This window comes from Sphingobium sp. LB126, from assembly GCF_002795205.1.
In the GTDB taxonomy this organism is placed as follows: Bacteria; Pseudomonadota; Alphaproteobacteria; order Sphingomonadales; family Sphingomonadaceae; genus Sphingobium; species Sphingobium chungbukense.
Genome location: NZ_NETV01000001.1, coordinates 2,162,345 through 2,219,128 on the forward strand (window position 1 = coordinate 2,162,345; position 56,784 = coordinate 2,219,128).

The 56,784-nt window shown below is 64.5% G+C and carries 52 protein-coding genes, 1 tRNA gene and 1 pseudogene (2 of these 54 only partly in view); 30 read left to right on the plus strand and 24 right to left on the minus strand.

The features are described from left to right. The 3 genes from lepA to CAF53_RS10585 all read left to right on the plus strand — a co-directional run. Positions 1-1,629, plus strand: the 3' portion of a protein-coding gene (gene lepA, locus CAF53_RS10575) for a translation elongation factor 4 (protein WP_046761661.1). 177 nt of this gene lie to the left of the window's left edge; the window shows 1,629 of its 1,806 coding nt (coding positions 178-1,806); its start codon lies beyond the left edge, outside the window; the stop codon is at positions 1,627-1,629. Positions 1,630-1,884: 255 nt separating this feature from the next. Then, positions 1,885-2,271, plus strand: coding sequence for a PH domain-containing protein (locus CAF53_RS10580; protein ID WP_100238024.1), 387 nt, complete (start codon positions 1,885-1,887; stop codon positions 2,269-2,271). A gap of 173 nt (positions 2,272-2,444) precedes the next feature. Beyond that, positions 2,445-3,128: a hypothetical protein gene (locus CAF53_RS10585; RefSeq protein ID WP_046762537.1), complete on the plus strand. Its 684-nt coding sequence runs from the start codon at positions 2,445-2,447 to the stop codon at positions 3,126-3,128. 171 nt (positions 3,129-3,299) lie between these two features. Here CAF53_RS10585 and CAF53_RS10590 read toward each other — a convergent pair whose 3' ends face one another. The 3 genes from CAF53_RS10590 to rnd form a co-directional block, all read right to left on the minus strand. Continuing rightward, positions 3,300-3,689 (minus strand): DUF1801 domain-containing protein, encoded by a 390-nt coding sequence (locus CAF53_RS10590; RefSeq protein WP_100238763.1) that lies wholly within the window; start codon positions 3,687-3,689, stop codon positions 3,300-3,302. 230 nt (positions 3,690-3,919) lie between these two features. Next, on the minus strand, positions 3,920-4,216 hold the full coding sequence (locus CAF53_RS10595; protein ID WP_046761659.1) for an I78 family peptidase inhibitor: 297 nt from the start codon (positions 4,214-4,216) through the stop codon (positions 3,920-3,922). An 11-nt stretch (positions 4,217-4,227) separates the two neighbouring features. Continuing rightward, complete coding sequence (gene rnd / locus CAF53_RS10600; protein ID WP_100238025.1) at positions 4,228-5,394, minus strand: ribonuclease D; 1,167 nt, start codon at positions 5,392-5,394, stop codon at positions 4,228-4,230. 127 nt (positions 5,395-5,521) lie between these two features. Here rnd and aspS point away from each other — a divergent pair, with 127 nt between their 5' ends. The 4 genes from aspS (at position 5,522) to CAF53_RS10620 (ending at position 9,858) form a co-directional block, all read left to right on the plus strand. Continuing rightward, complete coding sequence (gene aspS / locus CAF53_RS10605) at positions 5,522-7,306, plus strand: aspartate--tRNA ligase (RefSeq protein ID WP_100238026.1); 1,785 nt, start codon at positions 5,522-5,524, stop codon at positions 7,304-7,306. Between the two features lie 81 nt (positions 7,307-7,387). After that, positions 7,388-8,170, plus strand: coding sequence for a polyphosphate kinase (locus CAF53_RS10610; RefSeq protein WP_046761656.1), 783 nt, complete (start codon positions 7,388-7,390; stop codon positions 8,168-8,170). Between the two features lie 87 nt (positions 8,171-8,257). Continuing rightward, on the plus strand, positions 8,258-9,586 hold the full coding sequence (locus CAF53_RS10615; protein WP_046761655.1) for a methyl-accepting chemotaxis protein: 1,329 nt from the start codon (positions 8,258-8,260) through the stop codon (positions 9,584-9,586). An 86-nt stretch (positions 9,587-9,672) separates the two neighbouring features. Further along, a complete protein-coding gene (locus tag CAF53_RS10620; protein ID WP_100238027.1) occupies positions 9,673-9,858 on the plus strand; it encodes a hypothetical protein in 186 nt (61 codons plus the stop codon). Positions 9,859-9,991: 133 nt separating this feature from the next. Here the strand turns inward: CAF53_RS10620 and greB are convergent, their stop codons facing one another. Together greB and CAF53_RS10630 are read right to left on the minus strand one after the other, a co-directional pair. Next, positions 9,992-10,477 carry a transcription elongation factor GreB gene (gene greB / locus CAF53_RS10625; RefSeq protein ID WP_046761653.1) on the minus strand — a complete coding sequence of 162 codons (486 nt, stop codon included), beginning with the start codon at positions 10,475-10,477 and terminating at the stop codon, positions 9,992-9,994. A 12-nt stretch (positions 10,478-10,489) separates the two neighbouring features. After that, positions 10,490-12,574: a lytic transglycosylase domain-containing protein gene (locus tag CAF53_RS10630; RefSeq protein WP_100238028.1), complete on the minus strand. Its 2,085-nt coding sequence runs from the start codon at positions 12,572-12,574 to the stop codon at positions 10,490-10,492. Positions 12,575-12,685: 111 nt separating this feature from the next. Between CAF53_RS10630 and dapA the strand changes: the two genes are divergently transcribed. The 9 genes from dapA to CAF53_RS10675 all read left to right on the plus strand — a co-directional run bounded on the left by dapA (position 12,686) and on the right by CAF53_RS10675 (position 25,201). Beyond that, entirely contained in the window at positions 12,686-13,564 is an 879-nt protein-coding gene (gene dapA, locus CAF53_RS10635) for a 4-hydroxy-tetrahydrodipicolinate synthase (RefSeq protein ID WP_100238029.1), read from the plus strand. Positions 13,565-13,679: 115 nt separating this feature from the next. After that, the gene (gene smpB, locus CAF53_RS10640; protein ID WP_100238030.1) at positions 13,680-14,162 is read left to right on the plus strand and encodes an SsrA-binding protein SmpB; all 483 of its coding nucleotides are present in this window, start codon (positions 13,680-13,682) and stop codon (positions 14,160-14,162) included. Next, positions 14,162-14,770 carry a DUF2062 domain-containing protein gene (locus CAF53_RS10645; RefSeq protein WP_197707391.1) on the plus strand — a complete coding sequence of 203 codons (609 nt, stop codon included), beginning with the start codon at positions 14,162-14,164 and terminating at the stop codon, positions 14,768-14,770. Before smpB ends, CAF53_RS10645 begins: the two co-directional genes overlap by 1 nt. A gap of 47 nt (positions 14,771-14,817) precedes the next feature. Continuing rightward, the gene (locus tag CAF53_RS10650; RefSeq protein ID WP_100238031.1) at positions 14,818-17,244 is read left to right on the plus strand and encodes a PAS domain-containing sensor histidine kinase; all 2,427 of its coding nucleotides are present in this window, start codon (positions 14,818-14,820) and stop codon (positions 17,242-17,244) included. 89 nt (positions 17,245-17,333) lie between these two features. Further along, complete coding sequence (locus CAF53_RS10655) at positions 17,334-17,693, plus strand: response regulator (protein ID WP_046762533.1); 360 nt, start codon at positions 17,334-17,336, stop codon at positions 17,691-17,693. Between the two features lie 98 nt (positions 17,694-17,791). Next, positions 17,792-18,865: a recombinase RecA gene (gene recA / locus CAF53_RS10660; protein WP_046761650.1), complete on the plus strand. Its 1,074-nt coding sequence runs from the start codon at positions 17,792-17,794 to the stop codon at positions 18,863-18,865. A gap of 429 nt (positions 18,866-19,294) precedes the next feature. Beyond that, entirely contained in the window at positions 19,295-20,128 is an 834-nt protein-coding gene (locus CAF53_RS10665; RefSeq protein ID WP_100238032.1) for a hypothetical protein, read from the plus strand. Further along, complete coding sequence (locus CAF53_RS10670) at positions 20,025-21,632, plus strand: DNA polymerase Y family protein (protein WP_100238033.1); 1,608 nt, start codon at positions 20,025-20,027, stop codon at positions 21,630-21,632. Before CAF53_RS10665 ends, CAF53_RS10670 begins: the two co-directional genes overlap by 104 nt. After that, positions 21,629-25,201 carry an error-prone DNA polymerase gene (locus CAF53_RS10675; protein WP_100238034.1) on the plus strand — a complete coding sequence of 1,191 codons (3,573 nt, stop codon included), beginning with the start codon at positions 21,629-21,631 and terminating at the stop codon, positions 25,199-25,201. The genes CAF53_RS10670 and CAF53_RS10675 overlap by 4 nt, the downstream gene beginning before the upstream one ends. A gap of 90 nt (positions 25,202-25,291) precedes the next feature. On the opposite strand, the gene CAF53_RS10680 is transcribed toward CAF53_RS10675, so the two are convergent. The 4 genes and pseudogenes from CAF53_RS10680 to CAF53_RS10695 form a co-directional block, all read right to left on the minus strand. Beyond that, positions 25,292-25,540 (minus strand): hypothetical protein, encoded by a 249-nt coding sequence (locus CAF53_RS10680; RefSeq protein ID WP_100238035.1) that lies wholly within the window; start codon positions 25,538-25,540, stop codon positions 25,292-25,294. A 163-nt stretch (positions 25,541-25,703) separates the two neighbouring features. After that, the gene (locus CAF53_RS10685) at positions 25,704-26,114 is read right to left on the minus strand and encodes a polyketide cyclase (protein WP_100238036.1); all 411 of its coding nucleotides are present in this window, start codon (positions 26,112-26,114) and stop codon (positions 25,704-25,706) included. A 285-nt stretch (positions 26,115-26,399) separates the two neighbouring features. Beyond that, a pseudogene (locus tag CAF53_RS10690) lies at positions 26,400-30,601 on the minus strand (translocation/assembly module TamB domain-containing protein). After that, entirely contained in the window at positions 30,601-32,712 is a 2,112-nt protein-coding gene (locus CAF53_RS10695; RefSeq protein ID WP_100238037.1) for a BamA/TamA family outer membrane protein, read from the minus strand. Before CAF53_RS10695 ends, CAF53_RS10690 begins: the two are co-directional and overlap by 1 nt. Before the next feature lie 135 nt (positions 32,713-32,847). Here CAF53_RS10695 and recJ point away from each other — a divergent pair, with 135 nt between their 5' ends. The 4 genes from recJ to CAF53_RS10715 all read left to right on the plus strand — a co-directional run bounded on the left by recJ (position 32,848) and on the right by CAF53_RS10715 (position 37,557). After that, positions 32,848-34,614 (plus strand): single-stranded-DNA-specific exonuclease RecJ, encoded by a 1,767-nt coding sequence (gene recJ / locus CAF53_RS10700; protein WP_100238038.1) that lies wholly within the window; start codon positions 32,848-32,850, stop codon positions 34,612-34,614. A 121-nt stretch (positions 34,615-34,735) separates the two neighbouring features. Then, a tRNA-Glu gene (locus CAF53_RS10705) sits at positions 34,736-34,811 on the plus strand. A 601-nt stretch (positions 34,812-35,412) separates the two neighbouring features. Beyond that, positions 35,413-36,750 (plus strand): endo alpha-1,4 polygalactosaminidase, encoded by a 1,338-nt coding sequence (locus CAF53_RS29030; RefSeq protein WP_100238039.1) that lies wholly within the window; start codon positions 35,413-35,415, stop codon positions 36,748-36,750. Positions 36,751-36,891: 141 nt separating this feature from the next. Continuing rightward, positions 36,892-37,557, plus strand: coding sequence for a peptidylprolyl isomerase (locus tag CAF53_RS10715; protein ID WP_100238040.1), 666 nt, complete (start codon positions 36,892-36,894; stop codon positions 37,555-37,557). Here CAF53_RS10715 and CAF53_RS10720 read toward each other — a convergent pair. Further along, a complete protein-coding gene (locus CAF53_RS10720) occupies positions 37,554-37,793 on the minus strand; it encodes a DUF2061 domain-containing protein (protein WP_100238041.1) in 240 nt (79 codons plus the stop codon). The genes CAF53_RS10715 and CAF53_RS10720 overlap by 4 nt on opposite strands. 113 nt (positions 37,794-37,906) lie before the next feature. Between CAF53_RS10720 and CAF53_RS10725 the strand changes: the two genes are divergently transcribed. After that, positions 37,907-38,647: a DUF72 domain-containing protein gene (locus CAF53_RS10725; protein WP_100238042.1), complete on the plus strand. Its 741-nt coding sequence runs from the start codon at positions 37,907-37,909 to the stop codon at positions 38,645-38,647. A gap of 302 nt (positions 38,648-38,949) precedes the next feature. Here CAF53_RS10725 and CAF53_RS10730 read toward each other — a convergent pair whose 3' ends face one another. Next, positions 38,950-39,135, minus strand: coding sequence for a PspC domain-containing protein (locus tag CAF53_RS10730; protein WP_046761638.1), 186 nt, complete (start codon positions 39,133-39,135; stop codon positions 38,950-38,952). 320 nt (positions 39,136-39,455) lie between these two features. On the opposite strand from CAF53_RS10730, the gene CAF53_RS10735 reads away from it, so the two are divergent. Continuing rightward, on the plus strand, positions 39,456-39,842 hold the full coding sequence (locus CAF53_RS10735; protein WP_197707392.1) for a gamma-glutamylcyclotransferase family protein: 387 nt from the start codon (positions 39,456-39,458) through the stop codon (positions 39,840-39,842). A gap of 64 nt (positions 39,843-39,906) precedes the next feature. Beyond that, positions 39,907-40,821 (plus strand): dienelactone hydrolase family protein, encoded by a 915-nt coding sequence (locus tag CAF53_RS10740; RefSeq protein WP_100238043.1) that lies wholly within the window; start codon positions 39,907-39,909, stop codon positions 40,819-40,821. A 125-nt stretch (positions 40,822-40,946) separates the two neighbouring features. Here CAF53_RS10740 and CAF53_RS10745 read toward each other — a convergent pair whose 3' ends face one another. Beyond that, on the minus strand, positions 40,947-41,480 hold the full coding sequence (locus tag CAF53_RS10745; protein WP_046761635.1) for a peroxiredoxin: 534 nt from the start codon (positions 41,478-41,480) through the stop codon (positions 40,947-40,949). Positions 41,481-41,759: 279 nt separating this feature from the next. Between CAF53_RS10745 and CAF53_RS10750 the strand changes: the two genes are divergently transcribed. The 4 genes from CAF53_RS10750 to CAF53_RS10765 all read left to right on the plus strand — a co-directional run bounded on the left by CAF53_RS10750 (position 41,760) and on the right by CAF53_RS10765 (position 44,798). Beyond that, positions 41,760-42,245, plus strand: coding sequence for a hypothetical protein (locus tag CAF53_RS10750; RefSeq protein WP_232307406.1), 486 nt, complete (start codon positions 41,760-41,762; stop codon positions 42,243-42,245). An 86-nt stretch (positions 42,246-42,331) separates the two neighbouring features. Beyond that, positions 42,332-43,402 (plus strand): DNA replication/repair protein RecF, encoded by a 1,071-nt coding sequence (gene recF / locus CAF53_RS10755; RefSeq protein ID WP_046761633.1) that lies wholly within the window; start codon positions 42,332-42,334, stop codon positions 43,400-43,402. 110 nt (positions 43,403-43,512) lie between these two features. Next, entirely contained in the window at positions 43,513-44,043 is a 531-nt protein-coding gene (locus CAF53_RS10760; protein WP_046761632.1) for a CHAP domain-containing protein, read from the plus strand. An 83-nt stretch (positions 44,044-44,126) separates the two neighbouring features. After that, complete coding sequence (locus tag CAF53_RS10765; protein ID WP_046761631.1) at positions 44,127-44,798, plus strand: CHAP domain-containing protein; 672 nt, start codon at positions 44,127-44,129, stop codon at positions 44,796-44,798. Between the two features lie 70 nt (positions 44,799-44,868). Here the strand turns inward: CAF53_RS10765 and CAF53_RS10770 are convergent, their stop codons facing one another. From CAF53_RS10770 to CAF53_RS10800, 7 genes are all read right to left on the minus strand, one after another. Beyond that, positions 44,869-45,144, minus strand: a complete 276-nt coding sequence (locus CAF53_RS10770; RefSeq protein WP_100238044.1) for a DUF3297 family protein — start codon at positions 45,142-45,144, stop codon at positions 44,869-44,871. Positions 45,145-45,236: 92 nt separating this feature from the next. Next, positions 45,237-46,094 carry a serine protease gene (locus CAF53_RS10775; protein WP_100238045.1) on the minus strand — a complete coding sequence of 286 codons (858 nt, stop codon included), beginning with the start codon at positions 46,092-46,094 and terminating at the stop codon, positions 45,237-45,239. Between the two features lie 4 nt (positions 46,095-46,098). Next, positions 46,099-46,521, minus strand: a complete 423-nt coding sequence (locus CAF53_RS10780; RefSeq protein ID WP_046761628.1) for a DUF350 domain-containing protein — start codon at positions 46,519-46,521, stop codon at positions 46,099-46,101. 197 nt (positions 46,522-46,718) lie between these two features. Beyond that, positions 46,719-47,027 (minus strand): hypothetical protein, encoded by a 309-nt coding sequence (locus CAF53_RS10785; protein ID WP_046761627.1) that lies wholly within the window; start codon positions 47,025-47,027, stop codon positions 46,719-46,721. Positions 47,028-47,150: 123 nt separating this feature from the next. After that, complete coding sequence (locus tag CAF53_RS10790) at positions 47,151-48,392, minus strand: cyclopropane-fatty-acyl-phospholipid synthase family protein (RefSeq protein ID WP_100238046.1); 1,242 nt, start codon at positions 48,390-48,392, stop codon at positions 47,151-47,153. 32 nt (positions 48,393-48,424) lie between these two features. Then, positions 48,425-49,171, minus strand: a complete 747-nt coding sequence (locus tag CAF53_RS10795; RefSeq protein ID WP_100238047.1) for a molybdopterin-dependent oxidoreductase — start codon at positions 49,169-49,171, stop codon at positions 48,425-48,427. Beyond that, positions 49,168-49,899, minus strand: coding sequence for a cytochrome b/b6 domain-containing protein (locus tag CAF53_RS10800; protein ID WP_100238048.1), 732 nt, complete (start codon positions 49,897-49,899; stop codon positions 49,168-49,170). Before CAF53_RS10800 ends, CAF53_RS10795 begins: the two co-directional genes overlap by 4 nt. Positions 49,900-50,190: 291 nt before the next feature. On the opposite strand from CAF53_RS10800, the gene CAF53_RS10805 reads away from it, so the two are divergent. Further along, positions 50,191-50,697 carry a porin family protein gene (locus CAF53_RS10805; protein WP_100238049.1) on the plus strand — a complete coding sequence of 169 codons (507 nt, stop codon included), beginning with the start codon at positions 50,191-50,193 and terminating at the stop codon, positions 50,695-50,697. Between the two features lie 306 nt (positions 50,698-51,003). Beyond that, positions 51,004-51,516 (plus strand): porin family protein, encoded by a 513-nt coding sequence (locus CAF53_RS10810; protein WP_100238050.1) that lies wholly within the window; start codon positions 51,004-51,006, stop codon positions 51,514-51,516. 53 nt (positions 51,517-51,569) lie between these two features. Here CAF53_RS10810 and CAF53_RS10815 read toward each other — a convergent pair whose 3' ends face one another. The 3 genes from CAF53_RS10815 to CAF53_RS10825 form a co-directional block, all read right to left on the minus strand. Beyond that, positions 51,570-51,995, minus strand: coding sequence for a hypothetical protein (locus CAF53_RS10815; protein WP_100238051.1), 426 nt, complete (start codon positions 51,993-51,995; stop codon positions 51,570-51,572). A gap of 109 nt (positions 51,996-52,104) precedes the next feature. Next, positions 52,105-53,364 carry a 23S rRNA (adenine(2503)-C(2))-methyltransferase RlmN gene (gene rlmN / locus CAF53_RS10820; protein ID WP_100238766.1) on the minus strand — a complete coding sequence of 420 codons (1,260 nt, stop codon included), beginning with the start codon at positions 53,362-53,364 and terminating at the stop codon, positions 52,105-52,107. Between the two features lie 95 nt (positions 53,365-53,459). After that, the gene (locus tag CAF53_RS10825) at positions 53,460-53,957 is read right to left on the minus strand and encodes a hypothetical protein (protein WP_197707393.1); all 498 of its coding nucleotides are present in this window, start codon (positions 53,955-53,957) and stop codon (positions 53,460-53,462) included. A gap of 151 nt (positions 53,958-54,108) precedes the next feature. Here CAF53_RS10825 and dnaN point away from each other — a divergent pair, with 151 nt between their 5' ends. Beyond that, entirely contained in the window at positions 54,109-55,221 is a 1,113-nt protein-coding gene (gene dnaN, locus CAF53_RS10830; RefSeq protein ID WP_046761620.1) for a DNA polymerase III subunit beta, read from the plus strand. Positions 55,222-55,498: 277 nt separating this feature from the next. Here dnaN and arsC read toward each other — a convergent pair whose 3' ends face one another. Both arsC and accC read right to left on the minus strand, forming a co-directional pair. Further along, positions 55,499-55,843, minus strand: coding sequence for an arsenate reductase (glutaredoxin) (arsC, locus tag CAF53_RS10835; protein ID WP_100238052.1), 345 nt, complete (start codon positions 55,841-55,843; stop codon positions 55,499-55,501). Continuing rightward, positions 55,840-56,784, minus strand: partial view of an acetyl-CoA carboxylase biotin carboxylase subunit gene (gene accC / locus CAF53_RS10840; RefSeq protein WP_046761618.1) — the 3' portion only. The gene runs 408 nt beyond the window's last position; 945 of the gene's 1,353 nt are visible here — the last part of the coding sequence; its start codon lies off the right edge, out of view; it ends in the stop codon at positions 55,840-55,842. Before accC ends, arsC begins: the two co-directional genes overlap by 4 nt.

The following is a 56,784-nucleotide window of genomic DNA, read 5'->3' on the forward strand; positions in this document are numbered from 1 at the left end:
CAGACCGTGCGGCTCGACTATGTGGCGAAGAATGGCGAGACCTATGAGCTGAACCTCATGGACACGCCGGGCCATGTCGACTTCGCCTATGAGGTGAGCCGGTCGCTGGCCGCCTGCGAAGGCGCGCTGCTGGTGGTGGATGCGGCGCAGGGCGTGGAAGCGCAGACGCTGGCGAACGTCTACCAGTCGATCGAGCATGACCATGAGATCGTGCCCGTCCTGAACAAGATCGACCTGCCCGCCGCCGAACCGGAAAAGGTGCGCGCGGAAATCGAGGAGGTGATCGGTCTCGACGCGTCGGAGGCGGTGCTGGCGAGCGCCAAGTCCGGCATCGGCATCGACGACATATTGGAAGCCGTCGTCGCCAAGATTCCGCCGCCCAAGGGCGACCGGAACGCCCCGCTGGAGGCGATGCTGGTCGATAGCTGGTACGACCCTTATCTGGGCGTCGTCATTCTGGTTCGCGTCGTCAACGGCGTCATCAAGAAGGGCCAGCAGATCAAGTTCATGATCGGCGAGACCGAGCATCTGATCGACCGCGTGGGTTGCATGCGGCCCAAGATCGAGCAATTGCCCGAACTCGGCCCCGGCGAGATCGGCTTCATCACCGCGCAGATCAAGGATATCAGCCAGACCCGCGTCGGCGACACCATCACCACGGTCAAGAATCCCGCCGCCGCGCCGCTGCCGGGCTTCAAGGAAGTGCAGCCGGTGGTGTTCTGCGGCCTGTTCCCGGTCGACGCCAATGATTTCGAGAAGCTGCGCGATTCGATTTCGAAGCTGCGACTCAATGACGCCAGCTTCTCCTTCGAGATGGAGACGTCGGCTGCGCTGGGGTTCGGCTTCCGCTGCGGGTTCCTGGGCCTCCTCCATCTGGAGATCATCCAGGAACGGCTGACGCGCGAATATGATCTCGACCTCATCACCACCGCGCCTTCGGTGGTCTATGAGATGCACATGAAGGACGGGGAGGTGAAGCATCTGCACAACCCCGCCGACATGCCCGATCCCAACCATATCGAGATGATCGAGGAGCCGTGGATCGAGGCGGTGATCTACTGCCCCGACGAATATCTGGGCTCGATCCTCAAGCTCTGCCAGGACCGGCGCGGCATCCAGAAGAACCTGACCTATGTCGGCGGGCGGGCGCAGGTGACGTACGAACTGCCCTTGAACGAAGTGGTGTTCGATTTCTACGACCGGCTGAAGTCGATTTCGCGCGGCTATGCCAGCTTCGACTATCACCAGATCGGCACGCGTGAGGGCGACCTCGTCAAGATGAGCATCCTCGTCAACAATGAGCCGGTCGATGCGCTCAGCATGATCGTCCACCGCAGCGCGGCCGAATCGCGCGGGCGGCATATGTGCGAGCGGTTGAAGGACCTGATCCCCCGCCATCTGTTCAAGATTCCGATCCAGGCGGCGATCGGCGGCAAGGTGATCGCCCGCGAAACGATCGCGGCGATGCGCAAGGACGTGACCGCCAAATGCTATGGCGGGGACATCACCCGCAAGAAGAAGCTGCTGGAAAAGCAGAAAGAGGGCAAGAAGCGGATGCGCGAATATGGCAGCGTGCAGATTCCGCAGGAAGCCTTCATCGCGGCGCTGCGCATGGGGGATGAGAGCTAAGTCTGTCTGGCAATGCGCCTATCGGCACATATCCCGCACCAGCCCGCTCCCCCGCCCGGCCACCCAAACGGCAGTATCATATGGGTGGCCGGGTGGAGGAGCGGGCTGGTGCGGCACTGAAATGCGCTCTTCCGCATTTCCAAACAGACTCCAAGGCCATCGCGTTTCCGCGCCGTATCCCGTCTTGACCATGGCGCTGCTTCCATGGTCAATGCTTCCATCGTCTATTCAGGCGGTTAACGGCAGGGGACCGGCATGAGCGAGACATGGCTGTATGACGAGCATCCGGCGATGTTCCGTGCGCACCCCTTCCTGTTCATCCTGTTGCTGATTTCGGTCGTCGGCATAGTGGCGATCGGCGTGTGGTGGGTGTTGCGCAAGGGTGAGCGGCTGGCGCTCAGCGACCGTGAGGTGCTGCTGGAGCGCGGCTTGCTGGCCAAGCAGCGGACCGAAATCGCCCTGTCCAGCATCCGCAGCGTGCGGATTACCCAGACGCTGGGCCAGCGCATTTTCAACGTCGGCAATGTCGAAGTGTTCAGCGCCGGCGACATGGCGGAAATCGCCATCAAATCCATGCCGCGGCCGGATCGCATCCGGGCGATCGCGGCTTCCCGCAACCTCGATCTGCTGCCGCAGCGATAAGATTGCGGCAGGCCCTCTTGACTTGTTCGCATTTATTTCAACGATAGGGTCATAGCGAGAAGGGGCCCTTTCAAGGGCCCCCAGCCTAGCAGGAAGGACGCTGAAGGAATGCCGGTCCGCGAATGGCGCGGGTTCGGCTTGCCAAGGGGTCGTCGTGCATGGGCTTGCGTGTGATGCCGTCGCTACCAGAACTCACCGCACAACAGCGGGAGGAGGTTCGCCAGGCCTGCGGCTTTGCCTGCGTCCGTTGTGGCGTGACGATCTACCGCTATCTGCGCCTGCCCGAGAGCCATGGCGCCACGCTGCTCTGCCCGACCTGCCACGGGCTGGTGGAGGAAGGGCGGCTGACGCCGATGCAGGTGCAGGGGTTCCACACCAATCCGGTCGTGCGACAGCGCCATTTCGCGCGGGATCGCCTGCCTTTCTCACCGGAACTGCCCTCCCTGATCATGGGCGGCTCTCCCTTGCTGCGCGACACGCCGATTCCGCTGACGCTGGAGGGTGAGCCGATCCTCATCTTCGCGCCGCCGCGCCGCAGCAACGGCGCGACCCGCATCAGCCTGCGCATGGGCGACAGCGATGGCGAGCCGACGCAGATCATCGACGGCAACGAATGGCTGCCCGAAAATGGGAGCTGGCATTTCCTGCTGCGGGGCGATCGGTACAGCATGATGGCGGCGCGGGGCGATGGGCTGGCGGTGCTGCGGATCGTGGCACGCAACCGGATCGCGGTGGAGCATCTGCGGACCACCATCAGGGGCCGCCGGCTGGAGGTCACGCCCGACTGGCTGGAGATTGACGGCAAACGCTATGTCGGCCGCATCGGTAGCGGGACGCTGATCGGGCTGGAGTGCTGAGGTCAGAGTCTGTTTGGAAATGCGCCTCTCGACGCATCGCCGCACCAGCCCTCTCCCCCACCCGGCCACCCAACGGCAGTATTCTATGGGTGGCCGGGTGGGGGAGAGGGCTGGTGCCGCCTCGAAATGCGCTCTTCCGCGCATTTCCAAACAGACTCTCAGCGCTTCCTCTCAGCCCTTCCTGCCGCGCTTGGTCATGTTGAGGGCGATCGCCGCCCGGATGAGCGCCTTGAAAGCCTCTGCGTCGATCGTTTCGCCTTCGTGAATGTCGATCGCACGGCGGACATTGCCGTCCAGACTGGCGTTGAACAGGCCTGACGGGTCGTCCAGCGACGCGCCCTTGGCGAAGGTCAGCTTCACGGCCGTCTTGTAGCTTTCCCCGGTGCAGAGGATGCCGCCATGCGACCAGACCGGGACGCCGCGCCATTTCCATTCCTCGACCACGTGCGGATCGGCATCCTTGATAAGCTGGCGGACATGTCCGAGGGTTTCGCCGCGCCAATCGCTCAATTCCCGGATCCGGGCGTCGATCAGCGCGGAAGGGCTGTCCGTGTCATCCATGTGCGGCGGCTCCTGCATCCCGATCCGTCTAGCATGGAAGATGACCGATGGCGTAGCGATGACGCCGAGAGGGGCCTAGCCTCATTGCATCATCGCTACGCCGCCCATGGGGACCACCCGAGGGGCCGGCCGATCGCGATCAGGGGGACCGGGACCGTCGACGGAGGGATTACGACCGAGGGGCGCCCTTTATTCCATCGGAAATAAGTCGGATTCGGTAGTTGTCGGTTTCAGCCGCAGCGAGCGGAGGTGATGGTCATCTTCCCGTCATAGCTGACGGTCAGGCGGTCGGGGCGGAAATCCATCGTCATCGCCATGCCCGGTGCGCCCCAGCGCAGGGTCCGCGCGCCCGAGGCCTTCAGCAACTCCGTGCCCAGCTCCGCGCTGGCGATCTGGCCGATGAAGCGGCCAAGACCTTCGTTGCGGCAAGGACCTTCAGCGACGGCCGGCGGCGTTGCAGGACCTTCGCCCGCTGCGCCCGCGCAGGCCGCCAGCAGGGGAAGGAGGGCAAGGGCTGCGGTCCGCATGATGGAAGTTCCTACTCCGTCCGGGTCATTTTGAGGCGGCCGTTCTTGACCGCGAAGGCGAGCCGGCCCTCCACCAGATCGACGGCGTCGCGGCCGAACTGTTCATAGCGCCAACCCTCCAGGATCGCGAGATCGTCGCGCACGCCCGCCGCCAGCGCGTCGATATCGTCGCTGCGGGCGATCAGCCGCGCGGCGACGTTGATGTCGCGCGAACGGATTTTCAGCAGCAGCTTCAGCAGATCGGCCACCAGCGCGCCGTCCTTGCCCAGGCCCGGGCGCTTGGGGTCGCGTTCGGGCATCTCGTCCTTGCCCAGCGGCTTGTGGTTGGTGAGCGCCAGCATCAGCCGGGCGCCGATGTCGTTGGTCTTCCAGGTGGCGGAAAGGCCGCGCACCTTGCCAAGGTCTTCCTGCGCGCGTGGCGGATGACTGGCGATGTCGGCCAGCGTCTCGTCCTTGACGATGCGGCCGCGGGGCAGGTTCTTGTCCTGCGCCTCGATCTCGCGCCAGGCGGCGAGTGCCTTCAGGCGGCCGAGCACGTCGGGCTTGCGGCTGGCGATGCGGACGCGCTGCCAGGCTTCCTCCGGCACGTTCACGTAATTTTCCGGGTTGCTGATCCGCTCCATCTCCTGGTCCAGCCAGTCGCCCCGGCCGGTGCGGCGCAGTTCCTCCAGCATCTTGGGGAAGATCTGGATGAGATAGGTGACGTCGCCGATCGCATAGTCGATCTGCCGCTTGTCGAGCGGACGGCGCGCCCAGTCGGTGAAGCGGGCGCCCTTGTCGAGCTGCACGCCCAGCCATGCGTCGACGAGGTTGCCGTAGCCGATCTGTTCGCCCAGCCCCAGCGCCATCGCCGCGATCTGCGTGTCGAACATCGGGTGAGGGGTCTTGCCGGTCAGGTTGTAGATGATCTCCAGATCCTGCCCACCCGCATGGAAGACCTTCAGCACATCCTCATTGTCGACCATCAGGTCGAGCAGGGGCGACAGGTCGAGGCCGGGCGCCTTGGGATCGATCGCGGCGGCCTCGTTCGAGTCCGCGACCTGCACCAGGCAGAGGTCGGGCCAATAGCTGTTTTCGCGCATGAACTCGGTGTCGACCGCAATATAGGGCGATTGGGCGATCCGGGCGCAGAATGAAGCGAGAGTCTTGCTGTCGGTAATCAGCGGATGGATTTGCATATGGTCTTCGATCTTATTATGGGCTGGCCCGTCGCGCACGGGCTCGTCAATGCTTGACAAGACTGCCCATAGCGGCGCTGCAACAATTTGTCATTTCCGTAAAACGTAGCTGAAAGAATAGATCGCCATGCATGCTTATCGCACTCATACCTGCGGCGCCCTGACCTCGGCCGAGGTCGGCAATGAGGTGCGCGTGTCCGGCTGGGTGCACCGCAAGCGCGACCATGGCGATCTGGTCTTCATCGACCTGCGCGACCATTACGGCATGGTGCAGATCGTCACCGAGGTCGACGGGCCGGTGTTCAAGGTGATCGAATCGCTGCGCGCCGAGAGCGTCGTGACGGTGACGGGCAAGGTCGTGGCGCGGGCGAAGGAAGCGGTGAACCCGAACCTGCCGACCGGCGAGATCGAGATTCGCGCGCTGGACGCGGTGGTGCTGTCCGCCGCCGCCGACCTGCCGCTGCCGGTGGCGGGCGAGCAGGAATATCCGGAAGACATCCGCCTGCGCTATCGCTTCCTCGACCTGCGGCGCGAAACGCTGCACGCGAACATCGTCAAGCGGACCAAGATCATTTCCGACATGCGCCGCCGCATGGAAGGCATTGGCTTCACCGAATATTCGACGCCGATCCTGACCGCGAGCAGCCCCGAAGGCGCACGGGACTTCCTGGTGCCCAGCCGGATTCATGCTGGGAAATTCTACGCGCTGCCGCAGGCGCCGCAGCAGTACAAGCAGTTGCTGATGGTGGCGGGCTTCGACCGCTATTTCCAGATCGCGCCCTGCTTCCGCGACGAAGACCCGCGCGCCGACCGCCTGCCGGGCGAATTCTACCAGCTCGACCTGGAGATGAGCTTCGTCACGCAGGAAGATGTGTGGAACACGATGGAGCCGGTGATTGCTGAGGTTTTCGAGGCGTTCGCCGACGGCAAGCCGGTGACGCCCGCGGGCAGCTTCCCGCGGATTCCGCATGCCGAGGCGATGCTGAAATATGGGTCGGACAAGCCCGACCTGCGCAACCCGATCCTGATCACCGACGTGACCGAGCATTTCGTGGGTTCGGGTTTCGGCATCTTCGCGGGGATCGTGGAGAGCGGCGGCGTGATCCGCGCGATCCCGGCGCCGGGCGCGGGCGCGGGTAGCCGGAAGTTCTTCGACGACATGAATGTCTGGGCGCGGGCCGAGGGCTATTCGGGCCTGGGCTATATCAACATCAAGGACGGCGTGCCCGGTGGCCCCATCGCCAAGAATCATGGCGAGGAGCGTACGGCGAAGCTGATCGAGGCGCTGGGCCTTGGCCCCAATGACGGCGTGTTCTTCGCGGCGGGCAAGGAAAGCCAGGCGGCCAAGCTGGCGGGGCTGGCGCGCATCCGCGTGGGTGAGCAGTTGGACCTGATCGACAAGGATCGGTTCGAATTGTGCTGGATCGTCGATTTCCCCTTCTACGAATATGACGAGGACACGAAGTCGATCGACTTCGCGCACAACCCCTTCTCCATGCCGCAGGGTGGGTTGGACGCGCTGAACGATCAGGACCCGCTGACCATCAACGCCTATCAGTATGACATGGTCTGCAACGGCTATGAGATCGCCTCGGGCTCGATCCGCAACCAGTCGCCCGAACTGATGGTCAAGGCGTTCGAGAAGGTGGGCCTCAGCCAGGCGGATGTGGAGGAGCGCTTCGGCGGTCTGTACCGCGCCTTCCAATATGGCGCGCCGCCCCATGGCGGCATGGCGGCGGGCGTGGACCGCATCGTGATGCTGCTGTGCGGCGCGCAGAACCTGCGCGAAATCACGCTCTTCCCGATGAACCAGCGCGCCGAGGATTTGCTGATGGGCGCGCCGAGCGCGGCGGAGTTCAAGCAGCTGCGCGAACTCAACATCCGCGTGGTGGAGCCCCAGGCCAAGGCCTGAAACCTTATTGCGTGACGGCTTGTTAAAGCCCCGCCCCTGTTCCAGAACGGGGGCGGGGCTTTGCTTTTGCCGGAGGGACGCATGACCATCGACCTCGCCGATTATGAGAAAGGTGTGAAGCTCAAGGGCGATTATGAGGCGCAGCTGGCCGCACTCCAGCAGCGGCTCGCCAAGATCCAGGTCGCCCACATCATCCACGACCGGCGCAGCGTCATCATGCTGGAAGGCTGGGACGCGGCGGGCAAGGGGGGCATCATCAAGCGGATGACCGCTGAATGGGACCCGCGCTATTTTCAGGTCCATCCCATCTCCGCGCCCAGCGAGACGGAGCGCGATCATCATTTCCTCTGGCGTTTCTGGACGCGGCTGCCCGCCGGGCGGAACATCTCCATCTTCGACCGGAGCTGGTACGGCCGGGTGCTGGTGGAACGGGTCGAGGGCTATTGTTCCAAGGGCGAGTGGAAGCGCGCCTATGAGGAGATCAACGCGTTCGAAAAGCAGCAGGTCGACGCCGGGACCAATATCGTCAAGCTGTTCGTCCATATCACCCAGGAGGTACAGGACGAACAGCTCGCCCAACGACTCGATACGCCGTGGAAGCGGTGGAAGACGGGCGCGGACGATTATCGCAACCGGGCGAAGCGGGCCGACTATCTGGATGCGATGCACGACATGTTCCACAAGACCGACAGCAAATATGCGCCATGGCATGTGATCGACAATAATCATCGTCGGGCCGGACGGATCGCGGCGCTGACCATGGTGGCCAAGCGATTGGAAAAGCTGGTCCCCATGGATTTTCCGGAGGCCGACCCTGCGGTGGTGAAGCTGGCGGCCAAGGCCTATGGCTATAAGCCTGTCTAGGAATATCTTATGAAAACATATGGTTGTAACAAAACTGTCACCAAATTCTAACGACCCGTTTACCATTTCGGGCCTAATCGAGCGGCCATGTACGCACCGCAGATGCTCGACCCGTCCCCGACCGAAGCCAGGGCTCGCCCGGAGGCGGCCCTGTTCCTGGTCGCGCCCAGTCCGGCGATCCGGCTGGGGCGGCCGCTCAGCGAGGCGGTCGACCATTTCCAGCATGACCCGGCGCTGCGCCTGCTGCCGGTACTGGATGCCGCGGACCGGCCGGTCGGGGCGATCTATGAGCGTGACATGCGGCGCATCCTGTTCAACCCCTTTGGCCATGCGCTGCTGCGCAATCCCAGTTTCGGCGGGCGGCTGGACGATCATGTCCGGCCCTGCGCCACGGTCGAGCGGCGCGCCAGCATCGAGGCGCTGATCGATCTCTATGCCGCGCAGGGACAGGGGTGCGAGGGGTTGATCGTCACCGAAGACGGGCGGTATGCGGGGATGGTCGGCGGTCAGTTGCTGTTGAAGCTGGCGGCGGAGCGCGATGCGCGAGTGGCACTGGCGCGGGTCGAGCGGCTGGAACGGGTGACGCGGGAAAGCGCGACGTTCCGGTCCGACATCGAAACGCTGATCGGCGATCTGGTGGGAATGGCCGACATGCTGTCCCGCCTGGCCGAGGACGCCGCGGAGCGGGCGGCGCATAATGGACAGGCCTCGGCGGGCATGGCGGTGGCGGCGGCGCAGACGGCGGATAATCTGTCGGGTATTGCAGCGTCCGGGCGCGAGCTGGGGCTGCTGTTCCGGTCGATGGAGGCCGAAGTGCATGAGGCAGGCGCCGCCATTCGCGCGGCGGTGGAGCAGACGCAGTCGGGGTCGGCCCAGACCCGCATGCTCAGCGCGCAGGCGGACGGGATCGGTGAAGTGACCGCGCTGATCGACAGCATCGCCCGGGCGACGACGACGCTGGCTCTCAATGCCGGGATCGAGGCGGCGCGGGCCGGGGAGGCGGGGCAGGGCTTTGCCGTTGTCGCGCGGGAGGTCAAGTCGCTCGCCGGGCAGACCCGCGATGCCGCGGCGGAGATTGCCCGGCGAATCGACCATATCCGCCTGACCGTCGGCCATGTGGCGCAGGGTCATGCCCATATGGACGCCGCCATGGCGACGGCGGACCGGCTGTCGGCTTCGGTGTTCGAGGCGGTGGCGCGGCATGGCGCCTTCAGCCAGGCGATCGCGGGCAGCGTCGGGGAAGCGGGCGAGGCGAGCGAGCATATCCGTACCAGCGCCAGCCGGATCAGCGCCAATGCGAGCGCGGCGGTGGAGGATGCGCGGGCGATGCGCAGTGCGGCGGGCCGGCTGTCGGAGGAGGCGCACCGGCTGGAGGATCGCGCCGGAGCCTATATCCGCGCGATTCAGGCAGCATAGGGCTGAATATGGCCCTCGCGGGAAAAGGGGCTGGCTTCGGACGGAATTCGGGCTAGGCTCGCCCTCCATAAAGAAGGAGAGGATGCATGCTCGTCATGTTCGTGGGCGCCGACCGGACCGAAACCGCCGTCAATGCCGCGCAGGTCACCTTCGTTTCATCGGTCACCGCCGGCACCCGCATCCGCTTCGGCGAGGGGCGCAGCGTGACCGTGGTGGAACCGATCGGGGAGGTGATGGAGCGGCTCAACCATTCGCTGCGGCCGCATGATTAGAGCGCGCTGCGTTAAATCGTACGCAAGTCGCGCGCTCTAAGCTTTTGTTGTCGTATCGTTTTAAGCGCAAGACGGGTTCCCACTTTTGCGCACGATACTCTAGCACCGCTATCCGGGAATGGCGGCAAAATGATCACTCCGGATAGCGGATCGCCATCACTTCATATTCCTTTTCCCCCGCGGGGAGCATCACGCGGCGCAGGTCTCCCACGGCCGCGCCGCGCAGGGCGCGGGCGATGGGCGTGGCCCAGCCGATGCGGCCGGCGCCCGCGTCCGTCTCGTCATTGCCGACCAGCGTGACGGTGCGGTGGTTGTCATCCTCGTCCGCGATGGTGACGGTGGCGCCGAAATAGACCTTGCTCTTGTCGGGTTGCTGGCGCGGATCGACGACCTTGGCGTCCTTCATCTTGCGCGACAGGCGTTTCAATTGCCCGTCAATCTCGCGCATCCGCTTGCGGCCATAGAGATAGTCGCCATTTTCGCTGCGGTCGCCATTGCCCGCCGCCCAGCTCACCACCTCCACGATCCTGGGGCGCTCGATCCCGAGGAGCTGGTCATATTCGGCGCGCAGCTTCGCAAAGCCTTCGGGAGTGATGTAATTGGGGTGGGCGGTGCTCATGCCCCGCCCATATCAGCCCGGTGTCTGCTTGCCGAGATATTTGGACAAGGGCGTCGTGGTCCCCCGGAAGCGGGCGCGCTGAGGGTTCATCGCCTCGTAGACCACGGCATTTTCCAGCACGCGCTGGACATAGTTGCGGGTTTCGAACAGCGGGATCTGCTCGATCCAGCGCAGCATGTCGGCGCCGGGCAGGCGCGGATCGCCGTTGGCGGCGATCCAGCGGTTCACATTGCCCGGCCCGGCATTATAGGCCGCCACCGCCAACGGGTAGCTGCCGCCATAATAGTCGAGCATCCGCTGGAAATAGGAGGAGCCGAGCATGATGTTGTAGCTGGGATCGTTGAGCGAACTGGGATCGTAGCTCATCCCCAGCTTGCCCGCCTGCTCGCGCGCGGTGCCGGGCATCAGCTGCATCAGGCCCCGTGCGCCCGCATGGCTGACAATCTGCCGGTCGAACTGGCTTTCCTGCCGGGCGATGGCATGGACCATGGTCCAGTTATATTGCGCCTCGGACGGGACGGGCACGCGCGGGAAGGCGCTTGTCCCATAGCCGGTGAGGCCGCTCGACACGGCGCGGCGGCCGACCATCACCCCCATGTCCGGGCGGCCGATGCTCTGGGCGAGTTCCACCGCCAGATAATGATCGGCGTCGCTGTCCGCATTGTTGGCGATGGCGCGGGCGAATTTGCTCTGGTCTTCCCAATAGCCCATTTCGCCCAGCGCCTTCACCGCGCGAACGACCGAGCGGTTGGCGAACGCCGCGCGTTCAGCGGCCGAGATTTCGACCGGGCGCTCGACGGTGGCTGGCGCGGGGATCGGGCGGCCCAGCCGTTCGAGTGCCAATTGGCCGTAGAATTGGTCGGGGAAGACGGCGGCGCGTGCGAAATAGCTGTTCGCGCTGGCGGCATCGCCCGCCTGGAGCGCGGCGCGCCCGGCCCAGTAGAAACCCTTGGACTGGGTCTGAGGCGACTTGGCGGCGGTGGCGTAACGGCGGAACATCTCCACCGCGTCCAGCGGCTTATTGAGATTATAGAAGGCCGTCGACCCCGCCAGCCAGGCAAGGCTGGTATAATCGTCGCGCTCGCCGATCGGCCGCGTGTTGACGTCGGTGCCGGGCAGATAGGCGTCGTCCAGCTTGCTGGCGATGCCGTAGGCGAAGCTCCACTGGCTGTCGTTGGCGGCGGCGCGCGCCTGGGTCAGCAGCGTTTCATACCATTTCTCCGCGTCGCCCGGCCGGAAGGTCAGCGCCGGGCGATTGGCGAGATATTGGCGGCCGGCGATCCAGTTGCCGGTATTCAGCATCCAGCCTGCCTTGTCCGCGATGAAGCCGGCGTCGGTGGCGCCGACCGCCTCGCCAAGCTGCATCTTCATCGTCGCGTCGGGCGCCTTCTGGCGGAAGGCGATGCGCGCCTCATAGACCGGGCGGCGGGCGGGGGAGACATAGGCTAGCATCCGCTGCGCGCCCATGATGTCGCCCTTCCACAGCAGGGCGTCGGCGCGCAGGTCATGTTCGACCGAGGTCCAGCCGGAACCGAAGAGCGAGAGCAGCCGCGCCTCGTCATCGGGCGAGAGCGTGCCGCCGATCCAGGCATTGCGCGCGGCGATCCGCGCCTCGCCCATGCGGTTCTGCTGCATCAGCGCCAGCGCGTAACGGGCATTGCCGGTGGCGGTGCGGGGCGGGAAGCGGGTGAAGAAGCCGACGACCTGGCCCGGATCGTAGCTGTTGGGGTTGATGCCGGTTTCCGCCAACCGCCGCATCCGGTCCTCGCCCGGCCAGCCGGGGTTCGCCATGATGAAGCTCATATAGGTGGAGGAACCGAGGCCATCGCTTTGCTGGAGCGCGCGCCACTGGCTGATCGTGCCGGAGATCGAAGGATCGCTCGCCACGCCGATTCGGCCTTGCGCCCTTTGCCAGGGGCTCGGTTCGTTCGAACTTGGAATCGGCTGGACCACGGCGCCCGGCGGATAGGCCGAAGCGGGCGGAGGCACGGGCGTTTCCGTCTGGGCGCTGGCGCCCGCGGTGAACAGCAAGAGAGCAATCAAAGGCATACGGACCATGACAGTTTCAGAACAGGAGGGCGACAGCCTACTAGACATGATCGCAATTGCATCCTTATCAGGCCATGAATGACGCGCTATAGCGCGCCGTTCGCGTGTTTCACGCTATGATGCCCCGGAATCCCGGTGAATTGAAGGAGTTTGTTTGCCATGTTTTCCGGGTCGATTCCGGCGCTGATCACGCCCTTCCGTGACGGGGCGGTGGATGAGGCCGCCTTCCGCGCCTTTGTCGATTGGCAGATCGAGGAAGGCAGCAGCGGATTGGTGCCCTGCGGCACGACCGGCGAAAGCGCGACCATGACGGTCGAGGAGCATAATCGCGTCATCGCCATCTGCGTCGACCAGGCGGCCGGCCGGGTGCCGGTGATCGCAGGCTGCGGTTCCAACGACACGCGAATCGCGCTGGAGCATATGTTCGCGGCGCAGGCGGCGGGCGCCGACGCCGCGCTGGTGGTCGCGCCTTATTACAACAAGCCCAATCAGGACGGCGTCTACCAGCATTTCGCCTATCTGGCCGAGCGCTGCTCGCTGCCGATCATCCTCTATAATGTGCCCAGCCGCACCATCACCGACATCGGCGTGCCGGTGATCCATCGCCTGTCGGAAGAGTTCCAGACCATCATCGGCATCAAGGACGCCACCGGGAATCTCGGGCGGGTCAGCGCACAGCGCCTCGCTTGCCGCGCCGATTTCTGCCAGCTTTCCGGGAATGACGAGACGGCGCTGGGTTTCAATGCGATGGGCGGCAAGGGCTGCATTTCGGTCACGGCCAATGTCGCGCCGCGCCTCTGTGCCGATTTCCAGAAAGCGATCGCGGTGGGCGATTGGGATGGCGCCCTGGCGCTCCAGGATCGTCTCTACCCGTTGCATGATGCCCTGTTCAGCGATTCTTCACCCGGCCCGGTTAAATACGCCCTTACGCGGGTCCGTCCCGACATGCCCGGCGACGTCCGCCTGCCGATCACCTGGCCGTCGGAATCGAGCCGCGCCGCCGTCGACCGGGCGTTGGAGATCGCCGGGCTGGTATAAGGCCGGGCCGTCCCCATATTCCCTGCTTTCGGGCCGCGTGCCTGGAATAAGGATCGGGCGCGGCGCGTACAGGATGCGACTGCGCTCGACACGAACGGAAGTTTAGAAAAGACTGATGGCCCGCCCCCGTCCCGAAGCCTTCGACAAGAAGAAGATCGTCGCCGAGAACCGGCGCGCGCGGTTCGAATATTTCCTGGAGGATGTGTTCGAGGCGGGCATCGCCCTGCAAGGCACCGAGGTCAAGTCGCTGCGCTTTGGGGAGGGCAATATCGCGGAAAGCTATGCCGAGGTGAAGGGGGAACAGGTGTGGCTGGTCAACAGCAACATCCCCGAATTCAGCCATGGCAACCGCTTCAACCATGAGCCCAAGCGCCCCCGCAAGCTGCTGCTGCACCAGCGGGAGATCGCCCGCATGCATGGTGCGGTGGAGCGCAAGGGCATGACGCTGGTGCCGCTGAGCATCTATTTCAACAGCCGGGGCAAGGCGAAGGTCGAACTGGCGCTGGCCAAGGGCAAGAAGACCCATGACAAGCGCGAGACGATCAAGGAACGCGACTGGAAGCGCGATCAGCAGCGCATCATGAAGGCGCATCGCTGATGGGGCCGAAAGAAAGCATGGGGCGCCTCTCCCGCTGGTGGCATGCCAATGCCCCGACCCGTGAGTCGCTGGAAAACAGCAAGGTTCTCGCCCCTGTCGCCCATCGCGTGCTGGAACCCTCGCTGTGGCGCTTCACCAGGCGATCGGTGCCGCGCGGGGTCGCGCTGGGGCTCCTGGTCGGCATCTTCCTGCTGATACCCGGCGTGCAGATCGCCGGCGCGGCGCTGCTGGCGCTGCCCTTCCGCGCGAATATCCCGCTGGCTGCGGCGATGACCTTCCTCTCGAACCCGGCGACCACCCCTCTCTTCCTGATGGCGTCGGTCTATATCGGCAACTGGCTGCTGGGGCGGACGGCGGATGCTTCCGGCTTCATGGCGCTGGTCGACAAACATGCCTCGATCCGCGACTGGTGCGCCTGGCTCTTTTCCGAAGCGGCGCCCGCCATGCTGCTGGGGCTGGCGCTGATTTCGCTGGCTTTCGCGGTGGTCGGTTATTTTCTGGCCGACTGGATCTGGCGCCATCGCATGGGCCGCAAATGGCATGCGCGCAAATTGAGGATTGGCAAGGCACGCGAAAGCAGCGCATTGGAGGAAGCCGCTTCGGCCTGACGGGTGGGGCGGCAAGTCCATTGTGAATGCAGGGGGATAGCCGGGCCGTGTCCGCGCGTGTGATCAGGGATGGAGATGCTTGGGGCGCTGATCGGCCGTCGCCGCTGGCCCTGCCTCTGCTGATCCTGTTGGCGCTGATTTCCGCCGGGCTGGTCGTCTATGCCGCCGGGAACTGGGCGCTGGGCGCCGGTTTCGCCGCGGCGGTGCTGGCCGGGGCGGCGCTTTTGAGCTGGTATCGCAAGCTTCATCCGCAGGAAATGGCGGTGGGGGAGGCCGTGCCCGACTGGACGGTGGCGCGGGCGGCGGCGGATGCATCCAATATGGCGATCGCGGTCACCGATCGCGCCGGGCGGCTGGTCTGCGCCAGCGATCTGTTCGGGGAGTGGTTTCCCGGCTTCCCCGCGCCGCCGCACGTCACTGGCGACGCTGCCCTGTCCGACAGCCTGGGCAATGCCGCCCGCGCCGCCTGGCGCGATGGCGAGGCGCGGGTCGAGGGGATCGTGCAGGGCGCGCTGCGGCTGGACGCTTTCGTCTGCCGCACGGGACGGTCGGAAGATTATCTGCTGTGGCGCTTTTCCCCCGTGCGCCAGCCCAGCGCGCTGGACGATGTGCATCGCCTGCTGACCGGGGAGGCCGGTCGGCAATTGGGCGAAGCGGGCATCATGGCGGTGATGATCGGCGGCGAGGGGCGCATCCGCGCGGCCAATGGCGCCTTTCTGCTGCGCGCCGCCGGGCGGATCGACGCCAATATCACCGGCCGCGATTTCGCCGCGCATATGCGGGTGGACGACAAGGCGCGGCTGTTCCTGGCGCGGGAGGAATCGGGCGGCATTCCGCTGCGGCTGTTGCAGGTGCCGTTGAAGCGCGCCGTCCAGCCCGTCGGTGCGCAATCGGGCGCGCAGGACGGGCCGATGCTGCTGCTGCTGATCGACGAGCCGGCGGGCAATGCGGGCGGGACGTCGGCGCTATCCTATATCGAGACCCTGTTGTCGCTGCTGCCCTTCGGCCTCGCCATGGCGGATCGTGATGGGCGGGTTCTGTTTCTCAACAAGGCTTTTTCGCGCGCGGCGGGCCTCAAGGAAGGCGACAAGCCGAGCTATCCCGGCGATCTGGTCGTGCGGGAGGATCAGGCGGCGGTGGCGGACGCGGTGCGGCGCTTCGCGGTCGGCCCGCAAATGTCGGGCGACGTGGCCGTGCGCATGCGCGAACAGCCGGACGAGCCGATCGCGCTCAGCCTGGCGGGCGTGCGCGGTCTGGGCGAGGCGGCGGTGCTCCTCAGCCTCAAGGACAATAGCGAGGAGAGCAAGCTCAAGCGGCAGGTGGCGCAGGCGACCAAGATGCAGGCCATCGGCCAGCTTGCGGGCGGCGTGGCGCATGACTTCAACAATATCCTGACTGCGATCATCGGCCATTGCGACCTGATGCTGATGCGCCATACGCCCGGCGACAGCGATTATGACGACATCCAGCAGATCAAGTCGAACAGCAACCGCGCGGCGGGGCTGACGCGGCAGTTGCTCGCTTTCTCGCGCCAGCAGACCTTGCGGCCGCAGATCTTGCAATTGCCCGATATCGTCGCGGATGTCTCCAATCTGTTGAAGCGCCTGCTGGGCGAAAGCGTCAAATTGGAGGTCACCCATGGCCGCAATCTGGGCGCCGTCCGGGCTGACCCCGGCCAGTTGGAGCAGGTGATCGTCAACCTGGCCGTCAACGCCCGCGACGCCATGCCCGACGGCGGCACGCTCAACATCCAGACCTATGCCGTGCCCGCCGCCAAGGTGCGGGAAATGCGCACCGACATCATGCCGCCCGCCGACTATACGGCGGTGCGGGTGTCGGACACGGGCCTCGGCATCCCGCCCGACATATTGTCCAAGATTTTCGAGCCTTTCTTCACCACCAAGGAACTGGGCAAGGGGACGGGGCTTGGCCTTTCGACCGTCTACGGCATCGTCAAGCAGTCGGGCGGGTTCATCTTCGCGGAGTCCGAACTGGGACGGGGGGCGAGCTTCGTCATCTATCTGCCCGTCTATCAGGGTGCCGATGCCGATCAGGCCGCCCAGCCCAAGGCGCCGGTCCGCCGCACCGAGACCTGGGGCACGGGCACGGTTCTGCTGGTGGAGGATGAGGATATGGTGCGCGCCGTCGCCGAACGGGCATTGACGCGGCAGGGCTATAAGGTGCTGACCGCCAACGACGGCGAACAGGGGCTGGAGGTGCTGGCCGGTGATGAGAAGATCGACCTGCTGATTTCCGACGTCGTGATGCCGAACATGGACGGCCCCGCCATGGTGGCGCGGGCCAGGGCCAGCCATCCCGACCTGCCGGTGCTGTTCATGTCGGGCTATGCCGAGGAACAGTTGCGCAAATCGATCGACATCGCCAATGTGGCCTTCCTGCCAAAACCCTTTTCCGTCAGCCAGTTGGCGGAAGCGGCGCGGGATGCGCTGGCAACGCGGCCGGCGCCGGAATGAATTTGGGGAATGAACTTCTGCGCGGTTCGGTGATTATACTGGCCGGAAATCCGTCCGGGGTGGCGACGGTATGATTGGGGACCGCAAGCATGTCTGACGGCAAGACCATCCTGATCGTCGAAGACGAGGCCATGATCGGCATGATGCTGGAGGATTATCTCGACACGCTCGGATACCGGCTGCATGCGATTGCCGAATCGGTCGATGAGGCTTGTACCAAGGCGCGGGAGGGCGGTTTCGACGCGGCGCTGCTCGACTGCAACCTGCATGGCGAGAAAAGCTGGCCGGTCGCCGACATATTGGCGCAGAGCGGCATTCCCTTCGTCTTTGCGACCGGCGGCATGGCGGACGACCTGCCGACGGGCCACGCCGACCGGCCGACCTTGGCCAAGCCCTTCACCATCGGCGCGGTCGAACGGGCGCTGAACAAAGCGCTGGGAACCCGATAAGAAAAATTCGTTCCCCTCTTGTTCCATGAGAACAAACAGGATACATGGTGGCCACGCGCCACATAATCGGCGCGTTCCGCTTGACAGGGGATAGGCCGATGACAGCAATGCTCTCACTCATCGATTCCAAGAAGACAGGAACAATGGACAGACAGAAAGCATTGGAAGCGGCCCTTTCCCAGATCGACCGTGCCTTCGGCAAAGGCTCGGCGATGAAGCTGGGCAGCCGCGAGAAGATCGAGATCGAAGCGATCTCGACCGGATCGCTGGGGCTGGATATCGCGCTCGGCATCGGCGGCCTGCCGCGCGGGCGCATTGTGGAGATTTACGGCCCGGAAAGCTCGGGCAAGACCACGTTGGCGCTGCATGCCATTGCCGAAGCGCAGAAGACCGGCGGCGTCGCGGCCTTCGTCGATGCGGAACATGCGCTCGATCCCGGCTATGCGAAGAAGCTGGGTGTCGATATCGACGAGCTGATCGTGTCGCAGCCCGATACCGGTGAGCAGGCGCTGGAGATCGTCGATACGCTGGTGCGGTCGAATGCGATCGACGTGTTGGTGATCGACTCGGTCGCCGCGCTGGTGCCGCGTGCGGAAATCGAGGGCGAGATGGGCGACAGCCATGTCGGCCTGCAAGCCCGTCTGATGAGCCAGGCACTGCGCAAGCTGACCGGCTCCATCTCGCGCTCGCGCTGTCTGGTGATCTTCATCAACCAGGTGCGCATGAAGATCGGCGTGATGTACGGCAATCCGGAAACGACGACCGGCGGTAACGCGCTCAAATTCTACGCCTCGGTCCGCCTCGACATCCGCCGCACCGGCCAGATCAAGGATCGCGAGGACATTGTGGGCAACGCGACCCGCGTGAAGGTGGTCAAGAACAAGGTCGCCCCGCCGTTCAAGCAGGTCGAATTCGACATCATGTATGGCGAGGGCGTGTCCAAGATCGGTGAACTGCTCGACATCGGCGTGAAGGCCGGTCTGGTCGAGAAATCGGGCGCCTGGTTCTCCTATGACTCCGTCCGCATCGGCCAGGGGCGTGAGAATGCGAAAACCTATCTGAAAGAACATCCCGAAATGGCGGAACGCCTGGAAAAGGCGATCCGCGGCAAGACCGAGGAAGTCGCCGAAGGGATGATGGCCGGACCCGAAGCGGAGGATGATGGCGAATAAGCGCTGACAGCCCTCCGGCCAGATCAACCGGAGAGTTTCAGCGCGGCACTGCCCACCTGCTGCTTCACGCACTGAAAAGGCCCGCTGCGCCATTGGCGCGGCGGGCCTTTTACCGTGGGCGTTGAGGGTTTGGGCTATTCTCGCTCATTGAACGCGACCTATTCCTGCGAAGGCAGGAGTCAGGTCGGACAGTGGGACTGGAATCCTGCCTTCGCAGGAACACAAGCATTCAAACTAGAGCATCGTGCGCAAAAGTGGGAACCGGTTTTGCGCTTAAAGCGATGCGACAACAAAAGCTTAGAGCGTGCGGCTCGCGTACGATTTAGCGCAGCGCGCTCTAGGGGTCTGCCTTCCACCCAAGGCCGCACTGCCATAGCAATTGACAGCCACCATAGTTGCGTCGAAAAGAACATATCGGGAACAAAAGATATGGTCGAGTCGGTGACAACCCTGGCTGCCCTGCGGCGGCGCATCGCATCGCTGGAACGCATTCCTGCGGGGCAAGCCGTCCCGCGGGTGGCGACGGGGCATGTGCAGCTCGACCGGGCGTTGGGTGGCGGCCTTTCCCGTGGGCGGTTGCATGAGCTGTTCGGTAGCATCGAGGACGAAGGCGCTGCGGCTGGGTTGGCGCTCGGCTTCGCACAATTGCTGGCGGGCGAGGAGCCATTGCTCTGGCTGCGCACCGCGGCGGCGGAGCAGGCTGGCGGCATGGCCTATGGGCCGGGATTGGCGGCGTTGGGCATGGCGCCTGACCGGTTGCTGATCGGTGTCATGACGGAGGAGGCCATGCTTTTGCGCGCGGCGGTCGATGCACTGCGATGTCCGGCGCTCGGTGCGCTGATGATCGAACTGCGGGGCCGGGCGCCGCTGCTGGATCTCACGGCCAGCCGGCGGCTGGCACTGGCGGCGGAGGGATCGGGCGTGACGGCCGTCATCCTGCGGATCGGTGGAGAACCGGTGCCGAGCGCCGCCGATACGCGCTGGCAGGTGAGGGCGGCGCCCTCCATCCCCTTGCCGGGCAATGCGCCGGGGATGAGCGCCTTCGATCTGTCCCTGCTGCGCCAACGGGCGGGACCGGATGGCTTCCACTGGCGGCTCACATGGGACAGCGGGCGGAGCAGCTTTGCAAAGGCGGATGAAGAGGCGCGCGATGAACGCCATGATCATGGACAAGACAGTGCAGGAGGCTACGGACAGGCGGCGCTATCTGGCGCTGTGGTTCCCCTTTCTGCCGATCGATCGGCTTCGGATCGCGCGGCCTGACCTCTGGGCGACCAAAGCTGGGGGAGCGGGGGGTGAGGGTCCGGCGGTGGTCGTCGAACAGGTGCGCGGCGCGATGCGGTTGGCGACGCTGGACGCCGATGCCCTGGCGCGGGGGCTGACGCCCGGCATGACGCTGGCCGATGCCCGGGCCCGGGAGCCGGCTCTGCGGGTTTTCGACGCCGATCCCCATGGCGATCAGGATTGGCTGGAGCGGCTGTGCGACGGTTGTACGCGCTACACGCCGATCGCAGCGCTCGATTCGCCCTTCGGCCTGATCCTCGACATCACAGGTTGCGCGCATCTCTGGGGCGGGGAGGAGGTGCTGGCGCGCGATGCGGTCGACCGGCTGGAGCGACACGGCATGGGTGTACGCCATGCCCTGGCCGGGACGGCGGAGGGGGCCCATGCGCTGTGCCGGTTCCCGGCGGGCGCGGCGGCGGACGAGAATGCGGCGTTGCGGCGGCTGCCGGTCGAGGCGTTGCGGCTGGAGGAGGAGAGCGCCGTGGCGCTGCGCCGGGCGGGGTTGCGCACTGTGGGCGATCTGGCGGCGCGACCGGCATCGGCCTTGGCGGCACGGTTCGGCGAGGAAGCGGTCGACGCGCTCGGCAATCTGCTGGGATTGGGGCGGCGACCGCTGGCGCCGCGGCGTCCCCGTCCGGTCGTCCGCATCGAGCGGCGCTTCGCCGAACCGATCGGCAGCACGGCCTTTGCCCTCAGGACGCTGGAGGAAATGGCTGCCGAGGCCGGGGAAGGTTTGACCGAACGGGGGCAGGGCGGCCGCCGGTTCGAGGCGGTCTTTTTCCGCAGCGATGGCCTCGCCTTTCCGCTGCGGGTCGAAACCAGCCTGCCGGTCCGCGACGCGCCGACGATCATGCGGCTGGTGCAGGAGCGGATCGACGGCTTGTCCGATCCGCTCGATCCCGGCTTCGGCTTCGACATGCTGCGCCTCACCGTGCCGCAGGCCGAACCGATGGCGCCCACTCAATTGGCGCTGGAAGGCGGCGAGGCGCGCCGGGGCGAAGGCATGGCCGCACTGGTCGACCGGCTGTCGATCCGGGCGGGGCGAAACCGGATTCAGCGGCTTCACCCCAATGACAGCCATATTCCCGAACAGGCGCAACTGGCCCTGCCCGCCGTCGAAAGCCGTGCGCCGGCCCACTGGCCCAGTCAGGAGGAGAAGGGCGATCCACCGCTCCGTCCGCTGCATCTGTTCGACCCGCCCCAGCCGGTCGAGGTGGTGGCGGAGGTGCCCGATGGTCCGCCGCACCGCTTCCGCTGGCGCCGGGCCTTGCATGAGATCATCCGCTTCGAAGGTCCCGAACGGATCGCGCCCGAATGGTGGAAGGCGAAGGACGGCGCGCTGGAGGGCGAAAGCGCTGGCCTTACGCGCGACTATTACCGGGTGGAGGATGCGCGGGGGCGCCGCTACTGGATATTCCGCCACGGCCTTTATGGTACGGAAGCGGCGCATCCGGGCTGGTATATCCACGGCCTGTTCGCATGAAACGGCATGGACCCGATCCGTCCCGGCCCAAGTCCACCGACCGGCGGGAGTTGGACAGGCTGGAGGCCGAGCGAGGGCATAGGCATCGGCAAACCGGAAAGCCGCCTGAAGCGCTGCCCTATGCCGAGCTTGGCGTCATGACCAATTACAGCTTCCTGCATGGCGCCTCTCATCCCTCCGACCTGATCGCAAGGGCCATGGAACTCGGCCTGCATGCGATCGGTATCGCCGACCGGAACAGCGTGGCGGGCGTCGTGCGCGCCTATGTCGCGTTGCGTGATGCGCCCGAGAAGGCGCGACAGGCATGGATGGATGCGAAGAAGGAAAAGGGGGAGGCACCGGCGCTGACGGCGGGGGAGCAGGCCGCCTGCGAAACCGATCTGCGCCTGGTCGTCGGTGCGCGGCTGGTTTTCGTCGATGGGACGCCGGACATATTGGCCTATCCCACCAGCCGCTTCGGCTGGGGACGGCTGACCCGCCTTTTGACTCGCGGAAACATGCTGGCTGTCAAAGGGGATTGTATTCTCCGCATGGGCGACCTGATCGCGCATCTGGACGACATGCAGCTTGTCGTCATGCCTTTCTCCACGGCGCGGTTGCAGCGGGGGCATGCTTCGCCACCCGATTATCCTGTCGACGATCGGCAGCCGGAGGGGGATGCTCCGCATCTGCGGCTGGTATCGTCTTCCCTTCCGCCGATGGATTGGACCGGGACACTTCGCCTTTTGCAGGGCAAGGCGCCGGGGCGTGTGTGGCTTGGGCTTTGTCTGCGTTATCAGGGCCGCGATGCCCGCCATATGGCGCGAATGCAGGGTGTGGCGGCAGAGCTGAATGTGCCGTTGCTGGCGACCAATGACGTGCTCTATGCCGAAGAGTCGGCAAGGCCGCTTCAGGATGTGTTGAGCTGCATCCGGGAAGGCGTGACGCTGAAGGAAGCCGGACGAAGGTTGGAGGCGAATTCCGAGCGTCATCTGAAATCGCCTGCCGAAATGGCGCGGCTTTTTGCGTCCTGTCAGCAGGCGGTGGCGGAAACGATCCGCTTTGTCGAAGGGATCGGTTTCCGCCTGACCGATCTCCAATATGAATATCCCCATGAGCCGGTTCCGCCGGGCTGGTCGCCCGACGGCTGGCTGGAACATCTGGTGCGAAGCCGGGCGAAGCGGCGTTATGGACGACGGTTGCCGCCCAAGGTGGAGGCGTTGATCCGGCAGGAGCTTCGGCTGATCCGCAAGCGGAAATATGCCTATTATTTCCTGACAGTGCATGATCTGGTGCGTTTCGCCCGCACGCGAAAGCCCCCGATATTATGCCAGGGGCGGGGGTCCGCCGCCAATTCGATCGTCTGCTTCCTGCTCGACGTCACCTCCATCGATCCGATGCATCACGATCTGCTCTTTTCCCGCTTCGTGTCGGAGGAGCGGGACGAGCCACCCGATATCGATGTCGATTTCGAGCATGAGCGGCGCGAAGAGGTGATGCAATATATCTACCGCCGCTATGGGCGGGAACGCGCGGGCATTGCGGCGACCGTCATTCATTATCGATCCCGCAGCGCTCTGCGCGAAGTGACGAAGGTGCTCGGGTTGAGCGAAGATGTCGCGGCGCGATTATCCAGTACGGTATGGGGCAGCTATTCCGGCGATCTGGGCGATGCGCGGTTCGTGGAAGCGGGATTCGGCCTCGACAATCCGGAAATGGTGCGGTTGCGATCCCTGGTGGAACAGTTGATCCGCGCGCCTTTCGCACGGCATCTCTCCCAGCATGTCGGCGGCTTCGTGTTGACGCAGAACCGGCTGGACGAAACCGTGCCGATCCACAATGCCGCCATGCCCGATCGCAGTTTCATCGAATGGGACAAGGACGATATCGATGCGCTCGGCCTGATGAAGGTCGATGTGCTGGCGCTGGGGATGTTGAGCTGTATCCGCAGGTCCTATGAACTGATGCGATGCCATGGCTTGGGCGATCATGATCTGAAGGTCGATATCGAATCGAACGATCCGGCTGTTTATCGAATGCTGCAAAAGGGCGACAGCATCGGGGTCTTTCAGGTCGAAAGCCGGGCGCAGATCAATATGCTGCCGCGTCTCAAGCCGCAGGACCTTTACGACCTGACCGTGCAGGTGGCGATCGTGCGGCCGGGACCGATCGAGGGGGACATGGTCCATCCCTATTTGCGGCGGTGTTGCGGGGAGGAAGAGATCGAATTTCCCTTCCCGCATCCGGCCCACGGCCCACGGGACGAATTGAGGACATTGCTGGGCAAGACTTATGGCGTGCCGCTGTTCCAGGAACAGGCGATGAAACTGGCGATCGTCGCGGCGGGCTTTTCCTCATCGGAGGCCAATCAGCTCCGCCGCGCCATGGCGACCTTCCGCAATGTCGGCACCATCCATCATTTCCGGGAGAAGATGATCAACGGCATGGTCGCCCGCGGTTACAAGGCCGAGTTCGCTCAGCGTTGCTTCAAGCAGATCGAGGGGTTCGGCAGCTATGGTTTCCCGGAAAGCCATGCCTTGTCCTTTGCGCGGCTGGTCTATGTGTCGGCCTGGATCAAATGCCATCAGCCCGCCGTGTTCGCCTGCGCCCTGCTCAATTCGCAGCCCATGGGTTTCTACGCCCCTGCGCAGATCGTGCGGGATGCGCGGGACCATGGCGTGAGCGTGCATGATGTCGATGTGAACATGAGCGGGTGGGACAACAGCCTTGAACCGCTATTGCGTTCGCGGGACAGCCGGCGGGGCGAGGGGCAGGGGCGCGCCCTGGCGCTGCGGCTGGGGTTGCGCCAGGTCGACGGCTTTCGCGAGGATTGGGCGCAACGGTTGGTCGCGGTGCGGGCGGGCGAGCTGTTTTCCAGTGTCGAGGATCTGGCGCGGCGGGCTGGGCTGCCCGCGCGGGCCTTGCGCCTGCTGGCGGATGCGGACGCCTGTAGGTCCTTGGGGCAGGACCGGCGGACGGCCTTGTGGGAGGCGCGGCGGACGCCCTCGGATGAGCTGCCCCTGTTCGCGGCCGCGCGGACACGCGACAATCAGGTCCGCGAACTGGGGGAGGAGCCCGACGCGATGCTGCCCGCCATGGCCCTGTCCGAGCAGGTCGTCACCGATTATGCCGTGACGCGCCTGTCGCTCAAGGGACATCCGATGCAGTTCCTGCGCCCGGTCTTCGCCGCCGAAGGGGTGTTGAGCTGCGCGCAGACATCGGCCGCGAAAAACGGCGCGCTGGTGAAGACGGCCGGGGTCGTGCTGGTGCGGCAGCGGCCAGGCAAGGGCAATGCCGTCTTCATCACCATCGAGGATGAAACCGGCATCACCAACATCCTGCTTTGGGCGCGGCTGTTCGAAATGCAGCGGCGGCCGGTGATGGCGTCGCGGCTGGTGCTGGTGGAGGGCGAAGTGCAGCGGAGCAAGGAGGGCGTCGTGCACCTGATGGCCAGCCGGGTGCACGACCGGACGACGGAACTGTCGCGCCTGTCGGAGGGGCCGGCTGCGGACGCTTCGCGTGCCCGCCCGCGTTCCGCCAGCCATCCGCGCAATGTCCGGATACTCCCGCAATCACGGGATTTCCATTAAGGGAATGCCTCCCGGTGTGACAGGGACCGGGAGGCGTCAGATCATGGGGTGGCCCCGGATCAGGCGCGCTTCGGCCGACCCGGATCGCCTTCAGCGTTCAGCGAGTTGCGTGGCCGGCTTGCGGGTGATCGTCAGGCCGGCGTCGGCCCAGGCGTCGGCGGTACGGCAAATGCTATGCAGCATGATCGAGCCGGGATCGGCGAAGCGGATGCAATATTTGCCCGACCTCGGGTTGTAGGTGACCTTCCCTTCGCCGAAGCGCCCTTCGGATTTGGCGAAGGCGGGGGTGGCGGCCATCGTCATGGCGGCGGCGATGGCAAAAATGGTGGCGATCTTCATATGCTTTTCCTTCCCTGATTTCTCTGAACGGACCCAGATGGGTCTGCCCGGAGCATTGCAGGGGGCGTGCCAATTCCTGGAAAAGCCGGTTTTTCTGCCCATTTTTGGGGAAGGTGATGAATTTTCATCGTGAAAAATACCAACTATAAGAATATAATCCATATTATCGGGATATATTCTGCCCTTCGATCAGATTTTTCAGCGCCTTGAGGTCGCGATTGATCCATCGGATGTCGGCGGCGAAACGTTCATCATCCATGTCCGGCTGGCGAAAGAGCGTCAGCATGACCTCCGCGCCATCGCCGCTCCGGACGACGCGCAAGGGCACATGGATTTCCTCGCCCTGACCGAGATCGACATGATGGTCCATCACGCCATGCGGATTATGCGGCGTGAATCGGATGCGGATCGGCCCTTCCGGACCATCCGCCAACCAATGCTCCCCTTCCTGCCGCAGTCCGGATTCCGCCAGGCCCGAAGCCCATTTCGGAAAAAATTCCGGCTGCCAGATCCTGTCGTAAAGCGCCTGCCATTCATGATCGATCGAGATGCTGAAGGTGCGGGCGGGTAACATGGGAGCTTCTCCGATGTGGGATGGCGCGCGGGCTCCAATGCCCGCGCCTGAAGGGGCAGCCTATCGTTTGTTGGGTAGGCGGGGAATGCCAAAGGACGGGTATCGGCCCATTGTGGACGTCCAACCTCGGTTCGCCCTCGGCTTGTCGAAGGGCTTTTCTTTTCTTTCCAAGCGTTGCGTTTGAAGAAGAAGTGAAGCCCTTCGACAAGCCGAGGGCGAACCGAGGTTACAAAAGCTGTCAGTCCGCAGACCACCCCCAAAATCGCACCCCTGCGCCGAGCATGTTCAATAATCCTTCGAATAGCGCAGATTGGCCGACGATCCCGCATTGGTGCCGGTCTTCGACAACAGGCTCAGCGTCCTGGACAGGGAAATCTCCAGCTGGGTGGCGGTGAAGCCCTTGGGGTCGGTGATGACCTCCACATAGATATTGTTGGAGATATGCTGTCCGACCGCCAGCGACGTGCCGCGTCCGGTCGCCTCGTCGCCGCCGACGATGCCGATGCGGTCGACGCCCGAGGCGTTTTGCAGCTTGCCCATGGGATTGAGCCCGCCGCTGCCGCCGCGCAGCCCGTTGAGCGCCGCGGCCAACTGGATCGCCTGGGTGGCGGAAAGATTGGCTACATTGTCGCCGAACAGGATGCGCGCGAGGATTTCGTCCTGCGGCAGCGTGGGGGTGGAGACGAAGGCGATATCGGGCCGCTGCGCCGTGCCGCCCACGGCTATGCCTGCCGTCACGTCGCTGATCTTGGTTTCGGCGCGGATCGCCAGCGTCGGGTTCATCATCGGCCCGTTGAAGGTGATGACGCCCTGTTCGAGATCGAACTGGTGGCCCGAGAAGCTGTAGCGCCCGCGGATCACCTCGATCTTGCCTACCACGCGCGGATCGGTGGCGGTGCCGGTAACCCGCATGTTCGTCTTCCATTCGGAATCGAGGCCCATGCCGGTCACATAGATCTCATTGTCGGCCCGCACGCGCACGTTCAGCTTCCAGTTTGTCGGTTTGGCCGCCGCCTGTCGCGCGGCAAGGCGCTGGTCGAGCAGATCGGTTCCTTCGCCCTTGCGCCGGACGCCGGTCAGTTGCCGTATCTCGGTCCCGCCCTGCCAGGCGACGCGATAGCGGGTCTCGGGGAGCGACAGGTCGCCCATTATCAGTCCGCCGTTGGCCGGGCTGTTGGTGATGGCGAGCGTGCCGCTGACGACGCTGGTGATCGCTTCGCTGCGGGCGAGACGGGCGCGATCCAGCTTGACGGCTATATTCATCGGATAGCCGCTCTCAGCCGCAAGACCCACCGACCCGCTCGCCTGCACGGTCCCGTCGCCCGCGCGGCCGGAAAAGTCGCGCAGGTCGAGCCGGTCGTTGGTGAATCGCCCGTCGAGGCGCATCTGGGTGACGCGCGTGCCGAACGTCTCATTCTCGTAAGTCAGCGCATTGGCGCGGACGATGCCGTTGAGGCGCGGCGCGGTCAGCCGTCCGCCAAAGTCGGCGGCGACCGCGATCGGTCCGGTCAGTTGCTGGTCGGCGAGCCCCGCGAAAGAGAAAAGCACGTCGGCCGGCCCGGCATAGCGGATGCCGCCGCCGAGCGGTGCGGACTGCAACTGCTCGCTCCAGCGCGCGCCCGGTCCCGGCGGCGCCAGCGTCGCGACGAAGCGGCCCAGCGTCGCATCGCCGCGCCGGATGAGACCGCGCATGTCGCCGCCCGCGCCGGACAGTTTGCCCTCGATGGCCATCGACACGGGGGCGGACACGGCGGTCAGGCTGGAGCGGCGGAAATCGCTGATCGCCAGGCGCGTGGTCGCGGTGGGAAAGGCGGTGCCGCTTTGCGCATAGTCCAGCGTGCCGGTGGCCTTGCCGCCAATCCCCAGACCTGGCATCGCCATATTGACGATGGCGAGGTCGAAATCCCTGAAGCGGGCCTGCATCGCCGTCTGCTGCCCGAAGCGGCCCGCCAGGTCGACACGGCCCTGCGGCAGGACCAGCGTGGCGGGTTCGAGGCGGTATCCCGCCTTTTCGATGCGGATGATGGCGGGCTGGGCGAAGCGGAAGGGAATGTTGCTCGCCTTGCCCTCCAGCGCGACGGCATAGAGGGTCGGACGCAGCGCGGCGTTCATCGCGAGGGAGAAGGGCACGCCGGTCGATCCGTCCGCGACCAGTTGCGCGCGCCCACGCCCGCCCCGATAGTCGATCCGCCCGCGCGCCTTGCGCACCACATAGTCGCCATAGGCAGCATTGGCCATCTGCACGTCGGCGCTGATCTGCGGCTGGTCGGTCATCACCATGTTCGCGGTGAGCAGCGCCCGGCCGATCACCACATCCGCCTCGCCGGGCAGTTTCGCATTGCTGGCGGCGGCGTGGAGTTCAGCGCCCTGCGCCTTGCCCACCGCTGTCAGCCGGGCGGTGCCGGTAATGCCCGAACCGTTCATCGCCAGTTGGCCGGTGAAGGGACCGGCGGCGCTCTGCTGCACCATGCCGTGCATGTCGACTCCGGCGAATCGGGCTTTCGTGATGTCGATGGTCAGCGGGCCCTTGGCGGTGCGGATCAGCACATTGGCGAAGAAGGGGCCGTAGGGTGAGCCGCCGGTGGTTTCGAGCCGGTAGCCCGCCGGCTCGCCATGGAGCTTCGCCACGACGTCGTGCAACGGCACGCCGACATTGGGGCGGGCGGCGCGCAGTACGGCCTGGGGACGTTCCATCGTGCCGCGCACGGTCAGCGCCAGCGGGCCATATTGGCGGGACGATGCCCTGGCGTCGAAGCTGATCGCGCCATCCATATCATAGCTGCCCGATCCGGAATGCACCTGGAAGTTGGGCGCTGCGCCCTTCAGTCCGGCGAGGGTGAATTTTCCTTCCGGCGTCATGCCGATGCGCCCGGACATCACCGCATTGCCGCCCAGGAAATCGCGGACCGAGGCATTTTCCCACCGTGCCGTGCGGACGCCGAAGCGGCCATCCAGTCCGAATCCCCCCTTGGCCCTGGCACCAGATGCACATCGGTGTTGAGATTGACGATGCCGACGCCGTCGATCCTGTAGTCGTTGACCCGGCCCTTGAGCGCGCCGCGATAAATCGCATGGTCGAGATCGGCGAGCACGATGGCGGTGGCGTCCACCCGGTCGCTGTCGATCTTCAGATTGTCGCTGATCAGCTTGCCCGCCGCATAGGCGAAGTCGCCCTTCACGCGAAGATCGTGCAGCAGACCGCCTGCCGCCGCATTGAGGCCGGTGACGCGGCTGGCGGTGGCGCTGACCGGAATGCGGATGCGGTCAGTATCGATCACCGCGCGGCCACTGGCCTTCAGATTCTCGATCCCGGTAGCATCGAAGGCGAGTTGCTTCGCCGTGATGTCATAGTCGACGAACGGCGTCGCCATCGGCCCGTCGAGGATCACCGACGCGCGCACGTCGCGGCCCTTCACCTTCTCCATGATCGCGCCGGGGGTGAGCAGCGCGGCATCGATCCGGAGTGCACTGAACCGGCTCTTGCCCAGGTCGATCAGGCCGTTCGCCGTGGCGGAAAGGGCCGGGGATTTCAGCGATCCCTTGAGGTTCACCCGCCGTTCGTTGAGGCCAGCGAGCAGATCCACATCCAGTTGCGGCGTCGTCAGCCGGTCGACCGTTCCGGCGAAGACCAACCCCGGCCGCACCGGCCCTTTCGCCGTGAAATGGCCGTCGCGGGCGGCAAGAGCAATGTTCGCCAGTTCGCCCTTGTCCGACGCCGCGACCAGCCGTCCGTCCCACGCCTGCCATGTTCCCTTGCCGTCCAGCGTCGCGATGAAGCCGTCGGTCAGGCCGCTCATCGCCGCGATCACGCCGCCTTTGGGCGCGGTCAGCGTGCCCTTCATGGACAGGCGGTTCTGCGCGGGCACGGCGTCGAGATTGGCCTGCAAGCGATCGCCGCTGTCGACCACGGCATTGGCCGACAGGATCGCGCGGCCATCGGCGATATGCGTCACGCCGTCGATGGCGATTTCGCGCTTCTGCCCGATGACGGGCTTGGCGACGAGGAACTTCGCGATCTTCAGCCGGTCGACGTCGATGTCGAGGTCGGGGAGGATCGGGGCGTTGGGGTCGGTCGAGGTGACGTTGAATTGCGGGCTGCGGGCGAGGACCACCAGCGGGCTTTCCAGCAGCCGCACCGAAATATGGTTGTCGATGTAACGGAAGGGATTCCATACCACATGGACTTCCGGGCTGACCGCGAAGATACCCTTGGGGTCGCGCAGCACCAGATTGCGGATCGTCATGTCGCTGTAGATCGACCCGTCGATCCGGCCGACCTCGATCGCCATGCCGGATTCCAGCTTGAGCGCGGCGATCTGGCGGATCAGGAATGTCTTGCCCGGCTGGGTGTCGAGGAACAGCAGCAGCCCGGCGGCCAGCACCAACAGCGCGACGAGCAGGCCGGTCGCACCCAGCGCGATCCTCTGCCAGAGCGGCCGCTTCTCACGGACGACGATCGTTTCGGTGACGGGGGTGTCTTCGGCCATCAGAATGCCTGCCCGATGCCGATATAGAGCGCGAATTTGGACTCACCCGGCTGCCGGTTGATCGGCATGGCGATATCCGCGCGGAAGGGACCGAAATTGGTGTAGAAGCGTCCACCCAGGCCGACGCCGTACCGGATGTTTGAAAATTGCGGCATGGCGCTTTCATAGACCTGTCCCGCATCGACGAAGGCGACCACGCCATAATCCCCGAAGCGATACCGTCCCTCGACCGCGAACTCGTTGACGGACCGGCCGCCGATCGGATCGTTGTTCGCGTCCTTCGGCCCCAGTTCCTGATAGCCATAGCCGCGCACCGATCCGCCGCCACCCGCATAGATGCGCCGGGAGGGCGCCACATCGTCGCGTTTCACCCCACTGATCGTGCCGACCCGTGCGCGCCCCGCGATGACCAGACTGCCGGACACCGGATAATAGCCGGTAAGGTCGAAGGTCGCGCGGATATAGGGTGAGAAACTGCCGTGCAGCGACCCTTCCGGTTCCGCGCGCAGGTTCGCGCGGAAGCCCTTGGTGGGATTGAGCAGATCGTTGGACCGGTCATAGCCGATCTGTACCGGTAGGCCGCCGATGAAATAGGTCCGCCGCGTCTTGTCCGCCGTCGCCGGATCGACCACCACCTGTTCGTTGGTCAGCAGCACCTCCGCGCCATAGCTGTAAGTCCAGCGCTTCTGGAAGATCGGCGTCGACTGGCGCGACCAGCCGATATTCAGCCCCAGCGTATAGGCCTCATAGGCGTCGTAATTCTGGTGGTTTACCGCAATGCCGGTCTGGAAGCTCTTGTCGCGCTTGCCCGCATTGGACCGGCGGAAGGTGCCCGATGCGCCTTGTTCCTGCGTACCGGCGATGACGCTGGCGATCACCGCGCCTTCGGGCGGGAAGAGGTTGCGGTGCGTCCACGTCCCCTCTGCGCGGAAGCCCTGGCCCGTGCCATAGCCCAGTTCGCCCGCCAGCGTGCGCGGCTTGCCTGCCTCCTGCGCGACGTTCAGGTCGACATATTCGGTGCCGTCCGGGCCGGGTTGGTTGGTGCGGACCGGATCGACCGATATGCTGGAGAACAGGCCGGTCGCCACCAAAGCCCGGCGCAGATCGTCGACCTTGCGGCTGTCGTACAGTTCGCCCGGCTTGAAGCGGCTGATGACCGTCATATGGTCGGCGCCGAAGGCCTGTTTCCCGCCCGTGGTGGTGATCGCCCGGAACGACCCGCGCGGCCCCGTTTCGACCGGCAGAGTATAGTCGCCCGTCGCCATCGCGGGATCGAGCAATATGTCGCGTTCCCCCACCTTGGCGAAGGGATAGCCGTTTTCCGGCAGCTTGACGCCGACATTGGCCTCCGCGCCTTCGACCGCCGTCGCGACGATGAAATCGCCGGTCCTGAGCGGCAGGCTGTCGCGGATCAGGCCGGGCGGAACGGTCGGCCCGGCATGGATGACGATGGTCCCGATGCTATAGCGCTTGCCGGGCGTGACCGAGACGATCGCCTTCAACGCCCCGTCGCCGGCCTGATCGAGGGAGGCGAGCGCGGTGGCGTCATAATAGCCCTGCGAATATAGCAGCCGCACGGCCAGCGCCTCATCCTCATGCGCGCGCGCCTGAAGCATGGCGGCCGTGTCGGCCTTTCCCTTGCCGCCGACCAGCGAGGAGGAATCGCGGAATTCATCCTCCAGCCCCGTCTTGCCGAAACCCTCGATCGCCACGGAGTAGCGCACCGCTTCGGTCTTTTCCTGCGGGTTGGCGTCGGTCGCCACCTGGGGCGGCACCTGCACGCTGTCGAGCGGCGGCAGGGGGGCGGCAAGTTCGCGTTCCTCCTGCGGTTCGACTGCGGGCGGCAGTTCCTGCGCGACGCTGGGCTGCGGCATCTGGCGATCGATCCATTCATCGATCGAGGGGAGGGGAGCGCTGCTGTTTAGGGGCGGCTGACCCGTCTGGGGGATGGTTCGAGGCAGGCGCGCCTCGAATTCGCTGTCCGGCAGGATCGGTTCTTCCTGCGGCTGTGGGGGCTGCGGCGGCGTCTGGGCCATCAGGGGGAGGGGGGATGCCGCCATCATCATCGGACCCAAGGCTCGCCGAACCCGCTTCGCCTGCCTTGAACCCATGGAAACCGCTTTGCCCCTCTTCGTCCCTCGCCCCTAGGGCGGGAATAGCAATACGCGCAAGGAATTGCTTCGGTTCCGCCTGCGTTATGACGGCGGGCGCTTCCCTCCGAATCGCAACGGGTTTAGAGCGGAGCCATGACCATCGCGCTCAACATCACCCGTTCGATCCTTGGCCAGCCCTGGCGGTGGCGTGGCGGCAATGGGGATGGGCGCGATCCGGGCTATCGGCCCGACGATCTGGTGACGCAATTGCTGCTGGCGCGCGGCTGTCCGCGCGACGCGGTGGAGGCGCATCGCAATCCCACCATCCGCCATTTCATGCCCGATCCCAGCCTGTTCCGCGACATGGACGCCGCCGCCGAACGGCTGGCCGACGCGGTGGTTAAGGGTGAGGATGTGCGCATCTTCGGCGATTATGACGTCGACGGCGCCACCAGCGCGGCGCTGCTGATCCGCCTGCTGCGCGACCTCGGCTTGGCTGCGCGGCCCTATATCCCCGACCGTTTGATGGAGGGCTATGGCCCCTCGGGCGAGGCGTTGGTGCGGCTGGCGGGCGAAGGCGCCACCCTGATCGTCACCGTGGATTGCGGCGCACAGGCTTTCGAAGCGCTTTCCATGGCGAAGGCGGTGGGCGTCGACGTGGTGGTGGTCGACCATCATAAATGCGCCGCGGCCCTGCCCGAAGCTCTGGCGCTGGTGAATCCCAACCGGCTCGACGAGGATGCGGAGGCCGCCGCGCACGGCCATCTGGCCGCGGTGGGCGTGGCCTTCCTGCTCGGCGCGGCGCTGATCCGGGTGCTGCGCAAGCGCAACTGGTTCGCCCAAAGGTCCGAGCCGCCCCTGATGGAACTGCTCGACATCGTCGCGCTCGGCACGGTGGCGGATGTGGCGCAATTGAAGGGCCTCAACCGCGCCTTCGTTGCGCAGGGGCTCAAGATCATGGCGAAGCGCCGCAATATCGGCCTGTCCGCGCTGATCGACGCCAGCCGGCTGACGCGCGCACCGCTCTGCCACGACCTGGGCTTTGCGCTCGGCCCTCGGATCAATGCGGGCGGGCGCGTGGGCAAGGCGGATCTGGGCGTGCGGCTGCTGACCACCGAGGACCCGGCGGAGGCAGCGAAGATCGCCGCCGAACTCGATCTGTTGAACGAGGAACGCCGCGCCATCGAAGCGGCGGTGCAGGCCGAGGCGGAGGAATTGCTCGGCGCGCAGGATAACCGCGCCGTGGCTTTGGTGTCGGGCGCGGGCTGGCATCCGGGCGTGATCGGTATCGTGGCGGGGCGCCTCAAGGAGAAAGCGGGCCGCCCCGCCATTGTCGTCGCCGTCGATGAGGACGGCATTGGCAAAGGGTCGGGCCGCTCGATCTCCGGCGTCGATCTGGGCGCGGCGGTGCTGGCGGCGAAGGACAGCGGCCTGCTGGTCGCGGGCGGTGGCCATGCCATGGCGGCGGGCCTGACGGTCGCGGCGGACAAGGTGGATGCGCTGGCCGATTTCCTCGATGAACGACTTGCCAGCGCTGTGGCCAGGGCGCGCGACGACCGCGCTTTGCTGATCGACGCGGTGCTGGCCCCGGCGGGGGTCAATCCGGATTTCGTCGCCGCGATCGATGCGGGCGGCCCCTATGGAGCGGGCTGGCCCGCGCCGCTCATCGCCTCCGGACCAATGCGGGTGATCAAGGCCGACGTGGTGGGCAACGGTCATTTGCGCGCGATCATGGCGGGGGACGACGGCCGGTCGATCAAGACCATCGCCTTTCGACAGGCGGAAACGGATCTGGGCCAGGCGATATTGGGTGCGCCCCGCGATCGGCGGTTGTGGATCGCGGGGCGCGCGAAGATCGACGATTGGGGTCCGCGCCCGGCCGCCGAACTGCATCTGGAGGATGCCGCCTGGGCCGATTGAGGCGGGTATAGGCAAAATTTTGCTCCGCGTCATTTTCATGACGAAAAGGGGGTTGACCGTTCCGGAGCCACCGCCTAATGCCCGCCTCGCTTCGCAGCGACGCCCAAGCGGAACTGCATGTGGCCCCTTCGTCTAGCGGTCTAGGACGCGGCCCTTTCACGGCTGAAACACGGGTTCGATTCCCGTAGGGGTCACCAATCAGGCGATTTTATCGCTTTGATCCGGCGTGATAATTCTTGGAAATTCTGAAGGATTCGGTCCCACCCCCCAGATGGTGGTGCCAAAGGTCGGTCTGACCCTTCGCCGAGCATTTGCCAGAGATATGGCGGTCCGGTGTCTCCCGTGTCGCCGCCTTAAGATCGATGCGAAGCAGGCCCCTTCTGGCTTCCCAAGCGGCCCCTCGCGGCAGCAAGGGGATTGCCTCCGATCATCGGATACAGGGCTCTGCTCGCCGTAACCCGCGCAGGGCGGCGACGGTCGTTAATGTGGGAGAAAGCTTTCGACACCACAAACATGCCCCCGGTCAGTGATCGGTACGGGGGCATTCTGATATGGTTTTCCTGCGCAACAGCGGTTCAATAGTGTCCTTGCGCACATCTTCGGCATTCTTCTTTAAAATCAAAGAGACAGCCTGTCAACACCGTCGCGTGGCCGTGCCGACGCTCCTCCTCGGCGAGGTGGCGAAACATCAATTACAGTCGTGGTGAAATATGAGTCGGCGGAAATAGGACCGCTGTACAGTTTTCAATTTCCTTATCTTTCATCTTCGGGTCCAGAAAATAAGTATCAGGAGTGAATATGACGCACACAGGCATGTATGTTTTGCAGGGTATAGTTCCATCCGAGATTGCGGTGGCACCATTCGATGTCAAGGTCGTCGACATCTACGACGATAATGGCAATGCATTTACACCGACGCAGGTTGCCCAGATGGGTGGAGGTCCACAAAGCTCCTTGTTGCTGGGTTATTTCAGTATCGGTGAAGCCGAAGATTACCGGGACTATTTCAAGACCATCCCTCAGGCGGCTCTTGGGCCGGAAAATCCGCAATGGGCCGGCGACTATCAGGTCGCCTACTGGACGCCGGAATGGCGTGCCGTCGCCACCGCCTATATCGATAGGATCATCAGTGCCGGATATGACGGCGTCTATTTCGACGTCGTCGACGAATATCAGCAGGCCTGGGCCAAGGCGAACGCCCCCGGTGGCGCGGCCGGGGCGGAGCAGGCCATGGCCGATCTGGTCGCCTATCTCGCGGACTATGCGCACGCGAAGAATCCCAATTTCAAGATCTGGGCCAACAACGCCGAGGAATTGCTGTCGAACAACACGTATTTTTCCCACCTGGACGGCATGTACAAGGAAAACCTCTATTATACCGACAGCGGGTCCAAGCAGCCGGTAAGCGAAACGCAGGCGAGTCTCGCCTTGCTGCAAAAGATGATCGATGCCGGCAAGGACGTGATCGCCATCGAATATGTCTCTGGCGCGGCCGCGGTGGCCGATGTGGAGGCGCAGGCCGCCCATGACGGCGTGGGTTATTATACGGCCGATATCGATCTGAACGGGATCAGCTATACCGGCGTGCAACCGGGGCAATATATCCACGCGGACTGGGGCACGACGACAGCCGCTCCTCCGCCTCCTCCTCCGACCGCGCCTGTCGATCTGGTGCTGACCGGCAACAGCTATGCCAACACGCTCACCGGACAGGCGGGCAATGACAAGCTTTACGGCATGGGCGGCAACGACACATTATCGGGCAATGCCGGTACGGACCGGCTCGACGGTGGCAAGGGTAATGACGTGCTCATCGGCGGCAGCGGCGCGGACAGTTTCGTGTTCAACGCCTCGGGCAGCAAGAATGTCGACAAGATCATGGATTTTGAGCATGGCATCGACAAGATCGCCCTGGACCATGGCATTTTCGGGGCGGCCGGCGCCATCGGCCAATTGCCCGACAGCGCCTATTGGGAAGGTACGCGGGCGCATGATGCCAATGATCACATCATCTACAATCCGGCGACGGGGGTTGTTTCCTACGATCCCGACGGCACCGGCCGCGCGCAGCCGGTTCAACTGGCCGTGGTGCTGATCGGGACCCATCTGGACCACACGGATTTCTCCATCTTTTGAGCAGATGTTCGCGCCTGCCGATGCGCGGGGGGAGGCATCCCCCGCGCATCGGCAATACGACCGTTTCGCCGCTCGGTTGCATCAAACGTCCAGGCACTCTAGCCTTCCATATCCTGCCCTTGTGAGTGCGCGCCCTTACCGATGCCTGCCGCTGTCCTGCGTTACCTTGCCTGCCTCAGCCTCCTTGTTTCCGGTCCTGCCCTTGCGCAACCTGCCAACCGGCAGACGCCGGGTTATACGCGCGTGGCCATCGAAACCTCTGTCGGCACGATCATCGTGGCGGCCGACAATCGCCGGGCACCGGTCACCTCCAACAATTTCCTGACCTATGTCGATGATGGACGCTTTGACGGCGTGACCTTCTATCGGGCGGCGCGGCGCAAGAGCGATCCGAAGCTGGGGCTCATCCAGGGCGGCATCGACACGGATGCGCGCCGGTCGCTGCCGCCGATCCGGCATGAATCCACGATGCAGACCGGCATTCGGCATCTCGACGCGACGCTGTCCATGGCGCGGCCCAACCGCGCCAATTCGGCCATGGGCAATTTCTTCATCACCGTGGGGCCGACGCCCAATATGGACGCGCGGGGCGATTATATCGGCTATGCCGCCTTCGGCCATGTGGTCGCGGGCATGGATGTGGTGAAGAAGATCCTCGCCGTCCCGACCTGTTGCGGCGAAGGGCCGATGCGTGGGCAGATGATCGTCAAGCCCATCACCATCATCCGCGCCAAAAGGCTGGACGGCGCGCCGCATCCGACGCGCGGCGTGAAGCCGTGGCTGATCGGCCTCAACCGGAAACGCTAGGCCAGGCCCACTGTCTTATCGCGCGTCCATTCCCGTTCCGGATCGCGCGCAGGGCGTGCGAGTATCTTCTTCCAGGCCCGTTCATGGAAAAAGAAGGCAACGGCGTTGATCATCGGTTCGATCAGCGCGATGCCGCCCGCCATGGCGACCGATCCGGTCATCAGATAGGCGACCGAAAAGCCCACTGTCAGGTGGATGCTCAGATAGGTGGCGGTCTTGATGAGGTCGGTCGACATAGCATATTCCTGTTGCGGCCCAATTAAGAGTCGTTCGCAAAAATCGCCAACCGCTTTTCCCTCTGGCTCTGATCGTCTTTGCCGATCAGGATGGCCGGAAAGGAGAGCGCGGCATGAGCGGAAGGATCAGGGTCGGGATCGGCGGTTGGGTTTTCGAACCATGGCGCGGCACTTTCTATCCCGAAGGACTGCGGCAGAAGGATGAGCTGGCCTATGTCGGCGAGCATCTGACCGCGACGGAAATCAACGCCACCTATTACAGCACGCAGAAGCCCGCGACCTTCGCCGGTTGGGCCAAGGCGGTTCCGGACGGTTTCCAGTTCGCGGTGAAGGCGTCGCGCTTCTGCACCAATCGTCGTGTCCTGGCCGATGCCGGCGATTCGATCGCGAAATTCGTCAACCAGGGGCTGGTCGAACTGGGCGACCGTCTGGGGCCGATCCTTTGGCAGTTCATGCCGACCAAGAAATTCGATGCAGAGGATTTCGGCGCTTTCCTCAATCTTCTGCCCGCCGGTGTCGACGGCGTCCCGCTGCGCCATGCGCTGGAGGTGCGGCATGAGAGTTTCGACGATCCCGCCTTCTTCGATCTCGCGCGGGAGGCCGGCGCAGCGGTCGTTTATGCCGATCATCCCGAATATCCGTCGCTGCGCGGCGATGATGCCGGCTTTTCCTATGCCCGGCTGATGCGCACGCGGGAGGAGGAGCCGACCGGCTATGCGTCCGAACACATCACCGATTGGGCTGCCATGGCGAAGGAGCGGGCAGCGCGGGGCGACGCCTATATCTTCTTCATCAGCGGTGCGAAGGTCCGGGCGCCTGCCGCCGCGCAAGCGCTGATCGTGGCTTTGGGGTAACAGTGACTGTTGCATTTGCTGCAACTGCGAAATCGTCTTTTGCGATTGTTACAATATGATGGCGGGCGCATAGGCCCGCTCGCCCTAGCGGCAATGATAAAACAACAACTTGCAGGAAGAACGATATGCGACACACGGTTCAGGGCGTTGCCCTCATGGTTGCGGTTGGTGCACAGGTGCTGACCTTCTATTCGGTGCTGTTTGTCTGAACGCAACATGCGCCGATCCATACCGTCCCTGACGGACCACGAAAAAGCCGCCCCCGGACATATCCCAGGGCGGCTTTTTATCATGCTCGATCATTATCCCTCAGCCAGCCAGCCCGCCAGCAGATAGGCGACGACGCCGACCGGCCCCAGCGCGCACAGCGTCAGCAGCACGAGCGCGATGCGGATCAGCGTGACATCCATGCCGGTACGGTTGGAAAGTCCGGCGCACACGCCCATGATCTTTCCGTTACGGCGGTCGAGGGTGAAACTGTTGTTCATGAATCTGGCCTTCTTGAGTCTGTTGTGCAGGATCAGGCGATCGGCGTGACCGGGACCGCGGCGGCAATGAAAAGGCCGGCGACCAGCAGCGCACCGGTCAGGGCGAAAGCGGCGTTTTGAAGCTTGGCAAACATGATGGACTCCCTGGAATGTGCGAGGCCGGACGATCCGGCCGTGATGCAGGGAAGATTGCAGGAGCCGTGCCAACTTCTATTTTTGTGGGGTTTCGGGGAATTTCGCGGGTCCAGAAGCAAGATTGCCCCGCAAAAATCTCCGCAAATTGGTTAGATTTGCCGAAAATGGGGAATATTTCAGGAGCCGTGACCGAGCCGTGCCTCTTCGTTTATGGAACGCTTCGACCCGGTTTCGACGGGCCGATGGCGGACTGGCTCAAGGGTGTGGCATGCCATGTCGGCGGCGCGACGGCGCAGGGCTGGCTTTATCGCGTGGACGGCTACCCTGCCTTCGTGCCGGGCGGATCGGGCATGGTGAAGGGCGATCTGTTCCTGCTGCCCGATGCGGCGGCGATCCTGGCGGTTTTGGACGAGCATGAGGAATGCGCCGATCATTTCCCTTCGCCCCATGAATATCGCCGTGCCCGGTTGACCGTGCGGGGCGGGGACGGGCCGATCGAGGTCTGGACCTATATCTATAACCGCGACGTCAGCGCGCTGGAGCGGATCGAGAGCGGCGATTTCCTTGCGTGAGAATGGCTTGCGCTGGGCGTTGGCGGGATTAGGCTCCTCCACCATGGTTCGAGGAGAGACGCGCATGACCGACACGCAGGATCAGCCCGAATATTCGGCTCCCGACCGCCTGGCCGAAGATCGCAACTGGATCGATTCGACCGGCCTCGATCGGCGTAGGCTGCTGGTCGGCGGGGCGTTCGCTGCCGGTTTCGCCGCTGCCTGCCGCCCCGTGTCCAGCAGCGCCGTCCAGACCTCCGGCGACGGGTTGAAGGAGGAAACCGTGTCGATCAGGGCGAGCGACGGCTTTGCCATGCCCGCCTTCGTCGCCCGGCCCGCCCATGCCAAGGCCGCACCGATCATCGTTGTCGTGCACGAGATTTTCGGCGTGCATGAATGGATTCGCGACATGTGCCGCCGTTTCGCCAAGGCGGGCTATTATGCTATCGCGCCCGATCTGTTCGCGCGCCATGGCGACGCGACCAGCGTCGCGGATTTCAAGCAATTGATCGCCACTATCGTATCCAAGGCGTCCGACGCGCAGGTCTTGAGGGACATCGATGCCACCTATGGCTGGGCGGGTGGCCATGGCGGCGACGGCCGGCGGCGGGGCATCACTGGCTTTTGCTGGGGCGGGCGGGTCGTCTGGCTCTATGCCGCCCACAGCAGGGAACTGGACGCGGGCGTCGCTTTCTACGGCCGCCTGATCAGCGAGAAGACCGACTTGCAACCCTTGAACGTGATCGAGCAGGTGAGTGCCCTCAAGGCCCCGGTGCTTGGCCAATATGGCGCGCTGGACAAGGGGATTCCGGCGGCCGACGTCGAGAAGATGCAGGCCGCCTTGAAAATCGCGGGCAAGGCGCCGCCCGATGCGATCACCGTCCATCCCGGCGCCGACCATGGCTTCATGGCGGACTATCGCCCCAGCTACAACGAAGCCGCCGCCAAGGCCGCCTGGCAGGCGACGCTCGGCTGGTTCGGCAAATATGTGAAAAAATAACAATCATTTGGCTGAGGCTGAGCCGAAACGGCTGGTCTTCGAGAGCCGCCGCGCAGCGTGCATCAATATGGGCGCAACGGAAGCGCAGAAGAGTGCCGCTTGCGGGCCAACATAAGCCCCATGCCCTATTTCTGCTGCATCGCCTGGACGGCGGCGAGGGTGCTCTTCACATGGCCGGCATAGCTCATCTCGCTATGGACGAAGGCGATGCGGCCACTGGGCGCGATGACATAGGAGGTGCGATCGGTCATGCCCGGCCGCATCTTCAGCGCCACGTCGTAGCCCGACACGATGGCGGGGCCGGCCGACGCCACGGCGAACTTGCCCGCGCATTCCTTGGTGGAGAAGGCCACCAGATCGTCCACCGGATCGGCCGACATGCCGATCACGGTCGCGCCAGCCTTCCTGAAATCCTCGATATGCTCGGCGAATTCGCGCGCCTCGGCGGAGCAGCCCGGCGTGAACGCCTTCGGGAAGAAATAAAGTACCACCGGCCCACGCTTCAACTGGTGCGACAGCGTCAGGGTGAAGGTCTTGCCCGCTTGCGCGCCGCGCGTGGTGAAGTCGGGGGCCTTGGCGCCGATGGCCAGCGCCGCCATGGCGGCGTGCGAACCCAGCGTGGCGGCGGCAAGAGCAAGGGCGATCTTCAGTTTCCTCATCATCGACTTCCTCTTCGTTCAGGCGGTAGCGGGAGCCTCCCGCAGTGCGATTTCATTCGTCTTTGGTGATGACTGCAACGTTTGCGGCGCGCAAGTCCGCCAGAAGCCCTTTCGGACGGGAGAGGCGGACGGCGCTTCGGGATTGGGCGCGCGAAAGAAAAATCCACCCATTCCCGACACGGCCATGGCATATCTCCCTTGTGGAAGAGGAGTATAGCAGGAATGAAGCAGGAGCGCGCGCCGATCGGAACCCCTTGGCGAAAGGCCGGTTTTCTTCCCATGCGTGCGATGATTTTGCTGCCGCTGATGGCCCTTGCGGCCTGTGGCGACCGGAAAGGCGACCAGTCCGGCGTCGCCACCAATATCGTCGATGCGGCGACGAACGAGGTCCGCGAAGTGCCGCAGGGCACGAACGGCATTCAGGCCGCCGAACCCGCGCCGGACCTTCCGCGCCCGCCAGCGCCGGCCGGCGCGATCATCCCCGCCAGCATACAGGGGCGCTGGGCGGGTCTTGACGAAAGCTGTGCCGATCGCGCGACCGAGCTGGAACTGACGATCACCCCCACCAGCCTGGTGTTCCTGGAAAGCGAAGGCAAGGCGACCGGTGTGTCCCACGGCCCGGACGGTCGCATCCGCATCGATGCTGCCTTCACGGGCGAAGGGCAGAGCTGGAACCGCAGGCTGGAACTGCGTCCGTCGGCCGGCGGGCGCGAACTGACGGTGATCGATGACGGCAGGGCGGTGACGCGGAAACGCTGTAGTTGATCTTCGGCCCGTTCCTGCGACGGCAGCGATGCGGCGCGTCATACTCCATGCTTCCCCAAAGCCGCCGCACTGGCTAGAGCCACCCCATGATCGGCCGTCTTACCTTGAGCGATTTCCGCAACCATGCGGATGCGCTGATCGTGCCCGATCATGCCTTCATCGTGCTGACCGGCGACAATGGCGCGGGCAAGACCAACATATTGGAAGCGGTGTCGATGCTGGCCCCCGGCCGGGGTCTGCGCGGCGCGGCCCTGCGCGACATGGTGCGGCAGGACGGGGCGGGCGGCTTCGGCATAGCGGCGGAAGTGGACGGCGTGATGCTGGGGACCGGCGTGCTCGCCTCCGCGCCGGACCGGCGGCAGGTGCGGATCGGCGGCGTCTCCTCATCGGCCAATGCGCTGGCGGATCATCTCTCCATCGTCTGGCTCACGCCCGCCATGGACCGGCTGTTCATGGACAGCCCCGGCGGGCGTCGGCGTTTCCTCGACCGGTTGACGCTGGCGCTCCATCCCGCCCATGCCGCGCATAGCGCCCGCTATGAAGCGGCGATGCGGGCGCGCAACCGGCTGCTGAACGACCTGTCCGCCGCCGACCCCTCCTGGTTGAGCGCCCTCGAAGCGCAGATGGACGAACATGGCGTAGCGCTTGCCGCCGCCCGCGCCGATCTGGTCACGCGTCTTGGCGGGGCATTGGAGGATCAGCCCGACCATCCCTTCGCCCGACCGTTGCTGGCGATCGAGGGGGAAGGGGAGGGCGACGAACCGTTGGGATCGCGTCTTGCCCGCGAACGCCGCCGCGATGCCGCCGCCGGGCGCACGCTGTCAGGCCCGCATCGCCAGGACCTGGCCGTCGCCCACGCCGCCAAGGGCCAGGCCGCAGCGCTCTGTTCCACCGGCGAGCAGAAGGCTTTGCTGCTCTCCATCCTGCTCGCCCATGCGGCGCTGGTCACGGTTCATCGCGGTCAGCCGCCTGTGCTGCTGCTCGACGAAGTGGCGGCGCATCTCGACCCGTCGCGGCGAGCCGCGCTGTTCGACCGGCTGCGCGAGACCGGGGGTCAGGTCTGGATGACCGGAACGGAAGACAGTCTTTTCAATGAATTGCCGGTCGCGAGCCGGTTTGGCGTAACGGCGGGCCACGTCTTTCGTTCCGCAGGTTGACGCACCGCAACAACGACTCGTCGCTGGCTGCTTTTCAACTCGTCCGGCGTCTGCCCTAAGAAGCCTCACGGGGTTAAGTCGTTCAAAAAGAAGTCGGGGGTCGCATTTCCATGATCGTTGGTTTTCGCGCTTTTGTCGCAGCGGCAACGCTCGCACTTGGCGCCCTGATCACGACCCCGGCCGCTGCTGGCACGCTCCAGTGCGCGCCCTTCGCCCGCCAGATTTCCGGTATCGAGCTGTACGGCAACGCCAACACCTGGTGGGGTCAGGCCGAGGGCCGCTATGACCGTGGCCATGAACCGCGCGTCGGCGCCGTCCTGGCCTTCGCCGCCAGCCGTTCCATGCCGGTTGGCCATGTCGCCATGGTCAGCAAGGTGATCAGCGATCGCGAAGTGCTGCTGACCCACGCCAACTGGTCCTATCGCGGCGGGATCGAGCGCAATGTTCGCGCCGTCGACGTATCGCCCAACAATGACTGGACCGACGTGCGCGTGTGGTACGGCCCGACCGGCGGTCTGGGCCTGCGTCCCAACGCCGCCAGGGGCTTCATCTACGCCGACAAGGCCCGCGACGCCCCCGTGCAGATCGCCATGGCCGACCGCGTGACCGCTGGCAGCGACTCTGCCCGCGGTGCTTTCTGACATTTTAACCAGTTCCTAAGGGCTGCCGCCTAGTCTGATCGGCGGTGGGGCGATTCTGGGACTGGGGTCGCATGAAATTGGGAATGATGCGCTGGGCGGCCTTGCTGCTGGCCAGTCTGACGACGACGCCTGTGCTGGGCGCGACCGTGCTGCAATGCGTGCCCTATGCGCGCATCGTGTCCGGTGTGCAGCTTTACGGCGACGCGCTGACCTGGTGGGACCAGGCGGAAAATCACTACAGGCGCGGCCATATGCCCCGTAAAGGCGCGGTGCTGGCCTTTCGTCCGGTGGGACCGATGGTGCTGGGCCATGTCGCGGTGGTCAGCAGGGTGCTGGACGACCGGCGCGTGCTGATCCGCCATGCCAACTGGTCGGTGCCCGGCGCGATCGAGGAAGATGTGCTGGCGGTCGACGTGTCGGAAGAGGGCGACTGGAGCGAGGTGCGCGTCTGGCACAGTCCGACGAACCAGATGGGTGCGCGCAGCAACCCGACCTTCGGCTTCATCTATCCCGACAGGCCGCAATTGCGGGCGTTCCGGCCGGATCCGGCGCTGGGGGCCAGCACGCGCCTTGCCAGCCTGAACATCACCAGCGACGATCCGGGACCCGATGCCGCTCCGCCCCGCAGGACCGCTGCCGCGCAGCCGCGCCTGGCGTTGGACCTGCGCGCCGTCCGCTATGCCGACGCGACGCCGTCGGCCCGCTCGCTGCGTGACATCATCGCGGACGTGAAGCGCGACGCAGCCTTGCGTTGAAGTTCAGCGTGAAAGCAAAAAGGCGCCGCCTCATCCAAGAGGCAGCGCCTTCTTTACCTCCGGCGAAAGCTTATTCCGGTTTGTCCGCCGCTTCCTCGGCGCCTTCGGCCGGGTTCTCGAACCAGGCCTCGACCGGCCCTGACAGCTTGATCGTCAGCGGCTGACCGTGGCGGTCCCGGGTCTTGCCGGCCGCAACGCGAATCCAGCCTTCGGGAATGCTGTATTCCTCCACATCGTTGCGGACCCGATCCTTGAACTTGATGCCGATGCCGCGCTGAAGCACGTCGATATCGAAAAAGGGGCTTTTCGGGTTGGTGGAAAGGCGGTCGGGGGGCGTATCGCTCATGTTGGTCCAAATCCTGTCAAACGAGTGATTTCGAGTGAAATGGCACATTTCACGGCTCGCAAATCACGAAAAGCCAAGGTCTGGCGCGCGACCTAGCGCTTTGGCCGGCCCGCCGTCAACTGTCCCGGCCGATCGTCGACATCGCAGAAGATGCGGCGGATCACCCCCTGCGCCAGCCAGGATTCGAAGCGTGCCCGCGCGTCGGCCAGGTCGACGAAGGGATAGGCGACGGGCCGGTCGCCCACCGCCCGGCTGGCGACGACCAGCCGCATCATCGCGTCGGGCGCCGTGGTCAATATGCGCCCGCGTCGGTCGGTGGCGGCGCTGTTGACGCCGACGACATGGCCGTCCTCGGCAAAGACCGGCCCGCCGCTGATGCCCGACAGCGTGCCGTCGCCTATCGGGATGCGTCCATGTTCGGCCCAGGCCAGTACGGGCTGCGTCTCCTCTCCCGTGCCGCGCCGGGCGCGGGCGGCGCCGATCAGTTCGGATATGACGAGCGTCGGCTGTCCTCCTGGAAAACCCATATGATAACCGACCGAACCGGGCGGCGGCATCTGGTCCGACAGCGGCAGGGCATGGTCGCTCGCCACGCCTCCCCTGACCAGCGCGGCGTCGGCTTCCCGACTCTCGACCAATCGCGACACGGGCCGGGCGAAGCCGCCCTGCTCTATGCCGACGCGCGCGCAGCCATGGGTGACATGCTCGGCGGTCAGCCACGCGCCGTTGCGATCGACAGCGAAGGTCGTTCCCATGCTGTCGGCGGGCGCTTCGGTCCGTTCCTCGATCACGAAGCTTTCGTCGCTCCACTGCGGCATGGGGCGACGGGGGGTTCGGGGATCGAAAATCTCGACATGCAACGGCGTTGGCTTTGTAACTTCGCTGATCCACAGCAACGCAAGGATGAAGCCAAGCAGCGCGGGCAGACAGCCAAGGCGCCGCCGGCCCACCGGATCAACCCGCGATCGCGCCTGCGGTGAGGCAGGCGATGGCGGCCTTCATCATCGCTAGGAAGATGGCGGCGGAGCGCTCATTGGCCTCGATCCGGGTCGAAAGCCGACCCAGCAGGAAATCGACGACGCGAAAGGCGATGAGTTGCAGGATCAGCGTCAGGCTGCCCCAGATCATGATGTCCCAGACATTGACCGATCCCGCGAGGCAGAAGCCCAGCGGCACCGCCAGTCCGATGGCCGCGCCGCCCAACGAAATGGCGGCCGCGTCATTGCCGGCGCGGATCAGCGCGAATTCGTCATGGGGGGTGATCCACATATAGAGCGCGAGCGCCGCCACCCAGGCGAGCGTCGCGCAGGCCAGATGCAGCAGGAAGATCGGCAGGCCTGAGAGCAGACTCTGGATGACGGGCATGGGATCGGTCATGCCGCTCAAAATGCCGCAAGCCTTTGCATGACGCAATCGTCCGGGGTGGATGCCCCATGGGCGGAAATGGATGGAGAGGGGGGAACGCCCATCCTCCCCATCGTGAGACAGGGAGGGGGACCAGCCGAAGGCAGGTGGAGGGGAATATGGCACGACCTGTGCATTTTCCCTCCACCATGTGCCGCCCAATATTCAGCTCAGTTGCAGACCCGCACCTTCACGCGCCGGTCGCGATAATGGTTGTAGCGCCACTCGGTCCAGCAGCGCTGGCGATAATGGCCACGCCAGGAACGCCGGTCGCCGCGCCAATGACGGCGGTCGTCGTCGCGCCAGCCGCGCCTGTCGTCCCAACGCCGATCGTCATAGCGGCGATCCCAATCGCCCCGATACCCGTCGCGATAGCCATAGCCGCCGCCGTAATATTGCGCCTGTGCAGGGGCCGCGCTCACACCCATGGCGGTGATCGCCAAGCCTAGGGCCGCCGCGCCCTTCCACAAGATATTCATGTTCGTCTCTCCTCAACATGCACGCCCGTCGCCGGGGCCATGAAGGGAAAGATGCACTGGCCTGACTGAACCGTGCGGGAACGGTGCCGTCAGCCTATGTTCATGGCCGGAACCCGCAATCCATCAGCGGCCCCGCAGGGCGCTTTCCGCCTCCAGCATATAGTCGCGGGTGATCGGCAGCGATCGGCGGTCGCGGGCATATTGGACCTGGTAATTCACCATGCCGCCATGCTCGAACACCGTGGCCGCCCCCGCCAGATAAAAGGTCCAGAGGCGGAAGAAGCGCTCGTCATAGAGCGCCACGATATCCGCCTTGTGCGCCAGCGTCCGCTTGTACCATTCGCGGATGGTGAGGCCGTAATGGATGCGCAGCACCTCGACATCCGTGACCATCAGCCGTGTGCCCTCGCTGCCCTGGATCATCTCCGACAAGGCGGGGATATAGCCGCCGGGGAAGATATATTTCTGGGTGAAGGCGTCGGTGATGCCGGGCCCGTCGACCCGGCCGATGGTGTGGATCAGCATCACGCCCTCGGGTGTCAGCAGGTCGCGGCATTTGTTGTAGAAGGTCCGGTAATCCTTGGTCCCGACATGTTCGAACATGCCGACCGACACGATCCGGTCGAACGGCCCCTCTATGTCGCGATAGTCGATCAGCTCGAAGCGCACATGGTCAGCGACGCCCGCATCCGCCGCCCGCTGCCGTGCGACCTTGAGCTGTTCCTCCGACAGGGTGATGCCGGTGACGTCCACCCCGCAGGTGCGGTGCAGGTACAGCGCCATGCCGCCCCAGCCGCAACCGATGTCCAGCACCTTCATGCCGGGTTTCAGGTGCAGCTTGGCGGCGATATGCGCCTTCTTGTCCTCCTGCGCCTGTTCCAGGCTGATGCCCGTCTCATTGCCGGCATCGGGGAAATAGGCGCAGCTATATTGCCGGTCGCGGTCGAGGAAGAGAGCGTAGAGCGCGCCCGACAGATCGTAATGATGGGCGACATTGGCCTTGGACCGCGCCCGGTGATTGGCGGCCCACAGCTTGCGCCGGATCGTCTTGAACCCGCGCTTGACCGATCCCAGGTCGCTGATCGACTTGCCCGTTTCCCAGGCATTGTTCATGCGGATGAGCGAGATCAGTTCCATGATCCCGCCGCCCTCGATCGACACGCGCCCGTCGATGAAGGCTTCGGCCATGCCCAGCCGCGGGTCCTTGATGATGTCGAACGGCACCCGCGCATCGTGGAATTTCAGCGCCAGCGAGGGAAAGCCCGGTTCGGGCGTCCCGACGGTGATCTTCCGGCCGTCATGATAATAGATGGAAAGCTGGCCGCGCGTGACCAGCCGCTTGATGACCCGATCGAACAATTTCATGGGGCGCAACCTGTCAGGTCATTCTGTCCGCGTCAAATGCCGGCATACCAGTCATAGCCGGCATGGTCCTCCCAGAAGCCGCCCTTGCCCCCGCCGATCCCGTCGAGCGACGCAACCGCCTCGATCCGCATCAGATATTTCGCCTGCTTGTAGCCCAATTGCCGCTCCACCCGCAGCCGCAGTGGCGCGCCGTTGGCGACGCGCAAGGGCTGGTCGTTGAGCGCGAAGGCGAGGATGGTCTGCGGATGGAAGGCGTCGACCCGATCGATGCTTTCATAATAGCCGTTGCCGCCGCCCATGTCGTCGGCGCAATGCAGCACGATATAGCGCGCGCCATCCCGCAGCCGCGCCGCGTCGAGCACCCGCTTCAGCGGCACGCCCCGCCATTTGCCGATCGCGCTCCACCCCTCGACGCAATCATGCCGCGTGATCTGCTCGCGATGGGGAAAGGCGTGCAACTGCGCAAGCGACAGCGACAGCGGCCGCTCGACCAGCCCGCCGACCTGCAACCGCCAGTCGGCAAAGCCGGTACGCCACAGCGCCTTATATTCGGGCGTATTGGGATTGGCCGTGCCATTGGGCCGGAAGAAGGGCGATATCTGGTCCGGGCGGAACTCATGGGCCAGCGCGTCGCGGGCCATCAGGCTGCGTTGCGCCCATCTATGGAAATTCTCGGCCGAAAACAGCGCTTCCCGCACCGTCCCGTTCTTCGCCAACCGGTCGCAACCCGCCAGCGTCGCCGCGGCGCCCACTATCAGCGTCCGGCGGTTCAGGATCATGACCGCGCCTCCGGCATCTTGTAGCGCCCGGTGATCATCGACCGGACCTCATTCAACGGTCCGGCGAGGATGACCATCAGCATATGCACCAGGAAGAAGGCGGCCAGCGCGAAGGCGGTGATGAAGTGGATCGACCGCGCCGACTGCCGCCCGCCGAACAGCTCGACCAGCCAGGGCCAGGCCGCGTTCATGCCCGGCGACATGGTCAGGCCGGTCAGGATGATCAGCGGCAGCGCGACGAAGATCACGCCGATATAGCTCGCCTTTTGCAGGACATTGTAGCGCAGCGCCGCCTCTCCGGTGGGAAAGCGCAGCCGGGCATGATCCCTGACGTCCTGCCAGACATGGCGCGGCGCCAGTTCCCCGCGCCGGAAGGCGAGGTCACGCCCCAGATGCCGCCCGAACAGACTCCAGAGCATGTAGAAGAGCAGCGCAAAGGCGAAGACCGGCGCGGCGGTCAGGTGCCAGTGCCGCGACATCGCCAGATTATAATGAGCGGGCAGGGTGATCCAGCTTCCGAACCGCTCCAGCGTCAGCCAGGGATGATCGAAATTCGCGCCATATTGGCCCCAATAGAGGCGGGGATGCGCGTTGAAGATGCCAAGGCCGCTGGTGAACAGCACATAAAGCAGCAGCGCATTTGTCCAGTGCCACAGGCGGGTGGGCCATCTGTGACGCAGCACCGGCTTTGGTTCCGCCGATTTCGGCTCTGATCGGGCGCCATCCATGGGCGACTGTTACTCTTTTGCACCAGAAGCGTCAAAAATCATGTCCATCCATGCGGATGAACCGGTTTTCCCGATTTCGTTCATGTGGGAGCCAGCTTCCGGGTCCATAAGCGCCCCTGCCTGGGCCAAAGTAAAGTTCCAGGTTTTTGAAAGTCCTATGGATCGATTCCCTGATATTTCAAGAGAGGCATGATCAAAAAATTTTTACAGATCAGTCCCTTTTAAAAACTAATTGAGAACATAAATCATTCTCACCCGGTTCAGGGTATCGAATAAGTTATGAGGAATACCATGAAGACTGCGATTATCGCAGCTATTGCTGCTGCCACCGTTTCTGTCCCCGCTTTTGCTCAGGATGCTGCGCCTTTTACTGGCCCGCGCGCCGGCATTATTCTGGGTTATGACAAGGTCCAGGGTGGCGATGGTTTCACCTACGGCGTGTCGACCGGCTATGACCTGGCCGTCACTCCGCGCATCACCTTCGGTCCGGAAGTGTCGCTGAGCGAGTCGACCGCGAAGTTCGGCGGCGTCGATGCCAGCCGCGATCTCGCCGCTTCGGTGCGCCTCGGCTATGTCGTGACGCCCAAGGTGCTGGCGTTCGGCAAGGTCGGCTATGCCAATAGCCGTTTCGAGATCCCCGGTGCCCACCAGACGCTGGAAGGCGTGCGCTATGGCGGTGGCCTGGAATATTCGGTGACGCCGCGCACCTATATTTCGGCCGAATATCAGCGCACCGAATATGAAGATAATTTCGGTGGCCGCGACGCCGGCGTTGTCGGCATCGGCTTCCGCTTCTAAAAAAGCGCTGGTTCAGAGGGAAAGGGGCGGTCCCACCGGGGCCGTCCCTTTTTCATGCAAAGTCAGACTGTTGCGAAAAAGCATCATACATTTGTAAAGTTCATATCCAACTTGCAACAATGACAATCCCGTTACATATGCGCGCCGTCAGCGACACACATCGCTGCGTGCAGGACGGGAGGACAAGCCGAATAGATCGGCCTGCCAAATGGTGATGACAGAATAAATCGCGACGCCATCCCGTAAAAAGAACGAAACGTCTGTCCTCTTTCTGGGAACGGGCGTTACTCATTGAATGAGGATTTTATGAAGACTGTGATTTTCGCAGCGCTTGCTGCTGCCGCCGTTTCCGCTCCCGCTTTCGCTCAGGATGCTGCGCCCTTCACCGGGCCGCGCGCTGGCGTGACGCTGGGCTATGACAAGGTCGGCGGTGAAGACGGTTTCGCTTACGGCGTGTCGACCGGCTATGACCTGGCGCTTGCTCCGCGTATCACCTTCGGCCCGGAAGTCTCGCTCAGCGACACCACCGTCGGCGCCGGTGGCACGGAAATCAGCCGTGATCTCGCTGCTTCGGTCCGTCTCGGCTATGTCGTGACCCCGCGCGTCCTGGCCTTCGGCAAGGTCGGCTATGCCAACACCCGCATCGAAGCGTCGAACAGCAACTTCGGCTTCTCGATCGAAGGCGTGCGTTATGGCGGCGGCGTGGAATTCGCCGTGACCGGCAACACCTACATCTCGGCCGAATATCAGCGCACCGAATATGAAGACAATTTCGGTGGCCGTGACGCCGGTGTCGTCGGCATCGGTTTCCGCTTCTAATCCCTCTCGGATAGAACAGGGGAAGGGCGGTCCCTCGCGGGGCCGCCCTTTTTCTATGCCCAGGGCAGGGACTTCAGGTCCGGCGCCACCCAGGCCCGCCGCGCTTCCGCCGACATCAGCCGCTCGCGCGACCAATAGGCAAACAGCCAGTCCTTGTCGGCCATGGGCGATGCCATCAACGCCGCGAAGGCCGCTCCCGGCGTCACCCCTTCCTGCAAGCCCGCCAGTACAGCCCGGGCCGCGCGCAACGAAGCCTGCGTGATCGTCTCATGATAGCCGGCGGTGTCGCTGTTCACGCCGCCCACGCTCTCATTATAGGCGGCGATCATCCCCGGCATGTCGCGCTCCGGCACAAGGTCGGGCCGCCGCAGCATCAGCCATAATGCCGTCGCGAAATGGGCCAGATGGGTCCATTCCTCCTTGGGCAGCGTCCGGGCGCAAAAGCCGGTTGCGATCCGTTCCATCTCTTCGTCCGTCATTCTCATTCACCCTTTCATGCCGCCCGGACGAACCTCAAAAGAAAAACCCCGCCGTTCCGGGCGGGGTTTTCGTCTCGCGCCCTTTAAGGCGCGCCCAATCGGCCCCGCTCTATCCGAGCGCGGCTTGCTTCTCTGCCGCCAGCCGGTCCAGCTCCGCCCGGCTCTTCTTCTCCGAGGCTGACTTGAGCTGCCCGCAGGCCGCCATGATGTCCCGCCCGCGCGGCGTGCGTACCGGCGCGCTGATCCCGCCCTCGAACACGATGGTGCTGAAAGCGCGAATCCGCTCCGGCGTCGAACATTCATAATCCGTGCCCGGCCAGGGATTGAACGGGATCAGATTGACCTTGGCGGGCAGCTTATACTGGCGGAGCAGCCGGACCAGCTCACGCGCATCGTCATCGCTGTCATTCTTGTCCTTGATCATCACATATTCGAAGGTGATGCGCCGCGCATTGTTCGCGTTCGGATAGTCGGCGCAGGCCTGCAACAACTCCTCGATGCCATATTTCTTGTTGAGCGGCACCAACTCGTCGCGCACATCCTTGGTCACGGCATGCAGCGACACGGCCAGATTCACGCCGATCTCCTCGCCCGCGCGCGCCATCATCGGCACCACGCCCGAGGTCGACAGCGTGATCCGCCGCTTCGACAGGGCCAGGCCGTCGCCATCCATCACGACCTTCAGCGCATCGCGCACATGATCGAAATTATAGAGCGGCTCGCCCATGCCCATCATCACGATGTTGGTCAGCATCCGCCCGTCGGGCGAATATTGCGAGGCATCGTCGGCCTCATCGTCATTGGCCGACGCCATACTGCCCTTGGGCCATTCGCCCAGCGCATCGCGGGCCAGCATCACCTGACCCACGATCTCGCCCGGCGTCAGATTGCGCACCAGCCGCATCGTGCCGGTATGGCAGAAACGGCAGTTGAGCGTGCAGCCCACCTGGCTCGACACGCACAGCGTTCCCCGGTCCGCGTCCGGGATGAACACCATCTCATAATCCTGCCCGTCGTCGGAGCGCAGCAGCCATTTGCGCGTGCCGTCGCTCGATACCTGCGCCTCGACCACTTCCGGCCGGCCGACGACGAAGCGCTCCGCCATCCAGCCGCGCATCGGCTTGGCGAGATCGGTCATGGCGTCGAAATCGGTCTCACCGCGATGATAGAGCCAGTGGAAGAGCTGCTTGGAGCGCAGCTTCGCCTGCTTCTGATCGAGCCCGGCTTCCTCCAGCACGCCCTTGATCTGCGGGCGCGACAGCCCCATCAGGTCGACGCGCCCATCCTCGCGAGGCGTCACCGCACGAGGTACGGGCACAGGATCGATAAGGCCGGGAATCGGCATCAACGGGTTGGCGGCTGTCTGCATGGCCGCGCCCATAGCCGATTTTGCAGGAATTTTAAAGCGGCGGAATTCTGTGCGCTTCATGTCCCCGCCTTCGCGGAAACGCGCCATATGGAACGTCAGCGCAGCCTTGCGCACCCCAGCGCCGCGGCATCGATTGCCGTCGCCGCACCGCGCAGCGCATAGGTGTCTGCAAAACCCCTTCCGCGCGCATCGCGCGTCTGTACACTCATGCTGCCGGCGGACCGCATCGCCGCGATGATCGCCGCGTCGGCCCGCGCATCGGGCGCCCAGGCGTCGACCTGGCCCGCCACGAGCGTGAAGCGCCGGTCACCCACGTTCAGGATCACCGCGGCGTCGCCCGCCCGCATCCGGCTCAAGCGGAAATGCACCTGCCCCCGGATCTTTTGGCGCGGCCAGCTTCCGACGGCCGCAAAGCCCTCCGACTTTGCCGAAACGGGTTTGGCGATCGCATAACAACGCGGTGTCGCGGGATCGCGGAACGCGCCCCAGGCCTCGAAAACCCCAAGGGAATCGCGCGCTTGAGCCGCCATGCCGATCATCGACAGGGGAAGGGCGAGGGCAGCCAGACGTTTCACATTCCCGGCAAAGCCCATGCTGTTCCCTTTTGCAACCCCGATCGAAATGAAAGACGCACCGAACGCTTGCAGGGGCCGTAACAGCGGCTATGAAGGACCATCCATCATTGTCGCCCGGATTCGACCGTCTCCGGGCCTTCGCAAGAAAAGAAACGGACAGAACAGGGACATGAAGGCCACCATCGAACGCGCAACGCTGCTCAAGAGCCTCAGCCACGTCCAGTCGGTGGTGGAGCGGCGCAACACGATTCCGATCCTGTCCAACGTGCTGATCGAAGCGTCGGCCGACGGCGCGATCAAGCTGATGGCGACCGACCTCGACCTCCAGATCGTCGAAAGCGTCTCCGCCCAGGTGGAACAGCCCGGCGCGACCACCATTTCCGCCCACACCCTGTTCGATATCGCCCGCAAGCTGCCCGAAGGCAGTCAGGTGTCGCTCCAGGCGGCAGAGGGCAAGATGCTGATCCAGGCGGGCCGCGCCCGGTTCAACCTGTCGACCCTGCCCCGCGACGATTTCCCGGTGATCGCCGAAGGCGACCTGCCGACCAGCTTCGAACTGCCGGCCGAGACGCTGAAGCAGATCATCGACAAGACGCGCTTCGCCATCTCGACCGAAGAGACGCGCTATTATCTGAACGGCATTTATTTCCATGTCTCGGATGAGGGGCAGCCGGTGCTGAAGGCCGCCGCCACCGATGGCCACCGCCTCGCCCGCGTCACCGTGCCGCGTCCGGACGGCGCCGACGGCATGCCCGGCATCATCGTGCCCCGCAAATGCATCAGCGAACTGCGCAAGCTGCTCGACGAGGTCGAGGGATCGGTCCAGATTTCACTGTCCGCCAGCAAGATCCGCTTCGGCCTGGGCAGCGCGATCCTGACCAGCAAGCTGATCGACGGCACCTTCCCGGACTATAGCCGGGTCATCCCGACCGCGAACGACAAGTTGCTGACGATCGACCCGCGCGGCTTCGAGGAGGGCGTGGATCGCGTCGCGACGATTGCGACCGAGAAGACCCGCGCGGTCAAGATGACGCTGGAGCGGGACAAGATCGTCCTCTCCGTCACCAGCCCCGAAAACGGCACGGCGGCCGAAGAAGTGCCCGGCGCCTTCCAGGGCGAGGGTTTCGACATCGGCTTCAACGCCCGCTATCTGCTCGACATATTGAACCAGATCGACAGCGAAACGGTCGAACTGCACCTCGCCGATGCAGCCGCTCCGACGTTGATCCGCGAGAACGACCGCAGCCCGGCGCTCTATGTGCTTATGCCGATGCGGGTCTAGCCCTTCGCCGGGGTAACGAAGGGGGAACGGCGGAAATCCATCCTTGCCGTTTCCCATCGTCGGCCTCACCCGGACTTGACCAGGGGTCTCGCCGCCTTTCAGGTGAGCAGGTCGGCGGGTCGTGCCCGTCGGCGTTGGTGCTCGATCTTGAATTGCCACTCACGACGCCAGCGTTTCAGACGCTTCTCCTGCTCAATGCAGCCGGTGATGTCGTCGTTGTTCTTCGCCCCGGCGCAAAAGTTTGAATCGGTGACGATGATTGGCGGGAAGAGGGGTCCTAGAGGATTTGGCTCACCCGTTCGGGGGGGCGGGCGATCACTACGCCTTTTTCCGTGATAACGATGGCCCGTTCGATCAGGATCGGGTGTGCGGCCATCGCGTCGAGAATGGCCTTGTCGTCTCCCACGTCGAGGCCGATTTCCTTGACCACGCCCTCGCCCTTGCGGACGGCTTCCGACGGGCGGACGCCCGCCCTGGCCAGCACCGTTTCGATTTCGGTGCGGCTGGGCGGGGTCTTGAGATATTCGACCACCTCGACCTCAACCCCCGGCGCGGCTTCGAGGATCGCAAGCGCGGCCCGCGATTTGGAGCAGCGGGGATTGTGCCAGATGGTCGCCTTCACGCCTGCCCGTCCTTCGCCAGCCACTCTTCCAGCCATTTGATCGTATAGTCGCCGTTCAGGAAGTCGGGGTCGGTCAGCAGTTTCTGGTGGAGCGGGATCGTGGTCTTCATGCCCTCGATCACATATTCCTCCAGCGCGCGCTTGAGGCGCATGATACAGCCCTCGCGGGTGCGGCCGTAGACGATCAGCTTGCCGATCATGCTGTCATAATAAGGCGGCACCTTATAGCCCTGGTAGAGGCCGCTATCGACCCGGACATGCATGCCGCCCGGTACGTGATAGCTGGTGACGGTGCCCGGCGACGGCGCGAAGGTGCGCGGGTCTTCCGCATTGATGCGGCATTCGATGGCGTGGCCGGTGAAGACGAGATCCTTCTGCTCGACCGAGAGCGGCTTGCCCTCCGCCACGCGAATCTGTTCACGGACCAGGTCGACGCCGGTGATCATCTCCGTCACCGGATGCTCCACCTGAAGGCGGGTGTTCATCTCGATGAAGTAGAATTCGCCATCTTCCCACAGGAATTCGATCGTGCCCGCGCCGCGATAGCCCATGTCGGCCATCGCCTTGCGCACCACTTCGCCCATCCGGTCGCGCTCGGCGGCGGAGAGGACGGGGGAGGGGGCTTCCTCCAGCACCTTCTGGTGGCGGCGCTGGAGCGAGCAGTCGCGTTCGCCCAGATGGATGGCGTTGCCGTTGCCGTCGCCGAACACCTGGAATTCGATATGCCGGGGATTGCCCAGATATTTTTCCATATAGACGGTGTCGTCGCCGAAGGCGGCCTTCGCCTCGGACCCGGCCTGCTTCATCGACGTTTCGAGCAGGTCTTCGCTGGGAACGACCTTCATGCCGCGACCGCCGCCGCCCGATGCCGCCTTGATGAGCACGGGATAACCGATCTTCGCAGCGACCTCCTTGGCTTCCTCGACGCTGCCGAGCGCGCC

Coding starts and splice junctions, on each gene's coding strand:
- CAF53_RS10620 (WP_100238027.1), top strand. CDS start 9,673: ATGCTCGTCATGTTCGTGGGCGCCGACCGGACCGAAACCGCCGTCAAT.
- recJ (WP_100238038.1), top strand. CDS start 32,848: ATGACCATCGCGCTCAACATCACCCGTTCGATCCTTGGCCAGCCCTGG.
- CAF53_RS10810 (WP_100238050.1), top strand. CDS start 51,004: ATGAAGACTGTGATTTTCGCAGCGCTTGCTGCTGCCGCCGTTTCCGCT.
- CAF53_RS10795 (WP_100238047.1), bottom strand. CDS start 49,171: ATGATCCTGAACCGCCGGACGCTGATAGTGGGCGCCGCGGCGACGCTG.
- dapA (WP_100238029.1), top strand. CDS start 12,686: ATGTTTTCCGGGTCGATTCCGGCGCTGATCACGCCCTTCCGTGACGGG.
- rlmN (WP_100238766.1), bottom strand. CDS start 53,364: ATGCAGACAGCCGCCAACCCGTTGATGCCGATTCCCGGCCTTATCGAT.
- dnaN (WP_046761620.1), top strand. CDS start 54,109: ATGAAGGCCACCATCGAACGCGCAACGCTGCTCAAGAGCCTCAGCCAC.
- CAF53_RS10695 (WP_100238037.1), bottom strand. CDS start 32,712: ATGGGTTCAAGGCAGGCGAAGCGGGTTCGGCGAGCCTTGGGTCCGATG.
- CAF53_RS10590 (WP_100238763.1), bottom strand. CDS start 3,689: ATGGATGACACGGACAGCCCTTCCGCGCTGATCGACGCCCGGATCCGG.
- CAF53_RS10655 (WP_046762533.1), top strand. CDS start 17,334: ATGTCTGACGGCAAGACCATCCTGATCGTCGAAGACGAGGCCATGATC.
- CAF53_RS10670 (WP_100238033.1), top strand. CDS start 20,025: ATGATCATGGACAAGACAGTGCAGGAGGCTACGGACAGGCGGCGCTAT.
- CAF53_RS10665 (WP_100238032.1), top strand. CDS start 19,295: ATGGTCGAGTCGGTGACAACCCTGGCTGCCCTGCGGCGGCGCATCGCA.
- CAF53_RS10740 (WP_100238043.1), top strand. CDS start 39,907: ATGACCGACACGCAGGATCAGCCCGAATATTCGGCTCCCGACCGCCTG.
- CAF53_RS10580 (WP_100238024.1), top strand. CDS start 1,885: ATGAGCGAGACATGGCTGTATGACGAGCATCCGGCGATGTTCCGTGCG.
- CAF53_RS10770 (WP_100238044.1), bottom strand. CDS start 45,144: ATGAGCGATACGCCCCCCGACCGCCTTTCCACCAACCCGAAAAGCCCC.
- smpB (WP_100238030.1), top strand. CDS start 13,680: ATGGCCCGCCCCCGTCCCGAAGCCTTCGACAAGAAGAAGATCGTCGCC.
- recF (WP_046761633.1), top strand. CDS start 42,332: ATGATCGGCCGTCTTACCTTGAGCGATTTCCGCAACCATGCGGATGCG.
- CAF53_RS10760 (WP_046761632.1), top strand. CDS start 43,513: ATGATCGTTGGTTTTCGCGCTTTTGTCGCAGCGGCAACGCTCGCACTT.
- CAF53_RS10725 (WP_100238042.1), top strand. CDS start 37,907: ATGAGCGGAAGGATCAGGGTCGGGATCGGCGGTTGGGTTTTCGAACCA.
- CAF53_RS10610 (WP_046761656.1), top strand. CDS start 7,388: ATGACCATCGACCTCGCCGATTATGAGAAAGGTGTGAAGCTCAAGGGC.
- CAF53_RS10765 (WP_046761631.1), top strand. CDS start 44,127: ATGATGCGCTGGGCGGCCTTGCTGCTGGCCAGTCTGACGACGACGCCT.
- CAF53_RS10720 (WP_100238041.1), bottom strand. CDS start 37,793: ATGTCGACCGACCTCATCAAGACCGCCACCTATCTGAGCATCCACCTG.
- CAF53_RS10780 (WP_046761628.1), bottom strand. CDS start 46,521: ATGACCGATCCCATGCCCGTCATCCAGAGTCTGCTCTCAGGCCTGCCG.
- CAF53_RS10685 (WP_100238036.1), bottom strand. CDS start 26,114: ATGTTACCCGCCCGCACCTTCAGCATCTCGATCGATCATGAATGGCAG.
- CAF53_RS10805 (WP_100238049.1), top strand. CDS start 50,191: ATGAAGACTGCGATTATCGCAGCTATTGCTGCTGCCACCGTTTCTGTC.
- CAF53_RS10680 (WP_100238035.1), bottom strand. CDS start 25,540: ATGAAGATCGCCACCATTTTTGCCATCGCCGCCGCCATGACGATGGCC.
- CAF53_RS10745 (WP_046761635.1), bottom strand. CDS start 41,480: ATGAGGAAACTGAAGATCGCCCTTGCTCTTGCCGCCGCCACGCTGGGT.
- CAF53_RS29030 (WP_100238039.1), top strand. CDS start 35,413: ATGACGCACACAGGCATGTATGTTTTGCAGGGTATAGTTCCATCCGAG.
- CAF53_RS10585 (WP_046762537.1), top strand. CDS start 2,445: ATGCCGTCGCTACCAGAACTCACCGCACAACAGCGGGAGGAGGTTCGC.
- CAF53_RS10730 (WP_046761638.1), bottom strand. CDS start 39,135: ATGAACAACAGTTTCACCCTCGACCGCCGTAACGGAAAGATCATGGGC.
- CAF53_RS10815 (WP_100238051.1), bottom strand. CDS start 51,995: ATGACGGACGAAGAGATGGAACGGATCGCAACCGGCTTTTGCGCCCGG.
- greB (WP_046761653.1), bottom strand. CDS start 10,477: ATGAGCACCGCCCACCCCAATTACATCACTCCCGAAGGCTTTGCGAAG.
- CAF53_RS10800 (WP_100238048.1), bottom strand. CDS start 49,899: ATGGATGGCGCCCGATCAGAGCCGAAATCGGCGGAACCAAAGCCGGTG.
- recA (WP_046761650.1), top strand. CDS start 17,792: ATGACAGCAATGCTCTCACTCATCGATTCCAAGAAGACAGGAACAATG.
- CAF53_RS10715 (WP_100238040.1), top strand. CDS start 36,892: ATGCCTGCCGCTGTCCTGCGTTACCTTGCCTGCCTCAGCCTCCTTGTT.
- CAF53_RS10750 (WP_232307406.1), top strand. CDS start 41,760: ATGCGTGCGATGATTTTGCTGCCGCTGATGGCCCTTGCGGCCTGTGGC.
- CAF53_RS10790 (WP_100238046.1), bottom strand. CDS start 48,392: ATGAAATTGTTCGATCGGGTCATCAAGCGGCTGGTCACGCGCGGCCAG.
- CAF53_RS10645 (WP_197707391.1), top strand. CDS start 14,162: ATGGGGCCGAAAGAAAGCATGGGGCGCCTCTCCCGCTGGTGGCATGCC.
- CAF53_RS10675 (WP_100238034.1), top strand. CDS start 21,629: ATGAAACGGCATGGACCCGATCCGTCCCGGCCCAAGTCCACCGACCGG.
- CAF53_RS10825 (WP_197707393.1), bottom strand. CDS start 53,957: ATGGGCTTTGCCGGGAATGTGAAACGTCTGGCTGCCCTCGCCCTTCCC.
- CAF53_RS10615 (WP_046761655.1), top strand. CDS start 8,258: ATGTACGCACCGCAGATGCTCGACCCGTCCCCGACCGAAGCCAGGGCT.
- CAF53_RS10630 (WP_100238028.1), bottom strand. CDS start 12,574: ATGTCTAGTAGGCTGTCGCCCTCCTGTTCTGAAACTGTCATGGTCCGT.
- CAF53_RS10595 (WP_046761659.1), bottom strand. CDS start 4,216: ATGCGGACCGCAGCCCTTGCCCTCCTTCCCCTGCTGGCGGCCTGCGCG.
- aspS (WP_100238026.1), top strand. CDS start 5,522: ATGCATGCTTATCGCACTCATACCTGCGGCGCCCTGACCTCGGCCGAG.
- CAF53_RS10785 (WP_046761627.1), bottom strand. CDS start 47,027: ATGAATATCTTGTGGAAGGGCGCGGCGGCCCTAGGCTTGGCGATCACC.
- rnd (WP_100238025.1), bottom strand. CDS start 5,394: ATGCAAATCCATCCGCTGATTACCGACAGCAAGACTCTCGCTTCATTC.